We start from the raw sequence: 51,765 nt of genomic DNA on the forward strand, positions 1-51,765 counted from the left end.
GTAGGCGACGACGGCGCGTGCTGATGGCGTCAGCCACCTCTGCGCGACCGCCCGCACCTGCTCGGGGCTCACGGCCGCCACCCGGTCGAGGAAGGTGTTGACGTAGTGGGGGTCGTCGAGCAGCAGTGTGTAGTGGCAGATCGCGTCGGCCCGTTCGTCCATGCTGGCGAGCGCGCTCAGCCAGGCCCGCTCGGTCTCGGCGGTGGAGGCCTCCTGCTCTACGGCGGTCGGCCCCTCGACGGCGAAGCGCTCGAGCTCCTCGACGACCGCCGCCTCGACCGCGTCAGGGTCGGCACCGCCAGCGACGTCGACCGAGATCAGACCGAGCGAGACGCCGTCGACCAGACCCATGGTGTGGGCGCTCAGGCCGGTGGCCACCTGCTCCTCGCGCACGAGACGGCGCACGAGGCGCGAGGTGGCGAGACCACCGATCGCGTCCATGGCCAGGCAGCAGGCGTAGTAGTCGTCGGTGCCGTCGGGCGGCAGCCGGAAGGCGAGATAGAGGCGGTCGTTGGGCACGGCCTCGCGACGCTCGACGCGCACCGGAGCCGCCAGTGGCTCGAGGGTGTGGGGCGGCTTCGGCACCGCGTGCGAGGTCGCCGCGAGCACGCCGAAGTAGCGCTCGACCGCCGCGAACGCCTCCTCGGGCTCGACGTCACCGACGACGGTGAGCACGGTGTTGCCCGGCCCGTAGTGCATGCGGAAGAAGGCGTGCACGTCGTCGAGGCTGGCTGCGTCGAGGTCCTCCATCGACCCGATCGTCGGGTGGTGGTAGGGGTGGTCGTCCGGGAAGACGGTGGCGTAGACGTCGAGCAGCGCGCTGCCATAGGGCACGTTGTCATAGCGTTGGCGCTTCTCCTCCTTCACCACGTCGCGCTGGTTGTCGAGGTTGTCCTGCGTGAGGGCCTCGAGCAGGTGACCGTGGCGGTCGGCCTCGAGCCACAGCGCCAGCTCGAAGGCACCCTTGGGCACCGTCTCGAAGTAGTTGGTGCGGTCGAACCACGTGGTCGCGTTGAGCCGACCACCCTCGGCCATGAGCGCCGAGAAGTGCTCACCCGAGGCGACGTTGCGCGACCCCTGGAACATCAGGTGCTCGAACAGGTGCGCGAACCCGGTCCGCCCCGCCCGTTCGTGCCGGGAGCCGACGTTGACCCACAGGTTCACGGTGACGGTCGGGACCGTGTGGTCCTCGGAGACGACGACCCGCAGCCCGTTGGGCAGCGTGCGGTCGGCGATGGGGTATGCGATGTCAGCCACGCGCTGACGATAACCGACGGGTCCGAGGCTGCTGCGACGCATACCGGACGGTGGGGTCAGGGCAGGTGCGGCTGGTGGTCCGGACCGAGGCGCTCGATCGCCGCGCGCGCGAAGACCTGCTGCTCGGTGATGACGCGCTCGGCCCGGCCGCGGCCGAGGAAGGAGATCCCCCAGTGCAGCAGCGTGGTGATCCGGGACTTGAACCCGATGAGGTAAAAAAGGTGGATCACCAGCCAGGTCACCCAGGCGATGAACCCGCCGAACCGCAGCTTCCCGACACTGGCGACGGCCGAGAACCGCGACACGGTGGCCATCGAGCCCTTGTCGAAGTAGCTGAACGGCTTGTCCGCAGGCGATCCGGCCAGGCGGTGCTTGATGGTGGTGGCGACGTACTTGCCGCCCTGGATGGCGACTTGTGCCACACCCGGCAGGTTGTCGAGGGCGATCATGTCGCCGACGACGAAGATCTCGGGATGCCCGGGCACGGTCAGGTCCGGCTCGACCTGCAGTCGGCCGGCACGGTCGACCTGGGCATCGGTCTGGTCGGCGATGGCCTTGCCGAGTGGGCTGGCCTGCACACCGGCCGCCCAGACCTTGCAGATCGCCTCGATGCGGCGCACATCGCCGGCGCGGTCCTGGACCTCGATGCCCGTGGCGTCGACGTCGACGACCTTGGCGCCGAGCTGGACGTCGACACCCATCTTCTCCAGCCGACGCTGGGCGATCACGCCGAGCCGGTCACCGAAGGCCGACAGCACCTGTGAGGCTGCGTCGAGGAGGGTGATCGTCGTCATCGTCGGGTCGATGTGCCGGAAGTCGGACTTAAGGGTCCGCCGCGACAGCTCGGCGATCTGGCCGGCCATCTCCACGCCGGTCGGGCCCGCCCCGACGACGACGAACGACATCAGCCGGGCCACCTCCTGCTTGTCGCCGCGGATCGCCGCCAGCTCGGCCTGCTCGAAGCTGCCGAGGATGAGGCCGCGCAGCTCGAGGGCGTCGTCGATGTCCTTCATGCCGGGGGCGTGCTTCGCGAACTGGTCGTTCCCGAAGTAGGACTGTCCGGCGCCGGCCGCGACGACAAGGGTGTCGTAGGGCGTCACAGCGCGCCGCCCCAGGCTCTGCGACGTGACGGTCCGGGCAGCGACGTCGATCTGCGTCACCTCACCGAGCACGGTGGTCACGTTGGCCTGGCGGCGCAGGATCTCGCGCGTTGCGGGGGCGATCTCGCCCTCGGAAAGGATGCCCGTGGCCACCTGGTAGAGCAGCGGCTGGAACAGGTGGCTCGTCGTGCGCGAGATCAGCGTGATGTCGACGTCGGCCCGCTTGAGGGAACGGGTCGCGAACAACCCGCCGAACCCACTGCCGACGACGACGACGCGGTGTCTGCCGCCGGCCTTGCCGGACGGGCTGGTGGTCTGCTCGAGAGCGCTCACACTCAAGCCAACCACGGTTGACCGGGGGCTGTTCCAGTCAAGAGCCGGTCGGGGGTGCGAGATGAGTCACTGCTTCGGTGACCGGTTCACGCACCACGAAACGGCATACGGTTCGCGCAACGACCGACCCCGGAGTCGAATGTTGCGGCGGTATGCCCCGATCGGGCACCACTGATGACCCCGGAGTCGACTGTTGCGGCGCGCAGGCATCGCACCTCCCTGGGCGCAACCGGGCCGGTCACCGGCGAAGGCCCGGACCAGATGGTCCGGGCCTTCGTGCGTTTCCGAATGGTAGCGGGGGCAGGATTTGAACCTGCGACCTCCGGGTTATGAGCCCGGCGAGCTACCGAGCTGCTCCACCCCGCGTCGGTAGGTCCCAGTCTACGGATCCCCAGCGCCAGCACCAAATCGGTGAGCCGCCGGCTCGACGACGCCTCAGCCGGTGGGTGTCGCTGTCGAGGTCGCCGTCCCGCCGGGCGTCAGCGTCGCCGTTCCCGTCGGAGCGGCCTGGGTGGCGGCCAGGATGGCGGCCTTGAGGCGGGCCTGGGCCTCCCCGTACTTGGTGAAGTCACCCGACTTGAGCGCCGCGTCCGCATCGTTGAGCGCCGTCTGCGCCTCGGCGAGCGCCTTCGTGAGGGCAGGGTTGTCCCCCGTCTGGCCCGGACCCGGCGGCGGCGGCGGCGTGACCGTCGGGTTCCCGGTGGTCGGTGTCGTATCACCGGCTGTGGCGCCGGAGCTGCCGCCGAACAACGCGTCCAGGGCCCCGTTGAGGGTCGACGACCAGGCGAGCTTGTCGCCGAACGTGGCGATGACGGCCCGGTTCAGGGGGTAGGCCGAGTCGGCCTTGGCCTGCACGTAGATCGGCTCGACGTAGAGCAGACCGCCGCCGACCGGGAGGGTGAGCAGGTTGCCGAGCACGACCGTGGAGCCTTGTTGTCGCTGGATGTTGAGGAACTGCGACAGACCGAGGGAGTAGTCCGAGGACTGCACGCTGGAGGAGGCGATGTCATTCTGGACCTGCCCCGGCCCTCGGACGTTGCTGTCCTTGGGCAGCTGCAGCAGCCGCAGCTGCCCATAGCCCGCCCGTTTCTGCCCAGCCGTGGACCCCGCGTTGGAGTCGACTGCGAGGAACCCAGACAGCACCTCCCGGGTGCCGTAGGGCTTGAAGGTTGTCGTCAGCGAGAACTCCGGGGAGGTCTGGCCGGGCATGGCGATGCTCAGGTAGTAGGGCGGCTGGTCGACGCTGCGGGCGTCCTTGGTCGGGTCGGCCGGGATGTCCCACAGGTCGTTGCTGCCGAAGAAGGTGCCCGCGTCGGTGACGTGATAGCGAGCCAGGATCTTTCGCTGGACCTTGAACAGGTCCTCGGGGTAGCGCAGGTGCGCCATCAACGACGCGCTGATGTCGGACTGCGGCTGGACCGTGCCGGGGAACGCGGCCGACCAGGCCTTGAGCATCGGGTCGGTGGCGTCCCAGTTGTAGAGGTGCACGGACCCGTCGTATGCGTCGACAGTCGCCTTCACCGAGTTGCGGATGTAGTTCACCTGGCCGGCGTTGATCGCCTGGACCGAGGTCCGGGTCGTCGTGATCGAGTCCGAGGTAGCCGTGTCGATGGAGGTCAAACGCGAGTTCGGGTAGTCCGCCGTGGTCGTGTAGCCGTCGATGATCCACAGCACCCGCCCGTCGACGACGGCTGGGTAGGCGTTGCCGTCCAGCGTCAGCCAGGGCGCGGCCCGCTGGACCCGCTCGCGTGGAGTGCGGTGGTCCAGCAGCCGCGAGTCGGCGTTGACGGCGTCAGAGAGCAGGAAGTTGGCCTCGCGGTAGTCGATCGCATAGGCGATGCGGCGAGCCATGTTGCCGATCTCGACACCGCCGCGGCCGGTATACGTCGTGTTGGCCTGTCCGGCGGCCGAACCGTCGGGATAGTCGAACTCGCGCGGCGACGAGCCGGACGAGGCTCCGACGACGGAGTACTCGGGCGACTGCTCGCCGAAGTAGATCCGTGGTTCGAACTTGCCCAGGTCGCCGGCCGACGGGATGCTCTGCTCGAAGAAGACCGGCTTGCCGTCGGCGTCTTTGCGGTTGCCATAGGCAGCGACGATGCCGTAGCCGTGGGTGTAGACGGTGTGGTCGTTCAGCCAGTTGCGCTGGCCGGCGGGCACACCATCGAGGTCGAGCTCGCGAGCGGCGATGACGGTGTCGCTCAGGGTGCCCTTGACGTCGTAGCGGTCCACGTCGAGGGTGTCGGGGAACTGGTAGTAGCTCTTACCCGCCTGCAGCTGCTTGTAGGTCGCCGCCACCACATTGGGGTCCAGGATGCGGATACCGGGGACGGTCGCGGTGTCGTTGCGCAGCTGGCCTTGGGTCGCCGTAGTGGCGGCGTTGTAGGCGGTGGTCTCGATGCTGGACAGGCCGAATGCGTCACGCGTCGCGTTGATGTTGTTCTGGATGTACTGCGCCTCCAGCGACTTCTCGCTCGGCTTGACCTTGATGGACTGGACCAGTGCAGGGAAGATCCCGCCGACGACGATCGAGACGATCAGCAGGCCGACGACGCCGACGATCGGGATGCGCCAGGACTTGGTCCAGATGACGGACAGGAACATCAGGGCGCACATGACCGACGCGATCGCGAGGATCGCCTTGGTCGGCAGCACCGCGTTGGCGTCGGTGTACTGGATGCCGGTCATCAGGTCGCTGCTCTTGATGGTCAACGAGTAGCGGTCCAGCCAGTAGCTCGCGGCCCGCATCAGGACGATCGCGGCCAGCAGGACCGACAGGTGGAGCCGCGCGGCACTGGTGGTGTGCCGGTTGCGCCCCTGGAACTGCAGCCCGCCGAAGATGTAGTGGGTGAACGCGGCAAGAAGGGTGCCGATGATCAGCGCCATGCTGAAGAAGGCGACCACGAAGCTGAGCCAGGGCAGGGTGAAGACGTAGAAGCCCACGTCCAGACCGAACTGCGGGTCGGTCTTGCCGAAGTCGACGCCGTTGCGCCACAGCAGGAACGTGTCCCATTGGCCCGAGGCGCCCAGGCCGGCCAGCAGCCCGATCACCAGCGGCACCCCGAGCATCGCCACCCGCCGTAGCGGCTCGATGGCCGCCCGGTAACGCTCCAGAGCGTCCTGGTTCGTGGCGGTCGGGGCATAGATCGGCCGGGTCCGGTAGGCGATCACCATGCTCGAGCCCACGATCGCCGCCGTGATCACACCAGCGACCACGCCGAGCAGCACCTTGGCGCCGAGCTCGGTGAGGAACACCGACCGGAAACCCACGGAGTCGAACCAGAGGATGTCGGTCCAGAACTGCGCGATCAGCGACGCCACGATGGCGACAGCGACCAGCGCCACGATCGTCGTGACGAAAGGCCCTCGGCGCCTCTCCCGGGTCGCCGTGGCCGACCCGCCCGCTTCGGCCGATCCATTGCCGGAGCCCGCGTCCTCGCCCGTCCAGTCGCGATCACTCACTACATGCCTGTCTGTCGACCCGCGCCCTGCGCCCGGGGTGTGCCAAGGATACGTACCCAGCAACGACCCACCCGGCCCCCTTGTCCCCGCCGTACACAGCAGCGTTGCCGAATCGTTGTGCGGGGCTGTGAGTCAGCGGTGAACCGGTCGTGGACCAGAGGCATACGCTCCGCACAGCCACCACCCAGCCTGAATGCGGGCTGTGGCCGGATGCCCTCACACCTGCGAGAAGATGGGGAGGTGACGTCGCCCGTACGCCCCGTCTTCGATCCTTTGTCGGTCGCCGCGCTTGACGCCGAGCGGCACGTCGCCGCGGCCGGCTGGGACCAACCGCCGCGGTTGTTCGCCCTGGTGCGGACGGCCGACCTGCTGCAGCGCGAGCCCCAGCTGAGAGTGGGTCTCGGGCCGGGCGACCTGGCGCCCGGCGCCCTCACCGCGATCGAGCAGGAGGGGCTGCACCAGTCCACCGGCCTCGAGTCCGTGCTCGGCCGGATCGCCTGGCCGCCGGACGTGGACGGCTGCGCGTTCGTGGTCGAACGGGTCGTGGTTCCGCCGGACGCGGAGCGGGACCTCCCCAGCGACCCCGAGGCTGCGGTCGATGCGCTCGCCGGCCATCCCGACCGCAAGGACGTGCGGCTGCTCGCCGCGGTGCTGCGGGACGGCACGTCCGTATGCCTGCTGCGTCAGCGCGAGCACGACTCCGACGACGCGGTGGCAACCGGTCGCGACCTGGCCCCAGGGCTGGTAGCCGCGCTACGGGCGACCTTCGAGGACTGACCCGGCAGCGTCAGCAGGTCGGGAGTGAGGCGGTGTCGCCCGTACCGATCTTCTTCACCGCGGCCTCGCCCTCGTCGAAGGTCGCCACCTTGACGATCTGCAGGCCGTCCGGGACGTGGCCGCGGACCTCGGTGCAGTTGTCGGCGGGGGCGAGGAAGAATGTGGCGCCGCCCCGCTGGGCCCCCACCATCTTCTGCCGGATGCCGCCGATCGGGCCGACGGCACCGCTGTCGGCGATCGTGCCCGTCCCGGCGATGTTCTTGCCGCCGGTGAGCGAACCGTCGGTCAGCTTGTCGTAGACCCCCAGGGAGAACATCAGGCCGGCGGACGGGCCGCCGACCGCGCCAGCGTCGATGGTGACCTTGAACGGGAACTCGAAGTCGACCTTGAGCAGGACCCCGAGCACCGTGCGCCCGTCGGCGCTGGTGCCGGTCTTGGCGGCGACCGCGACCTGGGCGCCCTTGCGGTCGACCACGAGGTTGGCCGTCCCGCCCGGGGTCGTCTTCTGGATCGCGGCGCGTGCCGTTGCAGCGCTGTCGATGGCAGTGCCGCCGACCGAGACCAGGACGTCACCTGCTTGCAGCGCCGAACCAGACGCCGCGTCCGACGTCACAGACGCCACGGAGACCTTCTCCGGCACGGCGATGCCGGCCTTGCGCAGCGCGACCGCCGTCGCCTCCTGCTGGGAGTCGACCATCTCGGCGGTGTTCTCCTGCTGCACCTGGTCCTGGGTCTGCTGAGGAGGAAAGAGCGCATCGACCGGGTAGACCTCCTCGGTCGCGTCGACCCAGGCCGACAGCACCGACCAGACGTTGACGGGGTAGCCCGGTCCGCCGCTGACGCGGACCGTCGTGAAGTCGAGCGAACCGGTGGTCGGGAAGGTGGGGTGGCCGTCGATGACGATCAGCGCGCTCGCGGTGCCGTCCGCGTGCGTGGTCTGACCGAGTACGTTCGAGATCGGCCCGGGCATCATGACCGCGTAGGGGAGATGCACCAGGGTGCCGGCCACCCCGACGAGCAGCCCGAGGAACACGAATACGAGGACCGCGGCCGACCGGCGAGACACCCGGTCGGTCGCCGGCGGTGGGTCGGAACCCCGCGCCGGCGCCGGGGGGTAGGTGACCTGTCCCTCGCTCATGGCAGTCCCACCCACTCGTCGGCGCCGTCGGCAAAGGTCTGGTGCTTCCAGATCGGGACGGATGCCTTGAACTCGTCGATCAGCCGGCGGCACACGTCGAAGGCCTCACGCCGGTGCGCCGCGCTCACCGCGGCCACGACCGCGATATCTCCGACCTCGAGCCGCCCGACCCGGTGGACGACGCCCAGCCGGACGACGGTGCCCTCCTCGGCCAGCCGCTCCACGAGCTGGTTCGCGACGTCGACCGCGCTGGGATGGCAGCTGTACTCGAGCACCTCGACCGCCAGACCGTGGTCGTGGTCACGCACAAAGCCGACAAACGTCACGACGGCACCTGCCTGCGGGTCGCGTACCGCCGCGACGAGCTCGTCGAGCGACAGCGGGGTGTCCCGGATGTCGGCGAGGACGACCTGCGCCGAACGGCCGCTGCGACTGGTCGCGGTCATCGCTGCCTGCTCTCTATGGTGGTCAGCTGCTGGTTGGCTGCTGGTTGGCTGCTGGTCGGCTGCTGGTCGGCTGGACGGTGCCTCCCGGGTCGGGCTCAGTGACGCCGGGCCCGCCGGAGCAGGGCCGCCGTCGCGACGAGCGCCACACCGGCGCTCGCTGCCCCGAGCGCGGCGTCCCGTCGGTCGGGCCTGTCGAACCGGTGTCCGGGACGAGCATGCCGGTCGGCGATTGCCTCGAGCAGGACGCCGAGACACGTCTCATTGTCGTATGCCGGCTGCCAACCGTACGCGCGCAGGGTGGACGAACCGACCGCCCAAGGATGCATCACGTAGGCCAGCTCGCTCGCCGGGTTCCGCAGAACCCCGACCCGGTAGAGCTGCGCTGCCGTGGCGGTGGCGGTGGTCTCACCCACCTCGATGCGCCGCATCGCCGTGAGCTGCTCGACCTGTCCGAGGTCGAGGTGACCCTGACAACCGACGGTGGCGACCGGCATACTCGGGCCGGCCTTCAGAGTGACGACTCGTCGGACCGCCGACGCGAGGTCGTCGAGGTGGCAGAACTGCCAGGTCGGGCGAGCGCCCCGGACTGCGAGCAGCCGCGGCGCCTCGAAGTAGCGCGTCAACGCCGTGTCCACGCCCTCGCCGACGAGGACGGCAGGCCGCAGCACGGTGAACCGGACGTTGTGATGGTTGACCCGGGACTCCTCGACGAAGGCCTCGACCGCTAGCAGGTCCCCCACCGCGCCCTCATCGACCACAGCCGACAACGGCGCGTCGTCCGGCAGCGGGACGGGGTTGTCAGGCAGCGCGCCGAAGACCTCAGCCGACGTCACGACAACCACGTGGCCCACGCCGAGCGCGGCAGCGGAGACCACCAGGGCACGACCGGTACGCAGCAGAGCCGCGCGGCGGTCGGTCGGCCGGCCGTGCGCCTGGGCCTGGAGGTCGGTCCGGGCAGCGACCCAGACCAGGACATCCGACCCGGTGAGCGCGGCGGCGACCTCGGGGCTGCCGACATCGGTGAGCCGCCAGCGCACACCGGGGAGCCGGCCACGCCCACCGGCGAGCAGGCGCACCTCGGCGATAGCGTGCGAATCGGCAGCTGGCCCGCTGCCGGGAGCGGCCGCGGCCGCAGCAATCCCGGCGGCGAACAGCGAAGCGATCCGCACGGCGGGAGCACCCGGAACGGCGCCCGGCCCCGCGATCGAGACGACGAGGCCGGTGCGCGCTGGGCGAACGGGGGAACTCAGCGTGCCCTCCCCGTGGTTGTCTTGTCGTGCCGCTTCGTCGCGACCTTCGCGGCCCGGCATCTGGCGGCGCCGTCGGTTGTGCGGCGCACGCGAGGCACCATCCTCCCAGCAGCCGACGTAGCACCGCACCCAAGGAGCCACCCATGGCCGAGCGTCCCGAACCGACCGGCGAGCCCGTCGACCCCGACGAGCCCTCGACGTCGCAGGATCTCCCGGAGCCCGCTGCCTCGGACGGTCCGTTGGACCCCTGGTCCGACGCGGTGGACCGTCCTCGGATGGGCTTCTCCGGAGGTGCGTCAGGCGGTGGTTCGGACGCCGACCCGCCGAGCCCGCTCGATGACGACTCCGACGACGATGACGACGGCGACTTCGGAGAGCTGGGGGCGATGCTGCAGCAGCTGCTGGGTGGCGTGTCCGGCGGACAGGGCGGCCCCGACCTGGGCGCCCTGATCCGCCAGCTTGGGGGCTCGGGTGGACTGGGCGGCGGCGCCGGCATGCCCGACCTCGGTCAGCTGATGCGGCAGTTCGGCATGGAGCCCGGAGACAACCCCGGGGAGGCGATCGCGCAGATGTGGAAGCAGATGGGCATCGACCCGACCAACTCGTCGATGATGTCCATGCTGCAGAACCAGATGCAGCAGTTCTTCTCGGCCCAGAGCCCCGCGGACCGGATGGGGATGTCCACCGATGTCGCGCGCAAGACCGTTGCGGTGCAGGCGGATCCGACAGTCACCGCGGCGCAGCAGCGTGAGGTCGACGAGGCGGTCCGGGTCGCGCAGATGTGGGTCGACCCCGTGACTACGCTGGATGCCCCGACCGGTTCTGGACTGGCGTGGAGCCGGGCCGAGTGGGTCGAGGCGACGATGCCCACCTGGCACCGGTTGGTCGAGCCGGTCTCCGACGGCGTGACCGCAGCGATGACCGGAGCCATCGACGAGCAGTTCGGCCGGTTGCGCGAGGAGGGCCTCGGCGACGCGGTGCCCGACCTGCCCGGCATCGACGTCGGGGGCCTGCTCGAGCACCTGCAGCCCGCGCTACGCAAGCTCGCCGGCAGCGTCTTCTCGGCGCAGCTCGGTCATGGCGTCGGCGCCCTCGCGGCTGACCTGCTGAGCGCGACGGAGGTCGGACTGCCCTTGCTCGCCAGCGAGGACGTCGCGCTCCTTCCGGCCAACATCTCCGCGTTCACCGAGGGTCTCGGGGTCGACGCGTCCGAGGTACGCCTCTACCTCGCGGTCCGCGAAGGCGTTCGCGTCCGGCTGTTCAGCCAGGTCCCCTGGCTCGGTCCGCAGCTCGAGGCGGCCGTTCGCGACTACGCGCGCAACATCCGGATCGACACCGACGCGATCGAGGAGCAGGTCCGCTCGATGGACCTGCAGAACCCCGGTGCCATCCAGGAGGCCCTGCAGCACAAGCTGTTCTCCCCGACACCGACCGCTGAGCAGAAGGCCGCGCTAGGTCGTCTCGAGACCGCCCTCGCCCTCGTCGAAGGCTGGGTCGACCTCGTCACGGACCAGGCCACCGAAGGCCACCTGCCCAACGCCGCGGCGCTCGGTGAGGCGCTGCGGCGGCGGCGGATCGGCGGCCCGGCCCAGAAGACGTTCAGCGGGCTGGTCGGCCTCGAGCTCAGCACCCGCCGGCTCAAGGACGCCCGCAACCTCTGGGCTGCGTTGGAGAGCTCGGGGGGCATCGAGCTCCGCGACGCTCCGTGGGAGCACCCGGACATCGCCCCGACCGGCGACGACCTGGACGACCCGTTGGGATACGTCGAGAAGCGCCGCGCGGCCGGCACCACCGACGACCTCGACTCCGCCCTCGAGTCGCTGCTCAGCGACCCGCGGGCCGATGACTCCCCCTCCGACGCGCCACCGGACGATCCGACCGACCCCAGCGACACCACCGACCCCAGCACCACCGACCCTGGTGCGCAGGACAACCCGGGGCCGCGTGCCTGACCCCTCGTACGCGGTGGCCGACACCGGTCCACGCTCGGTCCAGGCAGTCGACGCGCAACGCGTGCTGACGGCATACCGGGCCCGCGACGCCCAGCAGGAGCTGGTGCGGCTGGACCTGCTGGCCCACCTCGCAGCGCATCCAGACGCACTGTTCAAGTCGGGTCCGCCGGCGCACTTCACCGCGAGCTGCGTGGTCCTGGACGAAGACCTGGACCAGGTGCTGCTCACCCATCACCGCAAGGCGCGGCAGTGGTACCAGCTGGGCGGTCACCTCGAGCCCGGCGACCGCGGCGTCCGTGCCGCAGCCGAGCGCGAGGCCCGGGAGGAGTCGGGGATCGACGGGCTCCGCGTCTGGTGGCAACCCGTCGACCTGGATCGGCACCGGCTGGTCGGCGCCTTCGGACGCTGCGAGGAGCACCTCGACATCCGTTATGCCGCAACGGCCCCGGCCGGATCGTCACCACAGGTCAGCGAGGAGTCCCTAGACGTGCGCTGGTGGCCGGTGGACGACCTCCCGCCGGGAAGCCGCGATGAGCTGACCCCGTTGGTTGCCGCAGCCCGAGCGGCACTGACGGCCGTCTGAGCGTCATCGCAGGCCAGATCGACTCCGAAGCTCTCGCGCAGGCGCCATGCCTCAGAACAACGTCGTAGCGCCGTCCTCGTCGTCCTCGTTCTCGTCGTCCTCGTCGTCCGCCTCGTCGTCCGCCTTGTCGTCGTCGAGCGTCAGGCCCGTTGCCGCGCCGACCCCCTCGAGAAACCCACGCGCCCGCTCGACCCGCGGGTATCCCGCGAGCAGCGTCCAGAACTGCCTGTCGTGAGCCGGACGCAGGAGGTGGGCCAGCTCGTGCAGCAGCACGTAGTCGAGGACGTAACCAGGCATCCCCTTGAGCCGGTCCGAGATCCGGATCGTCCCGTCAGCAGGGGTGCAGGAACCCCAGCGCCCCCGCTGGTTGGCCACCCACCGCACCGATGTCGCCCGAGCACGGTCGTCGAGGTAGCGCGCGGACAGGTTTGCGGCGCGCTGCGCGAGGCTGTCGTCACTCGGTCGCCGACGGCGGTCGCCGGCAGCCAGCCGACCGAGCATGGTGTCGACCCACTGCCGTTCCTCGGCCTTGGTGAACCGCGCCGGGATCAGCACGATCGTGCGACCGCCCTCGCGGTAGGCGCTGACGGTGCGCCGTCGTCGGCCGCTTCGTCGGACCTCCACCGGACCGCGGTCCGAGGCGGCTACCGGCACGTCAGGCACACTGCGACACTAGCCCGAGCGGCAGCTGGAGAGACACGGGCCGCCGCGGCCTCCGCCCGGCACCTGAGCGGCTGTCGCCGTCGTCGCTGCGTGGTTTCGTGCTCAGGGAGGACTAGGGTGAGCGATGGTCAAGCGCCACCACGAGCGCTTCAGAGCGGCTACTGACCGCCACGGACAAGGAGACACACATGGCTGACAGCACAGCAGCGGCGACGGACGAGACCTATGCAGGCGAGTTCTACTGCGTGAAGTGCAAGGCGAAGCGCGAGGCGGAGGGCAAGGTCGTGGTGAGCGAGAACGGGCGCCGGATGGCCAAGGCCGTCTGCCCCGTCTGCGGCACCAACCTCAACCGCATCCTCGGCAAGGCCTGACCGCCGGGCACAACCATCGTGAGGGCGGGACCGCATCGTCGGTCCCGCCCTCACGCATGTCCGGACCGACCTGCTGACCGGGGCCTGTGGACGAGCGGGCGGCGACCACGCTCGAATGTGCGACGGTGCTCCGACCGCCCACCGGGAACCCGTCCCAGTGACCCGTCGATCCCCGTCTCGCCCCGCCAGGAGGTCCGCCGCATGGCCGCGCGACCCAGGATCAAGGCGTCGTTCCGGCCGCTGCGTCGGGGAACGGACGCGATGCAGCTCGGGCTGAGTGCCGAGTCGGGGGCCCTCATCCTGTCTGGGCTCACGCCGGCTGAGATGACGCTGCTGGAGCGGGTAGACGGGTCGCTCAGCGAGGCCCAGCTGTATGCGTCGGCCGTCGCCGACGGGGTGGACCGGCAGCGCGTCGAGGGCCTGCTGCAGCTCCTGAGGGAATACGGGGTGCTCACGGCGACGACGCTCGACCGGGTCGAGGTCGCCCGGCTCGACTGGCTGCGGGCCGGCGACCATCCGCTCCGGCTGCTGGAGCGGAGGGGACGACATGTCGTCATAGACGGTGTGGGGAGCCTGCCCTGGGCCGTCGCGAACCTGCTTCGCTCGGGTGGGACCGGACGCGTCGACGTCGGGACGTGGGCCGCCGACCTGCTCGACGCCGACCTGCGCCGCGGCGACGGGCGCACACCGGACGTCGTGGTCCTGGTCGCCCCGGCGGCCCTGGACGCCGGCGCGGGCGACCCGTGGAGCCGCAGAGGCATACCCCACCTGCCTGTCGTCACTGATGGCGACCGGGTGGTCGTGGGTCCCCTCGTCGGCCGCGACGCGGGCCTCCCGTGCCTGCGGTGTGTCCACCTGACGCGCGCCGAGCGCGACGCCGGGTGGCCGTCGCTCGCCGCCCAGGCCGCCTTTGCGGTTCACACCGGGGCCGACGCGGCGACCGGAGGCCGCGACCCCCAGATGGACGCGGCGCTGCTGGCCCTGGCTTCCGGGGTCGTGGCGATGTTCGTCAACGCCCTCCTGGACGGGGAGCAGCTCCCTGCAGGGGTGTCCGTCGAGGCGAGCCTGCCCTGGCCGCGCCTGGACCACCGCCGCTGGGTGCGGCACCCGGCGTGCGAGGGGCACGGCTCCGGCTCACCTGACGTTCGGGGGCAGGCGCCCGGGGGGTCGACCGGCGGACTGGTTGCGTCCCGGGTGACAATGACGAGGTGAGCGACATCCCCCGCAACGCGGTGACGAGGGCGGCGAAGCTCGCGGCGTTGCCGATGGGGATCGCCGGCCGGGCGGCGTGGGGACTGGGTAAGCGAGTCGGTGGCAAGCCGGCGGAGATCGTGGCCGCCGAGATGCAGGCCCGCACGGCCGAGCAGCTGTTCAGCGTGCTCGGTCAGCTCAAGGGCGGGGCGATGAAGTTCGGCCAGGCGATGTCGATCTTCGAGTCGGCCTTCCCCGAGGAGCTCGCCGCCCCCTACCGCAGCGTGCTCACCAAGCTCCAGGACAGCGCTCCCCCGCTGCCGGCCGCGACCGTGCACTCGGTTCTCGCCGCCGAGCTCGGTCCCCGCTGGCGCCGTGGCTTCGCCGAGTTCGACGACACGCCCGTCGCGGCCGCGTCGATCGGCCAGGTCCACCGCGGCGTCTGGCGCGACGGTCGCGATGTGGCGGTCAAGATCCAGTACCCCGGGGCCGGGCCCGCCCTGCTCAGCGACATCGCGCAGATCTCCCGGGTCGCCCGGATGGCGACCATGTGGGTCCCCGGCATCGAGATCAAGCCGATCCTCGACGAGCTGCGCAGCCGGATGGCCGAGGAGCTCGACTACAACCTCGAGGCGAAGTCGCAGGAGAAGTTCGCCAAGGGCTTCGACGACGACCCCCACTTCGCCATCCCGCACGTGATCAAGTTCAGCGAGCACGTCATCGTCAGCGAATGGCTCGACGGCACGCCGCTGTCCCGGGTCATCGCCGACGGCACACCCGAGGAGCGGGACGCCGCGGCAGGCCGCTATATGGAGTTCCTGCTCGTCGGCCCCGGTCGCGTGGGGTTGCTCCATGCCGACCCCCACCCCGGAAACTTCCGGATGCTCCAAGACGGGCGCCTCGGCGTCATCGACTTCGGCGCGGTGAACCGGCTCCCAAAGGGGCTCCCACCCGAGATGGGCCAGTTCCTCACGGTCGCCATCCGCGGCGACGCCGAGGGGACGCTCGCCGGACTGCGGGAGACGGGGTTTGTCCGGCCCGGCATGGACGTCGACGCCGAGCGCCTGCTGGAGTACCTCGAGCCGTTCATCGACCCGCTACGCACCGACACGTTCCGGTTCTCCAGGCCGTGGCTGCGTGACGTGTTCGCCCACATCAACGACCCCAGGCGTCCCAACTACACCGTCGGTATGCGTCTGAACCTCCCTCCCGAGTACCTCCTGATCCACCGGGTCTGGCTCGGTGGGATCGGGGTGCTCTGCCAGATCAACGGCGAGGTGCGCGGCCGGGAGATCGTCGCCGCCCACATGCCTGGCGCCGTCCTGCCGCCGCTCGCCGACCCCGTCTCCTGAGGACATTTCTGGCTCCCGTGGTCGAGTGTTGCGGCGGAACCGGCTCAGACGCCCGTCGGCGCTGCGGGGCGAACGTCAGGCCCGCGAAGCAGCCTTCTGCTCCTTCTTGAACGCGCGGACCTTGTCGAGCGAGTCCTGGTCCACCACGTCGGCGACCGAGCGGAACGAGCCCGGCTCGGCATACGGGCCGACCGCCTCGGCCCATCCCGTGGGTCGAACCCCCAGCTGCTTGCCGACGAGCGCCGCGAAGATGCGCGCCTTCTGGTCCCCGAACCCGGGCAGCGCCTTGACCCGCGCCACGAGGTCGGCGCCGTCCGAGGCGCCGGCCCAGATCTGCTCGGCGTCCCCGTCGTAGTCGGACACGACCGCCGCCGCGACCTGCTGGACCCGTCCGGCCATGGCGCGTCCGTAACGGTGTATCGCCGGCGGTGTCGCGCAGAGAGTGGCGAAGTCCTCGGGTTCAGCGGCAGCGATGCCGGCAGGGTCGAGCGAGCCGAACCGTTCGAGGATCTTGGCCGGGCCGGCGAAGGCCCGCTCCATCGGGAACTGCTGGTCGAGCAGCATGCCGACGAGCAGAGCGAACGGGTCCGAGCCGAGGACCTCGTCGGCCGTCTCGTCCTGGGCGATGTGCAGTGACACCTTCACATGGCCAGCCTAGGACCGTCGGTTCCAGGCCGTCCGCTCAGAGCAGGTAGACGAACCCCGGCCCCTCGTCCCGGTAGGGCACGCCGAGACCGTCGAGCGCCGGTCGCCAGGAACCGGTCACCGACGGGTCGGAACCCTCGAAGCCGTGGTCGGCAGTCAGGACGAACGCCACCTCGTCGAGCACCCCGAGGCCCTCGAGCTGGTCGAGGAAGACGCCGAGCCGGGCGTCGGCCTGGCGCAGCGAGTCGCGGGCCATCTCAGAACGCGGGCCGCCGCCGTGGTGGCCCGCGTCGGTGACGACGTTCGCCCACCAGGTCAGCCGCGGCAGGCTGGTCGCGTCCGAGAACAGCTCCCGCGCCTGGGCCAGCCCGAGGTCGTCGACGCTGACGCCCCACCGGAAGTACGCGTCGGCGAGGTGGCTGCGCTGGGTCACGAACGGTGAGTCGTCGGCCGAGGGCAACCGGTCCCCCAACCCGCCCGCGCCCGATGCGGCACCGCTCGCCCGGATGACCGCCATCGTCGAGTAGTCCGCGCCGCGGTCGATGGCCTCGTCGATGCTGGCGGTGCGCGGGAACCCTTGCGGCACAACGTGGTCGGCTACCATCTCGAAAACGGTGCGCACCGCCGGGCGCAGCCACTCCGACGACCGGTGCCACGTGGTCGCGTCGTTGGGAACGACCCGCTCGGTCGTCTCGCGGTCGTAGAAGACGTTGCCCAGCACCCCGTGCCGACCCGGCCCGAGCCCGGTCAGGATCGAGGTGTGGTTGGTCAGGGTGACACTCGGGAACTGCGCGACCGCACCTCCGCGCAGCGCGACGCCACCGCCGATCAGACGGGCGACGTTCGGCAGGTCGCCGCTCTCCGCGAGGTGCAGGAGGTCGCCGCAGTGGGCACCGTCCCACAGGATGCCCACCACGGCGCGCGGCAGCTCATCGGGCAGCAGGTATGCCTGGAGCGGGCTCCCGTCGAGGGGCTCGCCCACGGCATCGCGCAGGTCCTGCGTTGGTACGCCGGCCAGCGCGGCCATGGTGGGTCCGACGTCGACCAGCCGGGCGTGGTCGTCGACATAACCGGCGGTGCGGACCCCGGCGCCGGACAGGACCAGTGGCGCCCGGGACTGGACGACGTCGAGCGATCCGTGCTCGCCCACATGGCCGTTCTCGTCGGGGAAGAAGTGCCGGGGCGTGTGGACGACGGCCAGGTCGGGGCTACGGCTCGGGTCGTCGAAGAGCGACAGGATGCGCTCGGCGGCATAAGGGTAGGCGTTGTCGCTGCTCCGCCGCGGACCCGCCTGCTCGACCTCGAGGGCATACGGGAGGAATGCCATCGGGTCCTCGTTGCTGACCGGATCGGTGCCCGCCAGCAGCTCGTGCCGGCCACCGGGGCGCAACCGGACCCGGCCGAGGTGGTTGGCGGCATGGGCCACCCGGACATCGTCGACCACCTCGACCCAGACCACGAGGTCCACGATCGCTGCCAGGTCGGCCGAGACCAATGCCTGGACGGCACGCTCGCGAGCCTCGGTCCGGGTCTCGGGTCGCGGTTCGGTTTCGGTTCGGAGTTCCGGGCCGCTCATGTCAGTGGACGCTACTAGGGAGCGGCGTAGCTCACTCGGGCACACCCGGGCACACCCGGGCGCAGCTGGGCGCAGCTGGGCGCAGCTGGGTATAGCTGGGAATACGGAAGGGCGGGGAGCTCGGCGCCTCCCCGCCCTCCGGCGGTGCTGATCCTGCTGGTCGTGCTGGTCGTGCTGGTCGTGCTGGTCGTGCTGGTCGTGCTGGTCGTGCTGATCGTGCGGTTCCGGTTGGTCCTCGTGGTGGTCGGTGTGACGGGTCACCGGCGGGTTACTCGCCGTGGTTGGCTCGACGCGATCGACGGATCTCGATCGAGATCAACCGAGCGCTGCGTCGGATGCCGGTCACCGGGCGAGGCCGGATGCGCTGCTCCACAGCCGCCTGGACGACCGAGAAGTGCAATGACTGGTACATGCTGGTTCTCCTTGCTGGTGTGGCGCAGGGCGCCACGAGTCTGCTGTCGGTCCGGGCCTGAAAACTCCGGGCCTGAAAACAGGGAGGCGTCCCGGTGATGAGGACCCGGCAGGGCCGGGCCTCGGTGCGAGCGCGAGGTCCGTTGTCACAGTCGGACATCAGGCGGCGACGTCGGTCTTGCGCGGCCGACCCCTCGGCCGCTTCCGTGCGACGACGACACCCTGGATGAACAGCTGCCCACCCCAGACCCCCCATGGCTCGGCCCGCTCCAGGGCGCCGGCCAGGCAGGCCTCGAGGGCCGGGCAGCTCCCGCAGAGCGACTTGGCGAACTCGACGTCGGCAGGGCTCTCCGCGAACCACAGCTCGGCGTCGAACTCCCGGCAGGGGATCGCCTCGCCCTGACTCTCGGCTCTGGCTTTGAGGTCGAGCAGCTCGCTGAGCTGCGTCATCTGGGTACTCATCTGTCCGGTCACCTCCCTCGTGTCCGGAGCGGTCCCGTGCTGGTGGTGCGGGGCGCTCCGCTGGTTCTGACTTCGCTGGGTCGTCGGTCTCATCGGGTGTCGCTGTGTCGGTGGGTGTTGATGCGGCTTTCGTGCGGTGGTGGTCATGTCGGTTCCTGGTGCTAGTCGTGCGTGGCCTGGTTGCGGTCCTGCTGGCGGCCGACAAAGAAAAGCCGCGGATCCCGATGTCGGGTTCCGCGGCCTGAGGTGAGACCAGTGTCTAGATGTCAGACGGGTGGTCTCGTGGTGCGGAACTGGAGTGCATCGAGGCTGGTGGTGATGAACGGGTTGGTGGTCGAGACGCCGACGGGGGCCCGGTATCCGGCGACCTGACCGAGCTGTCCGAAACCGGTAGCGGACAGAGTCGTCCCCTGAATCGCCCGGTCGACGGATGCGAGGCGGCGGATGCCCAGACGCACACGCGCGGCACGCTTGTCCGACGTGTCACAGACGTGCGGGAAGGCGCAGGTCGTCTCGACCGCGCCCTTCATCGTCATGTTCGTCTCCATCAGGGTCATCCCTCCTTCGTTTCCTCGGTGGTCCCAGCCGGCCACCTGAACCGCTGGGTCTGCCTGACGAGAGTAGCCGCCGCCCGGATCGGCGGACAACCTATTTAGCGGATGTGCGCGGGATTTTTTTTTCGTCGAGGCTCGGCGGGGGCGGAGTCTGTTGTGGCAGAGGCCTTCTCGGCACCAGCCCTCTCCGCCACAGCATCAGGGTCGCCGCCGGCCAGGATCTCGAGGACGGCGCCCCCGTGCTGGTCCAGCTTGCGGGCGCCGACACCCGAGATCCGGGACAGGTCGGCGAGCGAACCGGGACGGGCCTCCGCGATGGCGGTCAGCGTGGCGTCGGTGAAGACGACGTAGGCGGGCACGGCGGTCGCCCGCGCCACTGCCAGCCGCCAGGAGCGCAGCGCCTCGTAGGTCGCGTCGTCGTAGGTCGGGGGACACGTGTCGCAACGGCCCACCTTGCGCTGTGCCGCAGTGGCGAGGTCGGTGCCGCAGGTACGACAGACGGCCGGTACGCGACGTGCCGGTGCCGATGCGGCAGCCCGCCCGCGGGCCGATCCGGCCGGTGCCGAGCGGGCGCCGGGGCCGAGGACCGAGGCAGTCGCGTCGAGGAACCGCGAGGGACGGCGGGAAGCACGACCGCCGGGGTTGCGCGCGGCGGCCCACGAGATGCGCAGCTCTCGGCGCGCGCGGGTGACCCCGACGTAGAGCAGTCGACGCTCCTCCTCGATGGCCTCGGCGCCTTCGGCCATCGAGATCGGGACGAGGCCGTCACTGCACCCGGCCAGGAATACCGTGTCCCACTCGAGCCCCTTGGCCGCGTGCAGCGAGGCGATCGTGACCCCCTGCACCGCCGGCGCGTGCTGCGACGCCGCCCGCTCGGCCAGCTCGCGGACGAGCTCCGGCAGGCGCGCCTCGGGCGCCGCGGCCACCAACCCGTCGGCGAGCGTGGCGAGCGCGTTGAGCGACTCCCAGCGTTCTCGCACCGCTCCCCCGCTGCGCGGCGCCACGGGGGTCCACCCGGCCCCGCCGAGGACGTCGCGCACCAGGTCGGGCAATGGCACCGTGCCGTCGTCGCTGCGTGCCGCCCCACGCAGCAGCAGCACGCCCTGGCGTACCTCCGAGCGCGAGAAGAACCGCTCTCCGCCGCGGACGAGATAGGGGACGTCGGCGGCCGCGAGCGCGGACTCGAACGCCTCCGACTGCGAGTTCGTGCGGACCAGGATCGCGATCTCGGCCGCCGGGTGGCCGCCAGCCACCAACCGGGAGATGTCGGCGGCCACGGCCTGGGCCTCCGCCGGGTCGTCGGCATGCTGGCTGAGGGTGGGCGCCGCACCCGGCGCCCCTTGCGCGCTGAGCTCGACGTAACCCGCACCGGTGCCGGCGGCCCAGGACGACGTCGGGGTGGTCGCCGCCCTGCCGGCGGATCGCACCACGAGGTTGGCCAGCCCAACGATCTCCGGGCTCGAGCGGTAGTTGCGCACCAGACGCACCACGCTGGCCTGGGGAAACCGGCGTGGGAAGCCGAGCAGGTGGGCCGGTGTCGCCCCCGTGAACGAGTAGATCGTCTGGGCCGGGTCGCCGACGACGCACACGTCGTCGCGCCCGCCCAGCCAGAGGTCGAGCAGCCGCTGTTGCAGGGCGTTGACGTCCTGGTACTCGTCGACCACGAAGTGGCGGTACTGGCCGCGGACCGTCCGGGCGACGTCGTCCCGGTCGGCGAGGATGCCCGCTGTGAGCAGCAGGACGTCTTCGAAGTCGATGACGCCCCGCTGCGCCTTGCACTCCTCGTAGGTCTCGAACAGCCGCGCCATCTCGCGCAGGTCGATGCCGGCCGGCTCGCGCCCCTGGGACCGGGCGTGCGCGGCATACGACTCGGGGGTGAGGAGGCTGACCTTGGCCCACTCGACCTCGGCAGCGAGGTCGCGGATCGCCGTGCGGTCGAACTGCATGCGCAGCCGGCTCGCTGCCTCGGCGACCACCGTGGCCTTGTAGGGGAGCAGCTCAGGCGCCGCTCCGCCGACGGCATGCGGCCAGAAGAAGTGCAGCTGACGCAGCGCGGCCGCGTGGAAGGTGCGGGCCTGGACCCCGGAGACACCGAGAGAGCGCAGCCGGGTCCGCATCTCCCCGGCCGCGCGTGCGGTGAAGGTGACGGCCAGGACGCGCTGCGGTTGGTAGGCGCCGGAGTGGACGCCGTAGGCGATCCGGTGGGTGATCGCCCGGGTCTTACCCGTGCCGGCGCCGGCCAGGACACACATCGGGCCAAGCGGGCTGGCCGCCACCTCGCGCTGCTCGGGGTCGAGCGCCGCGAGCACCTCGTCGGAGGTTGGGGTGACTGGGGGCGCGGTCATGACGCGCCCGAGTCTAGGTCGGCCGGCAGACACGCTTTCGACTCCCAGCCGACCCCAACTCGACCCCACTCGACGCAGCGGGACCAGGGTGGGTCAGCCGCGGACGGTCCCGTAGACGTGGCTGACGACCAGCCGGACAACGAGACGCCGGTCGTCGACCATGGCGCGGCGGTACTCGTCCCAGTCGGGGTGCTCGCTGCCGCTGGCGTCGCGGTAGACGCGGACCAGCTCGTCCACCACGTCGTCGTGCTCGTCGGCGGCGGTTCGGGACAGCCCGACATCTCCCTCGAGCACGGCGTATGACCACCCGCTGTCGTCGGTGACGACGAGAGAGGCTCGCGGGTCACGCCGCAGGTTCGCGACTTTGGCCCGGCCGTCGGTCGTGGAGATGCGGACGACGGCCCGGCCATCGTCGTTCGGATACCACGCGTACGTGACGACCGACAGCTGGGGGCGGCCGTCTCGTTTCGTGGTCGCGAGGACGGCATTGCGGCGGGAGGCAACCAGGGCCGCGACACCGGCTGGGACGTCGGAAGGCTGGAGAGGCATACGGGCCATCACACCACCGTCCCTAGGCTGGTCGTCCATGACCCTCGAGTACGTCGCGCTCGGCAGCTCGTATGCGGCGGGGCCGGGCCTCGGCGACCGGGTCCGGACGCGCCCCCGTCAGGCGGGCCAGTCGCGGCACAACTACGCGCACCTGGTGGCGGCACGGCTGGCCGCCGAGCTCACCGACGTGACGAGCTCGGGTGCGACGACCCTTGATCTGCTGGAGACCTCGCAGTTCGGCCAGCCACCTCAGGTCGAGGCGCTGACGCCTTCGACCGGTCTCGTGACGATCACGGCGGGGGGCAATGACGTCGGCTACCTCCCCGGAGTGATCATGGCGACGCTCCCGTCTCTCGTCCGACGGCTTCCTCGGTTACGTGCCGTGGCGGACGCCACCCTCGACCCCCAGGGGTTCGACGACCGGCTCGCAGAGGTCGGACCGCGGCTGGTCCGTCTCGTCGAGGAGGTCCACCGGCGCTCGCCCGAGGCCCGGGTGCTCCTCGTCGACTACCTCACTCTGCTGCCACCCGAACCGATGAGCGCGGTGCGAGGCCTGTCCTCAGACGAGCAACGGCTGCTGCGCGCGGTGGGCGACCGGCTGGCGGCAGCGACCGCCGAGGCATCGACCCGCTCGGACGCCGAGCTGGTCACCGCGTCTCGCGCGAGCCTCGACCACCACGCGTGGTCGGCCGATCCGTGGACGACGTCGGTGGCCGCCATCGCGCCCTGGCGGGCAGGAGTTCCTTTCCACCCCAACCGGACCGGTATGCGGGTGGTTGCCGGCCTGGTCGTCGACGCCATCACGTCGGGTCGGTGATCCGGGGGGGTCGGGAAGGTTCTGACCCGGCCACCGGTTGACCGAGTCATCTGCCGAGTCAGTCGTTGTCGAGTCCTACCCGTGTCCGCCCGAGGAGCGCCCCCCGTGTCCGTCCAGTCTCCGACCGCCCCCGAGGCGGGAACGATCACGCTGTTCAGCACGAGCTGGTGCGGCTACTGCGCCCGGCTGAAGGCCCAGCTGAAGCGAGAGGGGATCTCGTTCACCGAGGTCGACATCGAGCAGGACCCGCTGAGCGCGAGGTTCGTCGAGCAGGTCAACCGCGGCAACCAGACGGTGCCCACCGTGCTCTTCCCCGACGGCAGCGCGGCCACCAACCCCAGTCTGATCGAGGTCCGGCAGCGCCTCGGCGGGTGATGTTGCACAGCCGGGAACGGCTTTGCGGCGGCGTAGGACCCGGTTTGGTAAGAACACCGACTATCCGGACAGGTTCGTGGACGCGGGTCGAATGTTCAGCCCAGCCAGCCCGGCGGGGGTCATCCGGCCCTGTTCCACCAACGCAACCGCGAGTCGCCGGTTGCGCTCCGAGGTCGTGCCTCGGGTTCGCCTCGGGGTGAACCGTTGCAGGTACGAGTCGTCGTCCCACGGATGGCGAGTGCTCTCGCTCCAGCCGAAGCACAGCCCCTCCTCGAGCAGGTCTGTGAAGGTGGCCGACGGCACCTGGGACCCGGCCCGCCGAAGGCGCACCCAGACACCTGCATGCTCGGCGTGGTTGTCGACGAGCCATTCGTGAAGCTCGGTGAGGGTCGAGAAGGCCTGTACCGGCATGCCCTCGTAGATCATCGGGCGGCGCTCTGCAGAAACTCGGCCGCGACGTCGGGGACGTAGCGTTGCGTGTCCTTGGGTGGACGGTGCTCGTGCTTGGCCTTGGGGCGGTGCGGGATCTGGACCTTCGGGGGGTCCAGCTCGGCGTAGGGTAACGACCCGAGCAGGTGGCTGATGACATTGATCCGGGCCGCCTTCTTGTCCTCGGACTCGACCACCCACCACGGCGACATCTCCACGTCGGTGCGGGCCATCATGGCGTCCTTGGCACGCGAGTAGTCCTCCCAGCGGGTGATGGACTCGAGGTCCATCGGTGAGAGCTTCCACCGGCGCATGGGGTCTTTCGCGCGCGAGCGGAACCTCGCCTCCTGCTCCACGTCGGAGACCGAGAACCAGTATTTGCGCAGCATGATCCCGTCCTCGATGAGCATCTGCTCGAACAGCGGGGCCTGTCGCATGAACCGGTCGTACTCCGCGTCGGAGCAGAACCCCATGACGCGTTCGACGCCGGCCCGGTTGTACCAGGACCGGTCGAACAGCACGATCTCCCCGGCGGCCGGCAGGAGCGGGACGTAGCGCTGGAAGTACCACTGCGACCTCTCGCGGTCGGTGGGTGACGGCAGGGCTGCGACTCTGACGACGCGTGGGTTGAGCACCTCGGTGATGCGTTTGATGGCGCCGCCCTTGCCTGCCGCGTCACGGCCCTCGAACAGCACCACCACGCGGGAACCGCTCGTCTTGACCCATTCCTGCAGGACGACGAGCTCGGACTGCAGGGCGGCCAGCCGCTCGTCGTAGGCTTTCGTGGGGATCTTGGCCAGACCCGAGGCGGTCTTCTTGGACATGACGTGATCCAACCATGCTCGTCATCGATCGCCCCGGGACGTCGAGGTGAGTTCGAGCGGGGTCAGCCGATGACGTCGACGACCTTGTGGCCCAGCCAGTGCTCGATCAGGCGCTGCGCGATCGAGATCCCGCTAGGCGTGCGAATCTCGTTGCTGCGCAAAGCTTCCACGTAAGCATCACGGGTGAACCAGCGCGCCTCCACCATCTCGACGAGGTCCGGATGCAGGTCCGTGGTGAGGGCTCGGGCCCGGAAGCCGATCATCGCCGACTGCGGAAACGGCCACGGCTGGTTCCCGAGGTAGGTCACGTCCGTGACGGGCACACCCACTTCCTCCATGACCTCGCGGGCAACCGCGGCCTCGAACGACTCCCCCGGTTCGACGAACCCGGCCAGGACCGAGAACCTGCCTTCCGGCCACTGGCTGCCCCGGCCGAGGAGCAGCCGGTCGTCGTCGTCGACCACGGCCATGATGACCGCCGGGTCGGTGCGCGGGTAGTGCTCGCTGCCGTCGCGCTCGCACCGCCGGGTCCAGCCCGCGTTGTCCGACTGCGTCGCAGCGCCGCAGCGGGGACAGCAGGGGTGGGACAGGTGCCAGTTCACCAGGGCGAGGCTGGTGGTGAAGAGGCCCGCGTCACGGTCACCCAGCGCTTCGCCCGCCTGGCGCAGGGTCTGCCAGTCGCCATGTCCGGCCAGCGTAGGCTCGCCGATGACGGCCACGTAGGCCGCGCGCTCGCCGCCGCTGTCGACCCCCTCACCGAGGAACATCGCCGGGCGTCGACGGTCCTCCGGGACGGGAGCCCGCAGAGCGAGGGTGACGCCCGCCCCGCCCGAGTCGGTGTCCCCCCTCGTGTCGTCGACCTCCATGGTGTCCCCCACGACGACCGCGACGACCGTGTCAGGGTCGGCGAGCAGGGTGTCGAGCAGATCGGGCTGGTTCCTGCGATGGGCCGCGCGGTCGAGCGTCCCCCGGCACAGCGGTAGCTCGCCGAGGAGGTCAGAGCCGGGCACGACGCCACCCTACGCAGTCGACGCAGGCGCGCCCGACGCACGTCCCGGGCTGCGCGGTCTCGGGTGCCCCACGGCATACGGTGTGGGCGTGAGCAGGACGCCCACCTACCTTGCCGCGCTCGCGAGCGGCGCCGTGCCCGGTCTCGACCCCGTTGCCGTCCGCGCCGCGCGCAGCCGTCCCGGCGACGCGTACGATCTCGCGTTCGTCACCGACACGCAGCGGCGCGCCTGGGCGGTCCGGGCTCCGCGCTCGGCCGCGGCCGGTGCCGAGCTGGACGTTGTCGTCACCTTGCTGGGGCTCCTGGTGCGGCGCGTGCCGTTCGGGGTCCCGGTGCCGAGGGGCTTCGCGGCCGTCGCGGAGGGACGCGCCGTCGTCTATCCCTACCTGCACGGGCGCTCCGTGGTCCTGGAAGCCGTCGACCCGGGGCCTGGGGTGGCCGCCGAGATCGGTCGGACGCTGGCCGCGCTGCACAACGTCGACCGGGCAGTGTTCGACGAGGCCGGGGTACCGGCCTATGACGCGGAGTCATGGCGCACCCGCCGGCTCGCGGACCTGGACCGCGGCGCGGCGACCGGTCATGTCCCCACGGCGCTGCTGTCACGGTGGGAGCGAGCGCTCGAGGATGTCTCGGCGTGGCGGTTCGCGCCGACGCCGGTGCACGGCGACCTGGTGGGCGACCGGATGCTGGTGAGCTTCTCTGACGAGGGCGACCCGGCGACGGCCTCGATGCGCGGCGTCACCGGGTGGGACCAGGCCCGGATCGGCGACCCCGCCGACGACCTCGCGCCCGTGCTGGACCGGTGCCGGGAGGAGACGGTCGACAGTGTCTTCGAGTCCTACGCCCTGGCCCGGATCGAACGTCCGGATGCCCACCTGCGCCGCCGAGCCCGGCTCGCGGGAGAGCTGCGGCACCTGGCACGGCTGCTCATCGCGGTGAGCGCAGGTGACCCGGGGCTAATCAGTGCGAGCGCCTCGGGGCTGCGCGCGCTCGACGAGCGGACGGCCGCCGGTCCCGGCCTCGACGCGCCCGAACCTGCACTGCCCGTACGCCCGCGGCCGGCTCCCACGAGCCCGTCTGCTCCGGGGCCGAGCGCGGTGACCGACAGCGGGGAGAGCGGTGCGGGCGGGGACGGGAGTGAGACGTCCGAGACGCAGGAGGAGGACACCCAGCTGCTGCAGACCGGGGACGACGCCGAGGCGACCACGGTGATCCCCCACGAGGAGCTCCTCCGCCTGCGTGCCGCCGAGGCCGTGGCTGACGACGACGAGTTCGGCGACCTGCCCGCCCTGGCCGACCTGCCCGCCGAGGGGGAACCGGTCGCCGACGAGCCCGTCCCCGACAAGACCGTGCCCGACGAGGACGAACCCGACAAGACCGTGCCCGACGAGGACGAACCCGACGAGCCCGTGCCCGTGCCCGACGAGGACGAACCCGCTCACTGAGCTCACGTTCTTATCGACCGAACTTGGATGTTTGCGGGTTTTGGACGGTTCGCCGCGCCAGAACCGGCAAAGGTGTGAGTTCGGTCGAGGAGTCAGAGGTGGGCGCCACAGCGGCGCACGGCCAGCACCGTCAGGGCCCGTGCCACCCCGATGACCTCGTCGAGGTCGACCCTCTCGTGCGGAGAGTGGGCGTCGCGCACGTCGCCGGGCCCGAAGTGCAGCGTCGGGATACCGCCGATTCCGGCATAGAGGCGCAGGTCGCTGCCGTAGGGGGCGGCCGCGGTCTGCGGCACAGCGCCACCGGTGTCGCCGACCGCGCGTTGCACCTGCTCGACCAGCACGTGTCCGGGGGCGAGCTCACCGCTGGCGAACTGGCCGCCCGGCCACGTCACCACGGGAGCGTGCCCGCGCAGCCACGGGTCCGCGGAGGCCGCCTGCGCGACCGCTTCGTGGAGGTCCGCCCTGGCCTCGAGGACGTCTTCGCCGAGCCGCACCCCGAACCGCCCCTGGGCGACGAGCCGGTCGGGCACGGTGCTTGCCCAGTCACCGGACCGCAGGACCCCGACCGAGATCGGGTAGGGAAGCCGGTTGTTTCCGAACCGCGGGTCGGGCTGGGCGTTGCGTCGCCGTTCAAGGTCAGCGAGTGCGAGATGCAACGGCAGGTAGGCGTCGACCGCCGAGTACCCCTCGTAGCGGGTGCTGCCGTGCGCGGCGAGGCCTGACACGGTGATCTCGAAGGTGAGCGCACCTGCCGTCGCGGTGACAAGCTGCCCCGAGGTGGGTTCGGTGATGACGGCGACCTCGCCGGCGTGGCCGCGCAGCATGGTCGCGAACGCGCCCAGGCCGCCGTCCTCCTCGCTGACGACGCTGTGCACGGCAAACGGTTTCTCGAGCCGTAGGCCGCTGCGCCGCAGGGCACGGACGACGGCGAGGTTGACGGCCACGCCGGCCTTCATGTCGCAGGCACCACGTCCGTGCAGCGTCCGTCCCTCGATGTGCCCGGCGAACGGGTCGACGGCCCACGAACCAGGGTCGCCCACCGGCACCACGTCGATGTGGCCCTGCAGCACCAGCCCAGGGGTTGTGACACCGTCCCGCCCGGGCAGCACCCCCACCAGCCCGGATGCCTCCGACCGGTCCGCCTCCGACCCGGGGAACCGTGAGTCTGCTTGCAGCGCTTGCAGATCCACCGACCACGCATCGACGTCGAGCCCCTCGCACTCCAGCAGTCGACCGTGCAGGTGCTGCAGCTCCGACTCCGCGGCGCTGCCCGTGATGCTGGGGACACGCAGCAGGTCGACCAGTGTCCCCACCAGGTCGTCCTCGTCGAGGGCGGTCAACGCGCGGGTCTCGGCGTCGGTCAGCGGCATACGAGCAGCGTAGGCATGCGAGCCGCGCCGGCCGCTGTGACGTCGAAGCGACCGAGAGGGCTCAGGCGGGCAGCACGGGCGTCCCGGGTTCAGGGCTCAGGCGGGCAGATCTGCCAACAGGGTGCGCAGCGCGCGTTCTCCGGGGATGGACGGCCGCACCGTCCGACCACTCTGGGCGTAGTAGAACGCCGCGTCGACCATCCGAGCCCGTATGCCCCGCAGCCGCGAGTAGGCGACGGCGTAGGCACCCAGCTGGATCGCGCGGGTGCGGGCCTGCTTGCCGGTGGGCTCGGCCCCGGTCTTCCAGTCGACGATGGTGAACCCCCCGTCGTCTCGCGAGAAGACCCCGTCGATGCGTCCTCGGATGGCAAACCCCTCGAGCACGGTCTCGACCGAGATCTCGATGGCCTCGGGGGTTCGGGACGCCCACTCGCTGGCCAGGAAGAGGTCCTTCATCCGCGCCAGGTCCGCCGCGCTCGCATCGTCCGGCGCTGTCTCGTCGGCGCTCCCCGGCAGGTCGAGCACGTCGACGAAGGCGGCTTTGGCGTAGTGCTGCTCGACCCACGCGTGGAACGCCGTCCCTCGCCGCGCCGCTAGCGCGGGCTCGGCGGGCATGGGGCGCCGCAGCGACATCGCGAACCGGTCGCGGTCGGTCGCGAGCTGCACGACCGCCGACGCCGACAGATGACGCGGCACCTCGACGACAACCTCTCGACGCGTGCGACCGGCGTCCCGCTCGGCCAGCAGGAGATCGAGGTCCGCGGCGGTGGCCGGGTCGACCGGAGCAGCCCGCTTCGCCCCCTCGAGGTCGTTCACTGCCGCGGCCACGCTGGCGACCGCCCCGGCGAGTGCCGCTCGGCGGTGCTCCATCGGGTCGAACGGCCACGGGTGGGCGACCGGTTCGGCGAGGCGCGGGTTGCTCGCCTTGGCGCCGTCCGGGGGGACGGGCATCTGCGCCCACGTACCGACCTCGACCAGCCTGCTGGTCGCGCTGGTGGTGCTGGCCGTGGGCGCCACGAGCTCCTCGAGGAAGAGCGAGGTCACCCTCGGGGTCGACCCGTCACCCCAGACCGGGGCGGACAGGAGCAGGTGCGAACGGGCCCGGGTGAAGGCGACGTAGGCCAGCCGTCGTTCCTCGGCGATCGCATGCTCACCGCCTCGGATCGCGAACTCCTCGTAGGCGGCGAGCAGCGACTCCCAGTCGGCGGCCGCCCGCCAGCGGAACTGCGGCAGCCCGTCGGCGTCTCCGCGCAGCTCGTAGGGAACGCCGTCGGCTCCGCTGCACCAGCCTTTGTCCTTGAGCTCGGAGACCTCCCAGTGGTCGCCCTTCCACGCGCTGGGCGCACCGCTCTCGCGGGCCGGGAACGACGCGTCGACCAGTCCGGGGACCGCCACGCAGTCCCATTCCAGACCCTTCGCTGCGTGCACCGTGAGGACCTGGACCGCATCCAGAGACGTCTCGATCGTCGGAGCGTCGAGACCCCGCTCCTGCTCGAGGGCGGCGTCGAGCCAGACCAGGAAACCGCCCAACGTCGGCCGGTCCGCGGACGCGGAGAACGTCGCCGCCACCTCGGCGAAGGCGTCGAGGTGTGCGCGCGCGGTCGACATCGTGTGCTCCGGGCGGGCCAGCACCTCGATGTCGAGACCGAGCGCCCGCTCCCCCTCCCCGACCAGCTCGGCGAGCGGCAGACCGGTCAGCCGTCGGAGTTCGTCGACGACCAGACGCAGGGCGTGCAACCGGGCCAGGGCGGCCTCCGAAACGCGCTGCCCCTTGGAGCCTCGCCATCCAGCGCTGGGCAGGTCGTCGAGCGCCTCGACGATGCTGGCCCGGTCGGAGCTCTCGGGCGCCTGGTCGCGCACCTGGCCAGGCGTGGGGTGACGCAGCAGTCCGGACTCGTCGGCCCCCCGCTGCTCCACGTCGATCTCGTCCGCGTCCTCGAACACCTCGTCGGGGTCTGCCTCGAGACCCGGCAACGCGACCACGTGCGGTAAGCCCCCGGAGGGCGCGCCCTGCCGCGACCGCGCCCAGGTGGCCAGACCGTCGAGGTCCGCTGGTCCGAGCCGGCAGAACGGACCGGTCAGCAGCCGCATCAACCGGTCGCCGCGGGTGGGGTCCTGGACGACCCAGAGCAGGCATACGAGGTCGTTGATCTCCGGGGTGAGGAGCAGGCCGCCGAGACCGACCACCTCGACGGGCAGGTCGAGCTTCTTGAGCGCGTCCACCACGAGCCCGAACTGGGACCGTTTGCGGCACAGGACCGCTGCGCTGAGCGTGCTTCGTCGGCCGCTCGGGCTGCGCCAGCGGCTCGCGACCCACTGGGCGACGTAGGCCGCCTCCTGCTCGGTCGTCTCCAGCCGGACCGCCTCCACCCGTCCGGGACCGGCCTCGGGGCGGGCTCGTAGCGGGGCGACGACGGCCGAGGGCAGCGGCCCGGAGGTGACGTTGGCGACGGCGAGGATCGCGTGGTCGTTGCGCCAGCTGGTGCTGAGGGGGAGTACCGGCGCCGCGCCCTGGTCGTCTCCGAACTCGATGGGGTAGCGCAGCAGCGTCGTGGCGCTGGCACCCCGCCAGCCGTAGATCGACTGGTGCGGGTCGCCGACCGCTGTCACCACGACCGGCTCGCCGGCGCAGACGAACAGCGAGCGCAGCATGACGAGCTGCGCCTCGGAGGTGTCCTGGAACTCGTCGAGCAGCACCGCCCGGAACCGGGCCCGCTCGACCTGCCCGATCTGCGGCACCTCCTGGGCGAGCCGCGCGGCGAGGGCGATCTGGTCGCCGAAGTCCAACGCGTCGCGCCGGCGCTTGAGGTCGAGGTAGGCCCGCACCATCGGCAGGATCGCCCGCCGGTTGCGCAGCGCAGGAAGCACCTTCTCCTTCTCCATGGGGTTGATGCGCTTGCGGGTGACTCCCTTGGGGACGAGGTCCATCGCCGCCACGAAGTCGTCGATGTAGGCCGCGACCTCCTCCGGCTCCCTCAGGTGCTCGGCCAGCTCACCGGCCAGCGACACCACGGCGGCGGTGACGGTCGACTCGGCGGAGACCAGGTCATCGACGTCACCCGCGTAGTGGCTGACCACCTCGTCGGCGTACTGCCAGGCGGCCGCCTCGGAGAGCAGCCGCGACTCCGGTTCGTACCCGAGCCGCAGAGCGTGCTCGCGAACCAGCCGACCGGCGTACGCGTGGTAGGTCGAGACGACCGGTATGCCACCGAGCGGCTCGGCGCCGTCCTCGTCGAGCCCCCGAGGGGTCCAGATCTGCTCACGGACCAGCCGGCGCAGCCGACGGCCGATCCGCTCGGCCAGCTCGGTGGCGGCCTTGCGGGTGAAGGTCAGGCCGAGCACCTGGTCGGGTTCGACGTGCCCGTTGGCAACCAGCCACACCACCCGCGAGGCCATCGTCTCGGTCTTGCCCGAACCAGCCCCCGCGACGACGAGCAAGGGACGGGCTGGGTCCGCCTCGATGACGGACCGCTGCTCGTCGGTCGGCGGCGGGAGTCCGAGTGCGGTGGCGAGGCTGACGGCCGTATGCCTGGGCGGCGCAGGTGGCTGGGACGAGGTGGCGGTCGCCGGCGAGGAGGGCGGGCGAGTGGCAGCGGTCATCGCCGGCTGTTCCCCTCAGGCTGGGCCGGGCAGGAGGTGCGTACGGGGCAGAACTTGCACCACGTCCCGGGGGTGGCCGGGAAGCTGGCGCCACCCATACCGTCGGCCGTCTGCGCGACCAGGTCGGCCGCCCAGCGCGGGTCGGGCTGGCCGACCAGCGGCGGCTGGTCCTGGAGGAGCGGCTTCGGCGAGGAGAGGCCGGCAGCCTTGCCGAGGTGCAGGAGCGCTGCACCGCCGGAGACGGTGCCGTCGCCGGGAAACGCTCCGTGCTCGACGGCCAGCTGGTAGGTCCCGAGCTGGGGATGGGTCGGGAGGTCGTTGGGGGAGGGCTTGCTGCTGCCCGTCTTGAGGTCCACCACGCGCAACGTCCCGTCCGGCCCGCGCTCCAGCCGGTCGACCCGACCGCTGATCGTCGCCCGGCCGACGTCCACCCGGACCGGAGCCTCGGTCCGCAGCTTCTCCCACTCACCGGGGTCGCCGAAGTAGGCGGCCAGTCGGCTCGCCATCAGGTGGGCCAGGTCCCGTTGCCGGTCCGTCGCCCATCCGGGCGGCAGTCCCAGCCGGCCCCAGCGTCGCTCGACCTCGGCGATCAACACATCTGGGTCGGTCTCGTCACCGAGCTCGTCGGCGATGTCGTGGATCAGGGTCCCGAGGTTGGCCGAGCCCTGGCTCGGAGAGTCCCCACCCGCACTCGTCAGCGCCCACCGGAGCCGGCAGTCCCCGAAGCTCTCCACCTTCGACGGCGACAGGCGTACCTGCTGGTCGGGGTGTCGGAGGGGCCGCTCGTCGGTGAGCGTCCGCTGCACCCACCACTGCGCCGGGTCGGCACCGGGCACACCCTCGACCGTCAGTCGGGCCAAGGCCGTCGCCGCGGCGCTCGCGGACGACGCGTCGCCCAGTATGAGCCGACGACGCAGCTGGGCGACGAGGCTCGGCAGCGAGAAGACGACATCGAGTTCGGTGAAGGCGCGCAGCTCGAGGGCTGCCCTGCTGGGGCCGCCGGGGCCGTCGGCCTGACCGTCGGATGGGTCCTGCGGGTCCTGCGGGTCCTGCGGGTCCTGCGGGTCGACGAGGGGGTCGACGAGGTCGAGGTAGACCGACGGCTGGTCGTCCTCGCTGCGTACGGCGGTGACCAGCAGCCGATCGCTGGCGCGTGAGACGGCAACGAGGAACAGTCGCGTCTCGTCGTAGCGGACGGCTGTCTGGGCGGCCCGGAAGCTGCGGTCCCTCCCGGTGAGGACCGCGACCAGCTCCTCCGAGCCGAGCAGCGACCCGCGCAGGCGTAGGTCGGGCCAGACACCTTCCTGGACGCCGGCCACCGCGACGTGTCGCCACTCGCGACCCGCAGCACCCGCCGGTGTCAGCAGCGCCACGCCGTCACCGGACTGGGCCCGAGCCGCCAAGGTGTCGCCGGGGACGTCCTGCCCCTGGATGTGCTCGAGGAAGGCGTCGGGGCCGGACGCCGGCAGCCGGTCGACGAACCGGGCCGCGGCGTCGAACAGCGCCAGGACCGCGTCGAGGTCGCGGTCGGCGCGCGCACCACGCCTGCCCCCGCGCAGCGCCAGCCGGCGCCACCGCTCGGCCACGCCGAGCGAGTCCCAGACGGCCCAGAGCACGGACTCGGCCGTCACATCCGGAGCCCAGGAGCGGACCTGGTCGACCTCGACGACCCGGGCCGCCTTGACCCCCACCGCGACGGCCGTCGCGAGCCGGGCCAGCGGCTGGGCGTCGTGTCCCAGGGCGGTCGCGTGCCCGGGTTCGACGAGCACGTCCGCGAGCAGCCGGTCGCTGGTCCGCTCCCCGCCTGCCTCGAGCTCCTCGCGGCGTAGCAGCCGTCGAAGGCGGCGCAGGCCGACGGCGTCGCTTTCCCCGAGCGGGGACAGCAGCAGGTCGACGGCGCGAGCCGGCTCGACCTCGTGGTCGCGATCGAGCGCGAGCGCGAGCACGGTCTCCAGCAGAGCGAGCAGCGGCTGGACGGCGACCTCGTCGCGCACCGGGGTCTCGCTCGGCGAGGGCAGCATCGGCACGCCTTGGGCCATCAGGATCCGGCGCAGCGTGCCCTCTCGGCCCTCGCTGCGCACGATGACCGCCATCTCCCCCCACGGCACCCCCTCCAGCAGGTGGGCCCGACGCAGCCACGCGGCGATGTGGGCCGCCTCCTGAGCCGGCGACCGCAGCAGGGCGACGGTGGCTTCACCCCCGTCGCGCAGGGGGCGGGGCGTGCGCTGACGGCCGCCGCCCAGTGCCCCGATCCGCGTGCTGAGCGTGGCGCTCACCCCCGCGAGGGTCGACGGGAGCCGGTATGCCGTCCGCAGGACGATGGTGGGCGGCTCACCATCGCCGGGGATGCGGCGCCCGAGATCGGTCCAGGCGGCGGCGAGGATTCTCGGGTCAGCGCCCCGGAAGGTCTGGACCGCCGTGTCCGGGTCCCCGATGAGAACCACGTCGGAGCCCGCCCGGGCAACCACTGAGACCAGCCGGGCCGCGGCGGACGTCAGCTCCTGTGCGTCGTCGACGACCACGAGCCGCACTTGTGCGGCGACCCGCGCGAGCGCCTCGGGGTCGTCCTCGACCAGGTCGGCGGCCGCCGTGAGGATCCAGGCCGGGTCGTAGGCACCCGGCCGCGAGAAGGCGGTCACCTGGTCGTACTCCTCGAGCACCTGCGCCGCGGCTGCCCATTCGGGCCGGCCGTGCTCGGCGCCGAGCCGGGCCAGCTGCCCCGCCTCGACCCCGTGCTCCACGGCACGCATCAGCAGGTCGCGCAGCTCGGCCCGGAAGCCACGCTTGTCCAAGGCGACCTGCACGTGCTCGGGCCACGCAGGCGCGGGGCTGTCGCCGTGGGCATGGCCGTCGAGCAGCTCACGCAGCACGACGTCCTGCTCGGGCCCGCTGATCAGCCGAGGGGCCTCGTCTCCGCGCAGCGCGGCGGCCTGCCGGAGGATCCCGAAACCGAACGCCTGGTGCGTCCGGGCCAGGGCCTCGGTCGAGGTGCGGTCGAGCCTGGCGGTGACCCGCTCGCGCAGGCTGGCGGCGGCCACCCGTGTCGAGGTCAGCAGCAGGCACTGGTCCGGGGTGAGTCGCCCCGACGCAACGCGGTCGACGACCAGCTCGACGGCGGTCGTGGTCTTGCCGGTGCCGGGCGCCCCGAGGACCCGGACCAGGGGCTGGCCGTACGTGGCGAGCACGGACAGCTGCTCGTCGTCGAGGCGGGGAGTCTCGACGACGAGGGCCGGAGCTCGTCGCAGCTGAACCATTGCCTCATCCCACCACGCGCAGCCGACACCGGTCAGGGTGGCGGACCAGCCCAGCGAGCCCGCGACAGGTCGACCCGAACGCCGTCCAGGGTTCCACGCACCAGGGGCGTCGACTCCTCCCGGTAGTGCTCCAGCGCTCGCTCCTCCAACCCGCGCGGTGGCCACCCGCCGGCCCGCACCACCCGCCACCACGGCATATCTGACCCGTAGCGGCTCATCACGTTGCCGACGAATCGCGGCCCCCGGCCTCCGACCAGCTCGGCGATATCACCGTAGGTGAGGACGTAGCCCTCCGGGATCTGCTCCACCACCTCCAGGACGTCCTCGACCTTCTCCGGCAGGGACTCCACCGGTTCATCTTCCCAGCCCCCGGCCCGGATCCATTGCTGGACGCGGATCCCACGTTCTTGTCCGTGCGGGGGGTTCATCACGGCCCAGCGGGGTCGGAAACCCGGCAGCACTAGGCTGGCCCGGACACCATGGATACTCCACTGATCGCAGGCGGTTTGCTACCTTTGCGCACCGAACGCGGTCTGGGTCGCCTCGTGACGTTCCTGGACGCGGTGGTCGCCATTGCCATCACGCTGCTGGTGCTGCCGCTGGTCAACCTACTCGGGGACGGCTCGCAGGACCACGACCTTGGTGCCCTGCTCGCAGCGCATCAAGCCCAGTTCGGTTCGTTTCTGCTGAGCTTCGTCGTCATCGCCACCGCCTGGCTGTCCCACCACCGACTGATCGAGCGGGTTGGCGCCTACGACGAAGCATTCCTGCTGCTCAACCTGGCCTGGGTGCTGACCGTCGTCGTGCTGCCATTCAGCGCGCAAGTCATCGCCGACTTCCAAACCCAGCGACTGTCCGTCGGCATCTACGTCGGCACCATCGCGCTCAACTCGGCACTGGGCACGGCGCTGGCGCTGCTTGTCCATCGCCGTCCTACGTTGCGACGCGGGGGCGACGCGGGCCACGGATCGAACCCGTTGGCCCCGCTGGTGACTACCGGTCTGGCCTTCCTGGCCCTGGTCGTGGGCGTCGCCCTACCTGCCGTCAACTTCTACGCGCTCCTCCTACTGCTCCTTAGCCGACCACTCACATGGTTGATCCGACACGTTCATCCACAAGACCTGATCCGGCGCGTTCATCCCAAAACTGAGCGGTAGGGCCCACGCGAGACCGGACGAAGCGTAGGCATGATGAGCCCCACCGAGAGGCTCCGTATGGTTGCGAGCAAGGCTGTGCCGCCGACCACTCCCGCCATTCCCCTACGGAACGGTCTCCGCGCTCGCCGAGGGCTGGCGTAGGTCGTCCGGTCGTCGTTGTCGCCTGCGCGCCGGCTCCATGGCGAGTCGCGGCACTGGCGCGTTCTAACCTTGGGGCATGGACGAAGAGCACGATCGCCCCAGACGGCGGGTTGCGCAGCGTTGGGTGCCGTCCGCGCTGGTCGTAGTCGTAGCCGTCATCACCATCGCTCCGGGCAGGCTGAACGCCGTGGCGCTCGCCGCGGCCGGCGTGCTGATGGTCCTGGCGTGGGCGCTCTCGCCGTGGTTCTTCCCGCGGTCACGGACCGATAAGGCCGCCCGCGAGCTGGCAAGCACACGCAACGTGCCGTTGATCTACTGGCGACCCGGTTGCAGCTACTGCCTGCGACTACGGATCGCTCTGGGGTTGGCTGGGAACCGGGCGGTGTGGGTGGACGTGTCGCGCAGCGATGCCGCCTCCGCCCGGGTCCGGGAGGTCAACGAAGGAGACGAGACCGTGCCGACGGTGTTTGTGGGCTCGTCCCCGCAGGTGAACCCGAGCCCCCAGTGGGTCCGGGACCGCCTCAACGCCTAGCCAACGGTGCAGTATCCACCGCTGGGGCGCGGCAACGTCTAGCGCCTGTCAACGGCGCCGCCGGTGAACCTGATCTCCGAGGTCGAGATGCTGGACGAGTCCCGGGACCAGCGATACCGGGACCGCGCAGGGGCTTCGACTCGGCTTGGGACGGCTTTCTGGAGCAGCCTTAGCTGATCGTTCGCAGCGCTGGCCAGATGGTTGACCAGGGCGCGCGCGTCCCCGTGCATACCGACACGGCCTTTCCTTGCTCACTGTTGTGAATGCCGTGGCGGTTGTCGATGTGGGCGACGTCGTTGTGACCAGGGAAGACTGGAGGCAGCCCGACGCCCAGCAGCACCAGCGGGCTGGCCTCGCTGTAGTCGTTGGTCAGGATCACCGCGTGGGCCCGCTGCGCCGGGGGCAGCGTCGCCACAACCTCGTCCACGATGGCGACGAACTGCGGCCAACCGACCTGGTTGGCCGTCTCCGGATAGGAGGCGGGCAGCGAGGTCTTCGCATAGGCAGCGACGGGCAGGATCGGCAGGGTCAGGTACGTGATGAGCGGGCCCGAGATCGCGGCGGCCGCGGCGAAGCCACCGGCGTGCGGTGCCGATCGCGTAGTAGGCCTTGCCTCCGCTGACGACGACGAGGGCCAACGCGACCAGGGTGCGGCTGCGTTCGCGGCCAGGACCCCACCCGTATAAGGGGGTCGGGATGCTGGTGACTGCTCGGGCTGCGGAGGTCGCGGCTGGGACCGCCGGCAACAGCTCACGTCATCCCTGCACGACCGCGAACCATGGGTGAGCGGCTCCGCTGGCGTTCAGACGTCGACTCATCCGTTCGATGACCTCGATCCAACGCGCCTCACCAGGCAGGACGACTAGTCGAGGCAGAATTCGTTGCCCTCGACGTCCTGCATCACGAGGCACGATTCGTTTTCCTCATCGGCGAGCAGCAGACGCAGGCGCCGAGCTCCGAGCGATTCCAGGCGAGCCGCTTCAGCCTCAAGCGTAGAGACGCGCTCATCGCCAGTCAGCCCGACCCCGACTCGCACGTCGAGGTGTAGCCGGTTCTTCACCGTCTTGGTCTCGGGCACCCGCTGGAAGAACAACCGTGGTCCGACCCCGTCCGGATCCTGGCAAGCCCAGGTCGAGCCCTGGCTCTGAACGGGGAGCGAGGCATCAAACGCATCCCACGAAACAAACCCCGGCGGGATCGGAGGGTCGACGTACCCCAGCACGGCCTTCCAAAACTCGGCAACGCCTCGCGGATTCGCGCAGTCGAAAGTCACCTGCACCTGCTTCACCCTCGCCATCAACCCAGGGTAGTCAAGCACCATCCGGCCGTCTCGATCCGGCACCGGGTTTCGGGCGACGTTGGTGACGTCGTTGGCGCTCGTCCACCCGGCGACGTGGTCGAGCGTCTTAGCACCGGTGAGTCCTGGCCCTTGACCCGCCGACGAGGCGACGCCGGGCCATGTGCCAGGTCTGGATGGGCAGCAGGTGGTCGTTGATCGTTGCCTTGTGCGCGGTCCCGACCGTCGGACCAGTCTTGCCCAGCTCCCCCCGACCAACTCCACCCCGACCAGGTCCATACAGCGGACCGGAGATGCCCACCTACCCGCCACCCGGCTATCCGTACTCAGACCACAGCGGTCATGCCGCCGTCGACGTAGAGGATCTGGCCGTTGACGAAGTCCGAGGCGGGCGACGATAGGAACACCAGGGCACCGACGAGATCCTCGACCCGGCCCCAGCGCCCAGCCGGCGTCCGGGTTCGCACCCACTGTGTGAACTCCTCGTCCTCGACGAGGGCCTTGGTGAGCTCGGTGTCGAAGTACCCCGGGCACAGGGCGTTGCTCTGGATTCCGAGCGGAGCCAGGTCGGCGCACAGGCCGCGGGTCAGCATGACGATGCCACCCTTGGTGGCGCTGTAGGGGGCGATACCGGGCCGGGCCAGCTGACTTTGGACCGAGCCGATGTTGACGATCTTGCCGCTCCCCCGAGCGGCCATCCCCCGCCCGACGCGACGGGACATCAGGAACGCGCTGGTCAGGTTCGTCGCGAGCAGGTCGTTCCAGTCCTCGAGACTGAAGTCGAGAAACGGGCTGCGCCGCTGGATGCCGGCGTTGTTGACGAGGATGTCAGGCGTGCCCCACTCTCCTTCGATCTCGGCTACCCCCTCGTCGACCTGGGTAGCGTCGGTGACGTCGAAGGTTCTGGCCAGAGTCTCACCACCGGTCGAGGTCGCCAGCATGCGTGCCGAGTCCTCGGCGAGCTCCCTGTTCCTGCCGTGCACGACGACCCGCGCGCCCGCCTCGAGCAGCCCCTTCGCCAGGGCGAGCCCAATGCCGCGGCTGGACCCGCTGACCAGGGCGGTGCGTCCGCTCAGGTCGAAGGTGCTCACCGTGTCAGGGCCCCGGCGGCCTGCACCTCGTCGACCGCGTCAGGGACGGCCGTCAGGTCGCGACGTAGGGTCTCCGGGGTGACGAAGGTCGTCGCGAAGGTGATCGCGGCGAGCCCGAAGGTGTAGATACCGAGCGGGACCCATGACCCGTCATAGATCTTGATGAGGATCGCACCGAGGATTCCCGCCAGCCCGCCGGCCAACACGGCACTGAACTCTCGGGCGATCGCAACCCCGAGGTAGCGATGCCGGGAACCGAAGAGCTCGGGCAGCAGGGCACACTGCGCGCCGAGCATCGTGTTGACCCCAAAACCAATCATCACGGCAATGAGGACAATGACGAGCCAGGGCTGGCCCAGCGAGATGAGATACCAGCTCGGGAACGCGAGGACAAGTAGGACAACGGACCCGAACCGGTAGACGGGTACTCGTCCGACCCGGTCGGAGATGTGCCCCGCCCACGGCACCGTGACCATCCCGATCAGCGACCCCACGGCGACGGCCACCGGCCCGATCGACTTGGCGACGCCTACGGTGCCGGTGGCGTAGGCCACGGCCAGCGTGTTGAACAGGTAAGAGCCGCCGTTCTCCGCCATGCGAAGACCGATCCCCCGCAGGACGGTGCCGAAGGAGTGTCCGAAGATCTCCTTCATAGGGTGCTCGGAGATCTGGTCGTGCTTCTCCAAGGCGACGAAGGTCGGGCTCTCTTGTAGCCGCATGCGGATGAACAGGGCGATGAGGATGAGCACGAAGGAGGCGAGGAACGGGATCCGCCACGCCCAGCCGAGGAGCACGTCATTCGGCAGGCCGCCGAGGTATACGAACACCATCGCGGCCAGGAGCGTGCCGCCCTGGATGCCGATGAACGGCAGAGCGGAATAGAATCCGCGCCGACGGACCGGTGAGTATTCCGCCATGAGCACGGTGGCGCCGGCCTGTTCGGCCCCGGCGCCGAAACCCTGGCACAGCCGCAGGAAAACCAGCAGAATCGGTGCCCACACGCCGATCTGGTCGTACGTCGGCAAAGCTCCGACCAGGGTGGACGACCCGCCCATGAGCAGGACGGTCACCACGAGGACCCACTTGCGTCCGAGCCGGTCTCCGATCGTGCCGAAGAACAGGCCACCGAGCGGGCGGGCGACGAAACCCACGCCGAACGTGGCGAAGCTGGCGATCAGGGCGGTGCTGGCGTCCAGCGACGTGAAGAAGACTTTGGAGAAGATCAGCGCCGACGCCAGGCCGTAGAGCGCAAAGTCGTAGTACTCCAGCGCGCTACCCGCGGTGCTGGCGAGAGTCGCTCGCCGCAGGTTCACAGCGTAGTCGGGGTCGTCGATGCCCTCGACCGGCGGCTGCAGCTTCTCACTCACGCAAGCACGTCTTCCTTGACAGGTCTCACCTCGGCGTCGACCGGTGCATTCGCGCTCACGGTCACTCGCTCACGGTCACTGCCGCCGCAGATGCGCAGCGAGATTAACAGTCTGGTGACCGTCCTACAAGGTACGAACGCACCAGACGTAGTGGCACCGTGGACGAGGGGGTTGGTCAGGTTGTTCTGGGCTTGCCGCAGCTCTCTGGCGATGGACTCGACGAAGACGGCACGAGAACAGCACCACAGAAGACCCCGGGGTGCAGACCGTTGTCTACCGCGGTCAAGGCGGCGGGAAACCGGCTGCCGATGCTCGCGGACTGGTTGAACCGCGAGGTAGGCCGCGCCCAGCTCGACCGTACGACGCCCGAGCAGATACCCCTGGGGTGCGGGTAATCATGCCGCTCTCCTCAAGGGTTGCGCCCAGGTTGACCGTCGAGGACGTGGCCGCCCCGATCCCTTGCGCGATGGTTCCGGTCCCTGGGCTGATCCGGGGGGTCAGTAGAAGTCAACGGTGTTCACCACGTTTCTTAAAGGCCTTCCATCCAACAGCCGGGAAGCGTTGTCGGCGAAGAGCTCCGCGATCAGCCGATCCTCGGCGGCGTTCAGGGCGGCAGTGTGCGGACTGACCAGAACGTTGGGATGCGACCACAGGCGACTCGTCGACGCCAGCGGTTCCTCGGCGAACACATCGAGGGCCGCGAACCCGATTCGACCATCGTCGAGGGCATCCAGGAGCGCTAGCTCGTCGACGACGGTGCCGCGGCCGACGTTGACAAGGATGGTCCCGGGCCGGCACGCGCCGAGGACGTCGACGCCGATGAGTCCGTCCGTCGAGGCCGTCCCAGGCAAAGTAAGGACGATGGCGTCGACCTCGGGTACCACAGCCACGATCTCGTCGACACGGATGACCCGGTCAACGTACTCAACCGGATGCGGGTGCAAGCTGCTGCCCACTACGACGGCGCCGAGCGCCGACAGCAGTCGCGCTACCTGAGAACCGATCCCCCCGAGACCGGCGACAAGCACCGTCATCTCGGACAGCTGTCGCATCTCCCACCGCCCAGGCCACACCTTGTCGCGCTGCTGGGTAAGCAGTCGCCCAAGGTCCTTAGCGCCGGCAAGGACTCCGAAGACCGCGAACTCAGCCAGAGGACCGCCGTGCACTCCCGCGGAGGTGGTGAAGACGACGCGATCCAGGTCGGCGCGCGAGAGTCCGGCGGCCTTGACTTGGGCGCCTCCACCCGCGGCCATCGTGTGCACCCACTTCAGCGCGCGGTTGCTTCCAACGGTCCGGGCCAGGACGTTCGGGTCGACGTCGGGTATGCCGTATAGGGCCTCGGCGGAGTCGAGCATCGCCTCGAAGACGTCCTGTTCCTTCAGGGTGCGCCGGAAGTTCGGGTCCCCCGAGAAGTCGGCGGGATGCCGCATAGGCGGATAGAGACTCTGGTCGCGCACCAGGTCCACTCGAGGTTCCATGGTCTCGATGACGGCGCAGTTGGTCTCGCTGAGCGGCGACGCCACAACAACCCGAAGTCTGTCCATATCCGTGCTCGCCCTCGCTCGATGAACGTCCCGGGACGAGGACGTCCTCAATCCGGTCAGTTCAGCGGAGTGAGCCAGACTCCACCAGGCTGACCCTGCCATGATTCCATCATGCCCCGCTGCCGAGATCGGTCGCCGAATCCATGCCCTCAGCCACTGGGGTCAACATGACCGGCGTCGGCATCATCGGCCTCGGGGCGATGGGACGACCCATGGCCAAGAACCTCATCGACCGAAGCTCCCACACAGTTCATGTCACCGGTCGGGGCGCAGCCCGATACGCCGATCTGGTCGCCGCCGGGGCGCAGTGGCACGACAACCCCCGCTCGCTGGCAGCCGCAGTGGACGTGGTCATCCTCATGCTGCCTGACCTGCCCGAGGTCGAGGCCGTGCTGGGCGGCCTCGACGGCCTCCTCGCCGCACAGCCGGACGACCTGCTGCTCGTCATCTCCTCAACGTCCTCGCCAAGTGGCGTCCGCGAGCTGGCCCAGCGACTCGAACAGGAGCACGCAGGTGCGGTTCGCGTCGTCGATGCCCCCGTCTCTGGCGGCGTCGACGGTGCTGAGGCGGCGACCCTCTCGGTCATGATCGGAGGACGAGACGAGGACGCGGCGACGGCCGCCGGCATCCTTGCCGCGGTGGGAAACCCAGTGCACCTCGGACCGCTCGGCGCCGGCCAGGTGGCGAAGGCCTGCAACCAGCTCATCGTCGCCTCCACGATCCTGGCCCTGGGGGAGGCTGCCGTCCTCGCGGAGCGCAGCGGGCTCGATCTGGCGAAGCTCTTCGATCTCTTGGCCGGTGGCTACGCCGACAGCCGAATATTGCGAACCCGGGGCCAGCGGATCGTCGAGGAGGACTACAGCCCGTCGGGGACCGCCCGGTACATGGTCAAGGACCTCGACTTCGCCACGAGCGTGGCCACCCTCACAGGCACACGTCCGGTCCTGCTGCCCGCCGTGAAGGCCGCGTTCGAGGAGCTCACCGAGCAAGGACTCGGCGACCGTGACATCTCGGTAACCCGCGCCTTCATCGAGGGACGAGTCGCCCCGGTGACGCCCGGGTGACACCGTCCACCCGAACACATACGGGGTAGGCATCCCGCGGAGCGCGCGCGTGGCAGCGTTTCTGGTCAGGCGACTCTGGTCAGGCGACGGGACCCTGGTCTACCGCGTCCCGCATGATGTCGAGGGTGCGAACCATCGCTGCCGTCATCCTGTGGCTGCTGGCCGGTGCGATCTCACTCAGGTGAGCGATGAGGGGGATGTCCGACTCAGGCATGGCGACCTTGGCCATCGACCAGTGCGCGAACGTCCGAGTATCCGTTAGCCCCTCGAACAGCAGCTCAACCCCGTCATGGCGTGGATCCCCCTGAATAGTGGCGAAGAGAGACCGCACGTCGGCTTCTTCGCCCTCCAGCACCTGGACGAACCACTGCCCGGAGAGCAGGAGAGCCCCGGTGATGTTCCGCCTCTCATTGTTGGACCGGGCCCGAGCGAAAAGGTCACCCAGCTCGTCCTCGCGTTCTTCTGCCGGTATGCAGTCGCGGCTGCGGTAGATCAACTGGAAGGTCTTTGCGACCGTCGTCCGGAGCGGCCCACCGTTCATCGCTGACCTCCTTGAATTCACTCCTTGCGAGACTCACCTGATCAGTTCCTCGTTCGCCAGCGCCGCGATACCAGAGCTGTTCCCCAAGGTCGCGTCGCCGAGCATACTCACCGCTCCCCTCCCCGAGGCGATCACGAGTTGTTGCCTGAGGGCATGTGCGTCGAACTGGATCCGGAGGCCAGCACCACCTCCCTGAGCTCTGGTGAGCGTGGACGTCGGTCGGACTCGCCCGGTTGAGCCCACGCAAGGACCCGCCTCAGTAATCCGGCTGAGTGGGGTCGACCTGCCGCACCCAGGCGACTACGCCGCCGTCCAGGCTGGCGACGTCCGTGTACTCGGCAGCCATCGCCAGACGTACCGCCTCAGCCGAGCGGCTCCCTGTCTTGCAGTGCACGACGACCCGCCGGTCCCGCGCCGCCAGCTCGTCGTGGCCGAACGCACTCCCGTCCCGGAACGCGTCGAGAGGGATGGCGATCGCGCCCGAGATCGACGCGATCGCGCGCTCCTGCGGACCGCGAACGTCCACCAGTAACGGCGGGGCGTCGGATGCGAGCTCGACGGCGAGCGCCGGGGGCGAGACGAGGGGGACGTCACCGCGTGAGACGGCGGGAGAGGAGCTCGCAGGCATACCGCACCAGGCGTCGTAGTCCACCAGGGCGGTGATGCTCGGCGCATCCCCGCACACCGGGCAGGCCGGGTTCTTGCGCAGCGCGACCGGGTCCCAGGTCATGGCGAGGGCGTCGTGGACAAGCAGCCGCCCGACCAGTGGTTCCCCGATGCCCAGCAGGAGCTTGACTGCCTCCGTCGCCTGAACCGAACCGATCGCCGCGCACAGCACCCCGAGCACGCCGCCCTCGGCACAGGACGGCACCGCCCCGGGTGGCGGGGGCTGGGGGAACACGCACCGGTAACACGGCCCGCGCGCTGCCCACCACACGGCGACCTGGCCGTCGAAGCGGTAGACCGAGCCCCACACAAGAGGGATCCCCAGCAGCACACACGCGTCGTTGACGAGATAACGCGTCGGGAAGTTGTCGGTGCCGTCGACGACCACGTCGTAGCCGCGCAGCACCTCGAGTGCGTTCGAGGAGTCCAGGCGCAGGTCGTGCCTGACCACCGTCAGGTGCGGGTTGACCCGGGTGACGGTCTCGGCGGCCGACTCTGTCTTCAGGCGCCCGACGTCCGCGTCGTCATGCACGACCTGGCGCTGCAGGTTGCTCGACTCCACGACGTCGTCGTCGACCACCCCGATCGTCCCGACGCCCGCCGCCGCGAGGTAGAGCAGCACGGGCGACCCGAGACCACCGGCGCCGACGACCAGCACCTTCGACGCCGCGAGCCGCTCCTGCCCGGCCAGCCCGACCTGAGGCAGCAGCACGTGCCGGGCATACCTCGCCACCTCGTCTCGCGCCAGGGTCACCCGCCGACCGTACGCCTCGGCACAGCGGGGCCGGTGAGGCTACCCGTGCGTAGGATGACCGGTGCTCCACCCGCGACGAGAGGACCACCGATGGCGGCCGAGGCCGACCTGCCTGTACGCGGGCAACGCCTCCCCCGCTCGGCGCGCCGAGCGCAGCTGCTCGAGGCGGCGCAAGCGGCCTTCGTCGAGTCGGGATACCACGCGGCCGCCATGGACGAGATCGCCGAGCGAGCCGGGGTGAGCAAACCGGTTCTCTATCAACACTTCCCCGGCAAGCTGGACCTCTATCTCGCCCTGCTGGACCACCACCGCGGTGAGATCGAGGACGCCGTTCGGAGGGCCCTGGCAAGCACCTCGGACAACAAGCAGCGGGTCATCGCCTGCGTCGGCGCCTACTTCGAGTTCGTCTCCCGGCAGGACGCTGCGTTCCGGTTGCTCTTCGAGTCGGACCTGACCAACGAGCCCGCCGTCAGCGAGCGCGTCGACGGGGTCGCGCTGACCTGTGGCGAGGCGCTGGCCGAGGTCATCGCCGCGGATACCGACCTGTCCGACGAGGACGCCCACCTGCTGGGGATGGCGCTGACCGGCATGGCGCAGGTCTCGGCGCGCTACTGGCTCTCGCAAGGCCCGGGCATCCCCCGCGAGGAGGCGGCCAGGATCGTCGGCCAGCTGGCCTGGCGCGGCATCGGCGGGTTCCCCAAGCGCGACAGCCAGCCTGACACCGAGCTGGACAGCGAGCCCGGCGCCGATACCGCTCAGAGCGAAACCGCCGTGGCCGCGGAACACGCAGCCAGGACCGCCGGTTAGTCCGGTCGAGTACACCTCAGATCCCCCAGCAGAAAGGCACCACCGTGGAGGTCAGGATCGGCGTGCAGAACGTCGCACGCGAGATTGGTTTCGAGTCGGGTCAGACCGTCGACGAGGTGTCGACCGCCGTCGCAGCTGCGCTGAAGAACGGCGGGACGCTCATGCTTGCCGACGACAAGGGCCGGCAGTACATCGTTCCCGTGGCCGCGCTGGGCTACATCCACATCGGCGAGACCGAGAAGAGCCGGGTCGGCTTTGGTACCACCTGAGGGTTGCGGCGGCAGCCTGCTGCGTACATCCTTTCGTGTGATCGTGTCCTTTTCGTAGCATAATCGACGTGGTCACATCTCCCACTTGCGTCACACAACGTGACACATTGGTGAGTGCTCGACCATCTATCTCGTCCGCGGCGACAGCCTCGACAACCGTCGCCTTGCGCGACACAAAGGAGCATGACCCATGATTGGGACCATCATCGTCGCCATTATCGTCGGAGCCATCATCGGGGCGCTCGGCCGACTCCTTGTCCCCGGCAAACAGAACATCTCCCTGGTCGTCACGATCCTCATCGGCATCGTGGCGAACCTCATCGTCGGCTGGGGCCTCGGCGCAATCTTCGGCTACAACAACGGCAACGGCGGAATCGCCTGGATTGGCATCATCGTCGGTGCCATCGTGGCCGCCCTGCTCATCGTGCTCTACGGCCGCATGTCCGGACGTCGCTCGGCGGTCTGAACCTGCGTGGTCCCACCCTGCTTCGTGATTGACGCAAAGGCCCCGGCCACATCGGTCGGGGCCTTTGCGCGCGCCGAGTGAAGCCGCATACGGGCGGTCAGGCGGACAGACCGAGGTTCCCCATCCGGCGGGTGTGCTCGTCGGTGAGGCGGGCAAACATCCGGCCCAGCTCGGCGAGATCGGCGCCGGGACGGCCCGGCGCCCCGACCAGCAGTGAGGCGAGCGCGTCACGCTCGACGCCCACCCGCTGGGCCTGAGTCAGGGCCTCCCCCACGAGCCGACGTCCCCACAGGGCGAGCCGCCCGGCGACCTTGGGGTCGGCCTTGATCGCCCCGCGGACGGCGGCGACGATGTAGGCGTCGCGGCCGAGGTCCGCCAGCACCGACAGGACGATGTCGCGGGTGTCCTCGTCGACATAGGCGGAGATCTCCCGGTAGAAGTCCTGGGCGATCCCGTCGCCGACGTAGGCCTTGACCAGGCCCTCGAGCCAGTCGTTGGGCGCCGTCCGCTCGTGGAAGTGGTCCACCGCGTCGACGAACGGGGCGATGGCGCCCTCCGGGTCGACGCCGAGCTGCTCCAGCCGCGCCACGATGGCCTCGTAGTGATGGAACTCCGCCACCGCCAACCGGGATACCTCAGCCCGGTCCGGGTGGCTGGGCGCCGACTCCGCGTCCCGGGCCAGCTGACTGAAGGCCATCAGCTCGCCGTAAGCGAGTGCACCCAGCAGGTCGACGACCGCCGCACGGAACTCCGGGCTCTGCTCGACCTGGTGGCTCAGGTCGAGCCCGTCGGTTGCCCCCACGGTGACTCCCTCGCTCATGGTCACACCGTAGCCGGGCGCAACGGTAGACTGTTGGTGTTATCTGGTGCCCGGTCGGCCCTGATCGCGCCCCGCCGAGTGACTCGGCCCTCGAACCTCGAGGTCATCGAAAAACTCCGATCGGCCCAGCCAGTGGCCAGCAGCCCGCCCTCATCGCGGAGCCGCGGCACGATCGAGAGAACCTCATGACCGACACCATCGTCGAGGGCGCCGTCGCTGCGCCGCCCGAGCCTACCTTCGCCGACTTCGACGTCCACCCGGACATCGTCGATGCGCTCGCGGGCCTGGGCATCGTGCACCCGTTCCCCATCCAGGCGATGACGTTGCCGGTGGCCCTCGGTGGTCACGACATCATCGGGCAGGCCAAGACGGGCACGGGAAAGACCCTCGGGTTCGGCATCCCGATCCTGCAGCGGGTCGTCTCCCCGACCGACGAGGGGTACGCCTCGCTCGCCCGGCCCGGTAAGCCCCAGGCCCTGGCCGTGACCCCGACCCGCGAGCTCGCCGTGCAGGTGGCCTCCGACCTCGAGCGTGCGGGCGCCCGGCGCGGGATCCGCGTCCTCACCGTCTACGGCGGACGCGCCTACGAGCCGCAGATCGAGGCGCTGCGCACCGGCGTCGAGGTGGTCGTGGGGACGCCGGGCCGGTTGATCGACCTGGCCAAGCAGGGTCATCTCGACCTCTCGCAGGCCAAGATCGTCGTGCTCGACGAGGCCGACGAGATGCTCGACCTGGGCTTCCTGCCCGACGTCGAGACGCTGATGGCCCAGACCCCGGCCACCCGACAGACGATGTTGTTCTCTGCGACCATGCCGGGTGCCATCGTGGCCCTGGCCCGGCGCTACATGCGCCAGCCGACGCACATCCGCGCGATGGGCGACGACACCGAGAACGCCCACACCGTCAAGGCGATCGAGCAGTTCGTCTACCGCGCCCATGCCCTCGACAAGGTCGAGATGCTCACGCGCATCCTGCAGGCCCGCGACCGGGGCCTCACGCTCGTCTTCAGCCGCACCAAGCGAACCGCCGCCAAGGTCGCCGAGGACCTGGCCGAGCGCGGTTTCGCCGCCGCTGCCATCCATGGCGACCTGGGGCAGGGGGCCCGCGAGCAGGCGCTCCGGGCCTTCCGCAGCGGGAAGGTCGACGTCCTCGTCGCGACCGACGTCGCCGCTCGGGGCATCGACGTCGAGCACGTCACCCACGTCGTGAACTACCAGTGCCCCGAGGACGAGAAGACCTACGTCCACCGGGTCGGACGCACCGCCCGGGCCGGCAACACCGGGATCGCCGTCACGTTCGTCGACTGGGACGACATGCCACGCTGGGGCCTGATCAACCGCCAGCTCGACCTCGGTATGCCCGACCCGGAGGAGACGTACTCCTCCTCGGACCACCTGTATGCGCAGCTGGACATCCCCACCGACGTCACCGGCCGGCTCGACCGGGCGCACCAGACCCGAGCCGGTCTCGGCGCAGAGGTGCTCGAGGACCTGGGCGAGACTGGCAAGTCGTCCGGCCGTCGCCCGCAGGATGACCGCCCGCGAGGTGACCGTCCGCGCAGTGACCGTCCGCGAGGTGACCGCCAACAGAGTGACCGCCAACAGAGTGACCGACCGCGCAGTGACCGACCGCGCGGTGAGCGGCGCACGGACGACCGGCACCCCGGGGACACAGCCGGACCGGACGGGGGCGGCCGCTCGAACCGCAGCCGCCAGCGCCGCCGAGTGACGCACGACGTGGCCGAGTCCGCCTCCCCTCAGGCCACTTCGTCGGACCCGGCCACCTCCTCGGACTCCGCGCAGACCTCGGGAAACGCAGACGCAGGCGCGTCCCGTCCGCGCCGTCGGCGTCGCCGCGGCGGCTCCGGATCCGGCGCGGACTCCGGTGGCGACTCCGGCTCGTCCGCGGCCTCGACGGAGTCCTGACCGCTACTCCGCAGGGATCGTCGCCACGTCGATGACGAACCGGTAGCGCACGTCGCCCTCGACCACCCGGTCATAGGCCTGGTCGACCTGGTCGGCAGAGATCACCTCGACGCTCGCGCCGATGCCATGCTGCCCGCAGAAGTCCAGCATCTCCTGCGTCGCCGGGATTCCGCCGATGTTGGAGCCGGCCAGCACCTTGCTCCCCCCGACCAGCGAACCGGGAGACACGGTCCAGGCCTCGCCCGGAATACCGACGTTCGCGAGGACGCCCATGGGTTTTAGGGTCGCGAGGTAGTCATTGATCGGGAGGCTCGCGCTGACGGTGTTGACCACGAGGTCGAACCGGCCCTTCGCCGACTCGAGCACCCCGTCATCGCCGGTCGCGAGGTAGTCCGTGGCTCCGAGCTGCGTCGCGTCGTCCTGCTTGGCGCTCGAGCGCGACAGGACCGTCACGTCGGCGCCCATCGCGGCGGCGAGCTTGACCGCCATATGTCCGAGGCCGCCGAGACCGACGACCGCCACGGACCGACCCGGACCGGCTCCCCAGCGGCGCAACGGCGTCCAGGTGGTGATGCCGGCGCAGAGCAGCGGGGCTGCCTCGTCCAGCCCGATCCCCTCCGGAATGCGCAAGGCGAACCGCTCCGAGACGACGACCTGCCGGCTGTAACCGCCCATGGTCTCCTCACCGTCATACCCGCGGCTGTTGTACGTCCCCACGGCGCCGCGTTCGCAGAACTGCTCCTCACCGTTCTTGCACTGCTCGCACTCGCCGCAGGAGTCGACCAGGCAGCCGATCCCGACGCGGTCGCCGACGGCGTGACGGGTGACGGCGGCGCCGACCTCGGCGACCGTCCCGGCGATCTCGTGCCCGGGGACCATCGGGAAGGACGCGGTCCCCCACTCTTCACGGGCCTGGTGGATGTCGCTGTGGCAGATGCCGGCATAGGCGATGTCGATCAGGATGTCGTCGTCGCGCAGCGCGCGTCGCTCGATGGTCGTGGCGCCGAACGGTGCGCTGGGGGACGGAGTGGCCAGGGCTCGCGTGGAGGTCATTCCAGCCAGCGTATGCGGCCCTGGTCACCGACGCGCGAGCAACCCCGCCGCGACCTCGCGGTATGCCTCGGCCCCGCGCGAGCGGCGCGACGTGGTCAGGATCGAACGCCCGACCGCCGGGGCTTCGGCGAACCGGACCGTGCGAGGGATCGGTGGGCTGAGCACGGGCAGGCCGTAGCGCTCACCCACGTCGGCGAGCACCGCCTGCGCGTGGTTGCTGCGGCCGTCGAAGAGGGTCGGGAGGATGCCCACGATCGCGAGGTCGCGGTTGAGGATCTTCCTGACGTCGGCGACGGTGTCGAGCAGCTGGCCCACCCCCCGATGGCTGAGCATCTCGCAGGGCATCGGGATGATCAGCCCCGCGGCTGCGGTGAGGGCGTTCAGGGTCAGGACTCCCAGGCTCGGTGAGCAGTCCAGCAGGACGACGTCGTAGTCGGTGAGCACCGGTTCGAGGGCGGTGCGCAGGACGTACTCCCGGGCCGGCCGACCCAGCAGCTGGGCCTCGGCGCCGGCCAGCTCGATGGTCGAGGGGATGAGGTCGACCCCGTCGGCACAGCGGATGACGGCGTCGGCGGCCGACGCCCCGCCGAGCAGCACCTCGTTGACCGATGTCTCGACGGCGTCCGGGTCGACGCCGAGGGAGAACGTGAGGCACGCCTGCGCGTCGAGGTCCACCAGCAGGACCCGCTTGCCGGACTCAGCGAACGCCGCCCCCAGGCTGGCCACCGAGG

Annotated in this window: 47 protein-coding genes and 1 tRNA gene; 16 read left to right on the forward strand and 32 right to left on the reverse strand. The window is 70.4% G+C overall.

Going from position 1 to position 51,765, the window contains the following annotated elements; all coding sequences use genetic code 11:
- The 4 genes from ABI385_RS08260 to ABI385_RS08275 form a co-directional block, all read right to left on the reverse strand.
- A partial coding sequence (locus tag ABI385_RS08260; RefSeq protein WP_348103274.1) for a pitrilysin family protein occupies positions 1–1,257 on the reverse strand: 1,257 nt, incomplete at its 3' end.
- 56 nt (positions 1,258–1,313) lie between these two features.
- On the reverse strand, positions 1,314–2,696 hold the full coding sequence (locus ABI385_RS08265; protein WP_348103275.1) for an NAD(P)/FAD-dependent oxidoreductase: 1,383 nt from the start codon (positions 2,694–2,696) through the stop codon (positions 1,314–1,316).
- A 283-nt stretch (positions 2,697–2,979) separates the two neighbouring features.
- Positions 2,980–3,056, reverse strand: a tRNA-Met gene (locus ABI385_RS08270).
- Positions 3,057–3,125: 69 nt separating this feature from the next.
- Entirely contained in the window at positions 3,126–6,152 is a 3,027-nt protein-coding gene (locus ABI385_RS08275; protein ID WP_348103276.1) for a UPF0182 family protein, read from the reverse strand.
- A gap of 210 nt (positions 6,153–6,362) precedes the next feature.
- On the opposite strand from ABI385_RS08275, the gene ABI385_RS08280 reads away from it, so the two are divergent.
- Positions 6,363–6,929 carry a PPA1309 family protein gene (locus ABI385_RS08280; protein WP_348103277.1) on the forward strand — a complete coding sequence of 189 codons (567 nt, stop codon included), beginning with the start codon at positions 6,363–6,365 and terminating at the stop codon, positions 6,927–6,929.
- Between the two features lie 10 nt (positions 6,930–6,939).
- On the opposite strand, the gene ABI385_RS08285 is transcribed toward ABI385_RS08280, so the two are convergent.
- The 3 genes from ABI385_RS08285 to ABI385_RS08295 all read right to left on the reverse strand — a co-directional run bounded on the left by ABI385_RS08285 (position 6,940) and on the right by ABI385_RS08295 (position 9,682).
- Positions 6,940–8,067 carry a S16 family serine protease gene (locus tag ABI385_RS08285; RefSeq protein ID WP_348103278.1) on the reverse strand — a complete coding sequence of 376 codons (1,128 nt, stop codon included), beginning with the start codon at positions 8,065–8,067 and terminating at the stop codon, positions 6,940–6,942.
- Positions 8,064–8,513 (reverse strand): molybdenum cofactor biosynthesis protein MoaE, encoded by a 450-nt coding sequence (locus tag ABI385_RS08290; RefSeq protein WP_348103279.1) that lies wholly within the window; start codon positions 8,511–8,513, stop codon positions 8,064–8,066. Before ABI385_RS08290 ends, ABI385_RS08285 begins: the two co-directional genes overlap by 4 nt.
- Before the next feature lie 95 nt (positions 8,514–8,608).
- The gene (locus ABI385_RS08295) at positions 8,609–9,682 is read right to left on the reverse strand and encodes an NAD-dependent epimerase/dehydratase family protein (RefSeq protein ID WP_348103280.1); all 1,074 of its coding nucleotides are present in this window, start codon (positions 9,680–9,682) and stop codon (positions 8,609–8,611) included.
- Positions 9,683–9,906: 224 nt separating this feature from the next.
- Between ABI385_RS08295 and ABI385_RS08300 the strand changes: the two genes are divergently transcribed.
- Both ABI385_RS08300 and ABI385_RS08305 read left to right on the forward strand, forming a co-directional pair.
- Positions 9,907–11,715, forward strand: coding sequence for a zinc-dependent metalloprotease (locus tag ABI385_RS08300; protein WP_348103281.1), 1,809 nt, complete (start codon positions 9,907–9,909; stop codon positions 11,713–11,715).
- Entirely contained in the window at positions 11,708–12,298 is a 591-nt protein-coding gene (locus tag ABI385_RS08305; RefSeq protein ID WP_348103282.1) for an NUDIX domain-containing protein, read from the forward strand. Before ABI385_RS08300 ends, ABI385_RS08305 begins: the two co-directional genes overlap by 8 nt.
- A 51-nt stretch (positions 12,299–12,349) precedes the next feature.
- Here the strand turns inward: ABI385_RS08305 and ABI385_RS08310 are convergent, their stop codons facing one another.
- Complete coding sequence (locus ABI385_RS08310; protein ID WP_348103283.1) at positions 12,350–12,961, reverse strand: M48 family metallopeptidase; 612 nt, start codon at positions 12,959–12,961, stop codon at positions 12,350–12,352.
- 188 nt (positions 12,962–13,149) lie between these two features.
- Here ABI385_RS08310 and ABI385_RS08315 point away from each other — a divergent pair, with 188 nt between their 5' ends.
- The 3 genes from ABI385_RS08315 (at position 13,150) to ABI385_RS08325 (ending at position 15,875) form a co-directional block, all read left to right on the forward strand.
- Positions 13,150–13,332 carry a DUF5679 domain-containing protein gene (locus ABI385_RS08315; RefSeq protein ID WP_348103284.1) on the forward strand — a complete coding sequence of 61 codons (183 nt, stop codon included), beginning with the start codon at positions 13,150–13,152 and terminating at the stop codon, positions 13,330–13,332.
- 201 nt (positions 13,333–13,533) lie between these two features.
- A complete protein-coding gene (locus tag ABI385_RS08320) occupies positions 13,534–14,544 on the forward strand; it encodes a hypothetical protein (protein WP_348103285.1) in 1,011 nt (336 codons plus the stop codon).
- Positions 14,541–15,875 (forward strand): AarF/ABC1/UbiB kinase family protein, encoded by a 1,335-nt coding sequence (locus tag ABI385_RS08325; RefSeq protein ID WP_348103286.1) that lies wholly within the window; start codon positions 14,541–14,543, stop codon positions 15,873–15,875. Before ABI385_RS08320 ends, ABI385_RS08325 begins: the two co-directional genes overlap by 4 nt.
- Positions 15,876–15,950: 75 nt before the next feature.
- Here ABI385_RS08325 and ABI385_RS08330 read toward each other — a convergent pair whose 3' ends face one another.
- The 7 genes from ABI385_RS08330 to ABI385_RS08360 form a co-directional block, all read right to left on the reverse strand.
- On the reverse strand, positions 15,951–16,520 hold the full coding sequence (locus ABI385_RS08330) for an HhH-GPD-type base excision DNA repair protein (protein ID WP_348103287.1): 570 nt from the start codon (positions 16,518–16,520) through the stop codon (positions 15,951–15,953).
- Positions 16,521–16,557: 37 nt separating this feature from the next.
- Positions 16,558–18,096, reverse strand: a complete 1,539-nt coding sequence (locus ABI385_RS08335) for an alkaline phosphatase family protein (RefSeq protein WP_348103288.1) — start codon at positions 18,094–18,096, stop codon at positions 16,558–16,560.
- Between the two features lie 268 nt (positions 18,097–18,364).
- Entirely contained in the window at positions 18,365–18,508 is a 144-nt protein-coding gene (locus ABI385_RS08340; RefSeq protein WP_348103289.1) for a hypothetical protein, read from the reverse strand.
- A gap of 158 nt (positions 18,509–18,666) precedes the next feature.
- Complete coding sequence (locus ABI385_RS08345; RefSeq protein WP_407068242.1) at positions 18,667–18,957, reverse strand: WhiB family transcriptional regulator; 291 nt, start codon at positions 18,955–18,957, stop codon at positions 18,667–18,669.
- 278 nt (positions 18,958–19,235) lie between these two features.
- Positions 19,236–19,526 (reverse strand): hypothetical protein, encoded by a 291-nt coding sequence (locus ABI385_RS08350; protein WP_348103291.1) that lies wholly within the window; start codon positions 19,524–19,526, stop codon positions 19,236–19,238.
- Between the two features lie 95 nt (positions 19,527–19,621).
- Positions 19,622–21,868, reverse strand: a complete 2,247-nt coding sequence (locus ABI385_RS08355) for an ATP-dependent DNA helicase UvrD2 (RefSeq protein WP_348103292.1) — start codon at positions 21,866–21,868, stop codon at positions 19,622–19,624.
- Between the two features lie 93 nt (positions 21,869–21,961).
- Positions 21,962–22,426: a PPOX class F420-dependent oxidoreductase gene (locus ABI385_RS08360; RefSeq protein ID WP_348103293.1), complete on the reverse strand. Its 465-nt coding sequence runs from the start codon at positions 22,424–22,426 to the stop codon at positions 21,962–21,964.
- Between the two features lie 28 nt (positions 22,427–22,454).
- Here ABI385_RS08360 and ABI385_RS08365 point away from each other — a divergent pair, with 28 nt between their 5' ends.
- Together ABI385_RS08365 and ABI385_RS08370 are read left to right on the forward strand one after the other, a co-directional pair.
- Complete coding sequence (locus ABI385_RS08365) at positions 22,455–23,234, forward strand: SGNH/GDSL hydrolase family protein (protein WP_348103294.1); 780 nt, start codon at positions 22,455–22,457, stop codon at positions 23,232–23,234.
- Positions 23,235–23,339: 105 nt separating this feature from the next.
- Positions 23,340–23,609 (forward strand): mycoredoxin, encoded by a 270-nt coding sequence (locus ABI385_RS08370; RefSeq protein ID WP_348103295.1) that lies wholly within the window; start codon positions 23,340–23,342, stop codon positions 23,607–23,609.
- A gap of 60 nt (positions 23,610–23,669) precedes the next feature.
- On the opposite strand, the gene ABI385_RS08375 is transcribed toward ABI385_RS08370, so the two are convergent.
- The 3 genes from ABI385_RS08375 to nudC all read right to left on the reverse strand — a co-directional run bounded on the left by ABI385_RS08375 (position 23,670) and on the right by nudC (position 25,872).
- Entirely contained in the window at positions 23,670–24,035 is a 366-nt protein-coding gene (locus ABI385_RS08375; RefSeq protein WP_348103296.1) for a hypothetical protein, read from the reverse strand.
- Positions 24,032–24,862, reverse strand: a complete 831-nt coding sequence (ppk2, locus tag ABI385_RS08380) for a polyphosphate kinase 2 (protein WP_348103297.1) — start codon at positions 24,860–24,862, stop codon at positions 24,032–24,034. Before ppk2 ends, ABI385_RS08375 begins: the two co-directional genes overlap by 4 nt.
- Positions 24,863–24,924: 62 nt before the next feature.
- Positions 24,925–25,872 carry an NAD(+) diphosphatase gene (gene nudC / locus ABI385_RS08385; RefSeq protein WP_348103298.1) on the reverse strand — a complete coding sequence of 316 codons (948 nt, stop codon included), beginning with the start codon at positions 25,870–25,872 and terminating at the stop codon, positions 24,925–24,927.
- An 88-nt stretch (positions 25,873–25,960) separates the two neighbouring features.
- Between nudC and ABI385_RS08390 the strand changes: the two genes are divergently transcribed.
- The gene (locus ABI385_RS08390; RefSeq protein ID WP_348103299.1) at positions 25,961–27,316 is read left to right on the forward strand and encodes a phosphotransferase; all 1,356 of its coding nucleotides are present in this window, start codon (positions 25,961–25,963) and stop codon (positions 27,314–27,316) included.
- A 92-nt stretch (positions 27,317–27,408) separates the two neighbouring features.
- On the opposite strand, the gene ABI385_RS08395 is transcribed toward ABI385_RS08390, so the two are convergent.
- The 4 genes from ABI385_RS08395 to ABI385_RS08410 form a co-directional block, all read right to left on the reverse strand.
- On the reverse strand, positions 27,409–28,686 hold the full coding sequence (locus tag ABI385_RS08395; protein ID WP_348103300.1) for an ArgE/DapE family deacylase: 1,278 nt from the start codon (positions 28,684–28,686) through the stop codon (positions 27,409–27,411).
- Between the two features lie 96 nt (positions 28,687–28,782).
- Complete coding sequence (locus ABI385_RS08400) at positions 28,783–32,286, reverse strand: ATP-dependent DNA helicase (RefSeq protein ID WP_348103301.1); 3,504 nt, start codon at positions 32,284–32,286, stop codon at positions 28,783–28,785.
- Entirely contained in the window at positions 32,283–35,540 is a 3,258-nt protein-coding gene (locus tag ABI385_RS08405) for an ATP-dependent DNA helicase (protein ID WP_348103302.1), read from the reverse strand. The genes ABI385_RS08400 and ABI385_RS08405 overlap by 4 nt, the downstream gene beginning before the upstream one ends.
- Positions 35,541–35,572: 32 nt before the next feature.
- On the reverse strand, positions 35,573–35,890 hold the full coding sequence (locus tag ABI385_RS08410; protein WP_348103303.1) for an MGMT family protein: 318 nt from the start codon (positions 35,888–35,890) through the stop codon (positions 35,573–35,575).
- A 129-nt stretch (positions 35,891–36,019) separates the two neighbouring features.
- On the opposite strand from ABI385_RS08410, the gene ABI385_RS08415 reads away from it, so the two are divergent.
- Positions 36,020–36,697 (forward strand): TMEM175 family protein, encoded by a 678-nt coding sequence (locus ABI385_RS08415; RefSeq protein ID WP_348103304.1) that lies wholly within the window; start codon positions 36,020–36,022, stop codon positions 36,695–36,697.
- A gap of 217 nt (positions 36,698–36,914) precedes the next feature.
- Positions 36,915–37,370, forward strand: a complete 456-nt coding sequence (locus ABI385_RS08420; protein ID WP_348103305.1) for a glutaredoxin domain-containing protein — start codon at positions 36,915–36,917, stop codon at positions 37,368–37,370.
- Between the two features lie 169 nt (positions 37,371–37,539).
- On the opposite strand, the gene ABI385_RS08425 is transcribed toward ABI385_RS08420, so the two are convergent.
- From ABI385_RS08425 to ABI385_RS08445, 5 genes are all read right to left on the reverse strand, one after another.
- Positions 37,540–38,124 (reverse strand): hypothetical protein, encoded by a 585-nt coding sequence (locus tag ABI385_RS08425; protein WP_348103306.1) that lies wholly within the window; start codon positions 38,122–38,124, stop codon positions 37,540–37,542.
- 108 nt (positions 38,125–38,232) lie between these two features.
- Positions 38,233–38,667, reverse strand: coding sequence for a VOC family protein (locus ABI385_RS08430; RefSeq protein ID WP_348103307.1), 435 nt, complete (start codon positions 38,665–38,667; stop codon positions 38,233–38,235).
- A gap of 326 nt (positions 38,668–38,993) precedes the next feature.
- The gene (locus ABI385_RS08435; protein WP_348103308.1) at positions 38,994–39,758 is read right to left on the reverse strand and encodes an SDR family oxidoreductase; all 765 of its coding nucleotides are present in this window, start codon (positions 39,756–39,758) and stop codon (positions 38,994–38,996) included.
- Positions 39,755–41,125 (reverse strand): MFS transporter, encoded by a 1,371-nt coding sequence (locus tag ABI385_RS08440; RefSeq protein ID WP_348103309.1) that lies wholly within the window; start codon positions 41,123–41,125, stop codon positions 39,755–39,757. The genes ABI385_RS08435 and ABI385_RS08440 overlap by 4 nt, the downstream gene beginning before the upstream one ends.
- Positions 41,126–41,622: 497 nt before the next feature.
- Entirely contained in the window at positions 41,623–42,669 is a 1,047-nt protein-coding gene (locus tag ABI385_RS08445) for a D-2-hydroxyacid dehydrogenase (RefSeq protein WP_348103310.1), read from the reverse strand.
- Positions 42,670–42,812: 143 nt separating this feature from the next.
- On the opposite strand from ABI385_RS08445, the gene ABI385_RS08450 reads away from it, so the two are divergent.
- Entirely contained in the window at positions 42,813–43,733 is a 921-nt protein-coding gene (locus ABI385_RS08450) for an NAD(P)-dependent oxidoreductase (protein WP_348103311.1), read from the forward strand.
- A gap of 79 nt (positions 43,734–43,812) precedes the next feature.
- Here ABI385_RS08450 and ABI385_RS08455 read toward each other — a convergent pair whose 3' ends face one another.
- Together ABI385_RS08455 and moeB are read right to left on the reverse strand one after the other, a co-directional pair.
- Entirely contained in the window at positions 43,813–44,274 is a 462-nt protein-coding gene (locus ABI385_RS08455; RefSeq protein ID WP_348103312.1) for a BLUF domain-containing protein, read from the reverse strand.
- Positions 44,275–44,530: 256 nt separating this feature from the next.
- Positions 44,531–45,694, reverse strand: coding sequence for a molybdopterin-synthase adenylyltransferase MoeB (gene moeB / locus ABI385_RS08460; protein WP_348103313.1), 1,164 nt, complete (start codon positions 45,692–45,694; stop codon positions 44,531–44,533).
- A gap of 90 nt (positions 45,695–45,784) precedes the next feature.
- On the opposite strand from moeB, the gene ABI385_RS08465 reads away from it, so the two are divergent.
- The 3 genes from ABI385_RS08465 to ABI385_RS08475 all read left to right on the forward strand — a co-directional run bounded on the left by ABI385_RS08465 (position 45,785) and on the right by ABI385_RS08475 (position 47,236).
- Positions 45,785–46,501 carry a TetR/AcrR family transcriptional regulator gene (locus ABI385_RS08465; protein WP_348103314.1) on the forward strand — a complete coding sequence of 239 codons (717 nt, stop codon included), beginning with the start codon at positions 45,785–45,787 and terminating at the stop codon, positions 46,499–46,501.
- A 44-nt stretch (positions 46,502–46,545) separates the two neighbouring features.
- Positions 46,546–46,770, forward strand: coding sequence for a DUF3107 domain-containing protein (locus ABI385_RS08470; protein WP_348103315.1), 225 nt, complete (start codon positions 46,546–46,548; stop codon positions 46,768–46,770).
- Between the two features lie 190 nt (positions 46,771–46,960).
- Positions 46,961–47,236 carry a GlsB/YeaQ/YmgE family stress response membrane protein gene (locus ABI385_RS08475; protein ID WP_348103316.1) on the forward strand — a complete coding sequence of 92 codons (276 nt, stop codon included), beginning with the start codon at positions 46,961–46,963 and terminating at the stop codon, positions 47,234–47,236.
- 97 nt (positions 47,237–47,333) lie between these two features.
- Here ABI385_RS08475 and ABI385_RS08480 read toward each other — a convergent pair whose 3' ends face one another.
- Positions 47,334–48,056, reverse strand: coding sequence for a ferritin-like fold-containing protein (locus ABI385_RS08480; RefSeq protein WP_348103317.1), 723 nt, complete (start codon positions 48,054–48,056; stop codon positions 47,334–47,336).
- Between the two features lie 185 nt (positions 48,057–48,241).
- On the opposite strand from ABI385_RS08480, the gene ABI385_RS08485 reads away from it, so the two are divergent.
- Positions 48,242–49,981, forward strand: a complete 1,740-nt coding sequence (locus tag ABI385_RS08485; RefSeq protein WP_348103318.1) for a DEAD/DEAH box helicase — start codon at positions 48,242–48,244, stop codon at positions 49,979–49,981.
- A 3-nt stretch (positions 49,982–49,984) separates the two neighbouring features.
- On the opposite strand, the gene ABI385_RS08490 is transcribed toward ABI385_RS08485, so the two are convergent.
- Both ABI385_RS08490 and ABI385_RS08495 read right to left on the reverse strand, forming a co-directional pair.
- The gene (locus ABI385_RS08490) at positions 49,985–51,034 is read right to left on the reverse strand and encodes an NAD(P)-dependent alcohol dehydrogenase (protein WP_348103319.1); all 1,050 of its coding nucleotides are present in this window, start codon (positions 51,032–51,034) and stop codon (positions 49,985–49,987) included.
- Between the two features lie 24 nt (positions 51,035–51,058).
- On the reverse strand, positions 51,059–51,765 hold a 707-nt coding region (locus ABI385_RS08495; protein ID WP_348103320.1), incomplete at its 5' end, for a ParA family protein.

Origin of the sequence: Lapillicoccus sp. (assembly GCF_039935575.1) — a bacterium.
In the GTDB taxonomy this organism is placed as follows: Bacteria; Actinomycetota; Actinomycetes; order Actinomycetales; family Dermatophilaceae; genus Lapillicoccus.

Excerpts from the sequence above, each read along its gene's own strand:
- ABI385_RS08280 (WP_348103277.1), top strand. The coding sequence starts at position 6,363 with ATGCCCTCACACCTGCGAGAAGATGGGGAGGTGACGTCGCCCGTACGC.
- ABI385_RS08285 (WP_348103278.1), bottom strand. The coding sequence starts at position 8,067 with ATGAGCGAGGGACAGGTCACCTACCCCCCGGCGCCGGCGCGGGGTTCC.
- ABI385_RS08290 (WP_348103279.1), bottom strand. The coding sequence starts at position 8,513 with ATGACCGCGACCAGTCGCAGCGGCCGTTCGGCGCAGGTCGTCCTCGCC.
- ABI385_RS08300 (WP_348103281.1), top strand. The coding sequence starts at position 9,907 with ATGGCCGAGCGTCCCGAACCGACCGGCGAGCCCGTCGACCCCGACGAG.
- ABI385_RS08315 (WP_348103284.1), top strand. The coding sequence starts at position 13,150 with ATGGCTGACAGCACAGCAGCGGCGACGGACGAGACCTATGCAGGCGAG.
- ABI385_RS08320 (WP_348103285.1), top strand. The coding sequence starts at position 13,534 with ATGGCCGCGCGACCCAGGATCAAGGCGTCGTTCCGGCCGCTGCGTCGG.
- ABI385_RS08335 (WP_348103288.1), bottom strand. The coding sequence starts at position 18,096 with ATGAGCGGCCCGGAACTCCGAACCGAAACCGAACCGCGACCCGAGACC.
- ABI385_RS08340 (WP_348103289.1), bottom strand. The coding sequence starts at position 18,508 with ATGTACCAGTCATTGCACTTCTCGGTCGTCCAGGCGGCTGTGGAGCAG.
- ABI385_RS08345 (WP_407068242.1), bottom strand. The coding sequence starts at position 18,957 with ATGACGCAGCTCAGCGAGCTGCTCGACCTCAAAGCCAGAGCCGAGAGT.
- ABI385_RS08350 (WP_348103291.1), bottom strand. The coding sequence starts at position 19,526 with ATGACCCTGATGGAGACGAACATGACGATGAAGGGCGCGGTCGAGACG.
- ABI385_RS08355 (WP_348103292.1), bottom strand. The coding sequence starts at position 21,868 with ATGACCGCGCCCCCAGTCACCCCAACCTCCGACGAGGTGCTCGCGGCG.
- ABI385_RS08360 (WP_348103293.1), bottom strand. The coding sequence starts at position 22,426 with ATGGCCCGTATGCCTCTCCAGCCTTCCGACGTCCCAGCCGGTGTCGCG.
- ABI385_RS08365 (WP_348103294.1), top strand. The coding sequence starts at position 22,455 with ATGACCCTCGAGTACGTCGCGCTCGGCAGCTCGTATGCGGCGGGGCCG.
- ABI385_RS08375 (WP_348103296.1), bottom strand. The coding sequence starts at position 24,035 with ATGATCTACGAGGGCATGCCGGTACAGGCCTTCTCGACCCTCACCGAG.
- ppk2 (WP_348103297.1), bottom strand. The coding sequence starts at position 24,862 with ATGTCCAAGAAGACCGCCTCGGGTCTGGCCAAGATCCCCACGAAAGCC.
- ABI385_RS08395 (WP_348103300.1), bottom strand. The coding sequence starts at position 28,686 with ATGCCGCTGACCGACGCCGAGACCCGCGCGTTGACCGCCCTCGACGAG.
- ABI385_RS08400 (WP_348103301.1), bottom strand. The coding sequence starts at position 32,286 with ATGACCGCTGCCACTCGCCCGCCCTCCTCGCCGGCGACCGCCACCTCG.
- ABI385_RS08405 (WP_348103302.1), bottom strand. The coding sequence starts at position 35,540 with ATGGTTCAGCTGCGACGAGCTCCGGCCCTCGTCGTCGAGACTCCCCGC.
- ABI385_RS08415 (WP_348103304.1), top strand. The coding sequence starts at position 36,020 with ATGGATACTCCACTGATCGCAGGCGGTTTGCTACCTTTGCGCACCGAA.
- ABI385_RS08420 (WP_348103305.1), top strand. The coding sequence starts at position 36,915 with ATGGACGAAGAGCACGATCGCCCCAGACGGCGGGTTGCGCAGCGTTGG.
- ABI385_RS08430 (WP_348103307.1), bottom strand. The coding sequence starts at position 38,667 with ATGGCGAGGGTGAAGCAGGTGCAGGTGACTTTCGACTGCGCGAATCCG.
- ABI385_RS08445 (WP_348103310.1), bottom strand. The coding sequence starts at position 42,669 with ATGGACAGACTTCGGGTTGTTGTGGCGTCGCCGCTCAGCGAGACCAAC.
- ABI385_RS08450 (WP_348103311.1), top strand. The coding sequence starts at position 42,813 with ATGCCCTCAGCCACTGGGGTCAACATGACCGGCGTCGGCATCATCGGC.
- ABI385_RS08455 (WP_348103312.1), bottom strand. The coding sequence starts at position 44,274 with ATGAACGGTGGGCCGCTCCGGACGACGGTCGCAAAGACCTTCCAGTTG.
- ABI385_RS08465 (WP_348103314.1), top strand. The coding sequence starts at position 45,785 with ATGGCGGCCGAGGCCGACCTGCCTGTACGCGGGCAACGCCTCCCCCGC.
- ABI385_RS08475 (WP_348103316.1), top strand. The coding sequence starts at position 46,961 with ATGATTGGGACCATCATCGTCGCCATTATCGTCGGAGCCATCATCGGG.
- ABI385_RS08480 (WP_348103317.1), bottom strand. The coding sequence starts at position 48,056 with ATGAGCGAGGGAGTCACCGTGGGGGCAACCGACGGGCTCGACCTGAGC.
- ABI385_RS08485 (WP_348103318.1), top strand. The coding sequence starts at position 48,242 with ATGACCGACACCATCGTCGAGGGCGCCGTCGCTGCGCCGCCCGAGCCT.
- ABI385_RS08490 (WP_348103319.1), bottom strand. The coding sequence starts at position 51,034 with ATGACCTCCACGCGAGCCCTGGCCACTCCGTCCCCCAGCGCACCGTTC.